The sequence below is a fragment of the Devosia sp. YR412 genome, assembly GCF_900110945.1.
GTDB lineage: Bacteria > Pseudomonadota > Alphaproteobacteria > Rhizobiales > Devosiaceae > Devosia.
Genome location: NZ_FOFL01000004.1, coordinates 282,995 through 336,684, shown reverse-complemented (window position 1 = coordinate 336,684; position 53,690 = coordinate 282,995). Strand labels below are relative to the sequence as shown.

Sequence of the window (53,690 nt, the reverse complement as noted above, 5' to 3'; positions counted from 1 at the left end):
GGTTCCTGCTGGCGGGTGAAGCTGGTGCGACCAGCCGAGGGGAGATCCTGGCGCAGCGACTGCAGTGCCTGGGTCTTGCCGCGGACTTCCAGCGTGGTTTCCAGCTCGAACTGGCGATCGAAATGGTCTTCGATGACGCCCTTGTTGCGGCCGGTGACGAAGACGAAATGCTCGATCCCGGCTTCGCGGGCTTCATCAACGGCATATTGGATCAGCGGCCGGTCGACGACCGTCAGCATTTCCTTGGGCAAAGCCTTTGTGGCCGGCAGGAAACGGGTCCCCAGACCGGCAACGGGAAATACGGCGGTTCTCACGCGCTTGGTGGACGTCATAGCTTGCACCCCTTCATACAGCTGCCTGATCAGGCGCGGCCGAACTCGTCTTCGATACGGATAATGTCGTCTTCGCCGAGATAGGAGCCGGTCTGAACTTCGATCAGTTCCAGCTCGATCTTGCCCGGATTGGCCAGGCGATGCACGCAGCCGAGCGGCAGGTAGATCGACTGGTTTTCACTCAGCGTGGTGATGGTGCCATCGACGGTGACTTCGGCGGTGCCGCGCACCACGATCCAGTGCTCGGCGCGGTGGTGATGCTTCTGGAGGCTCAGCTTCTTGCCGGGCTTGACGAAGAGGCGCTTGACCTGGAAGCGGTCGCCATTGAGCACGGAAGCGTAACCGCCCCAGGGACGATAGGCCGTCTTGTGGATTTCGGTGAGGCCCACCGTGTCCTTGCCGGCGCGCAGCACCTTGACCATGGCGCCGACCTTCTGGGCCTCAGAAAGACGACCGACATAGACGGCGTCATTGGTGGCGACGACGGCGATGTCATCTAGGCCATTGACGGCGACATGGGCGTGATCGGTGACGATCAGCGAATTGGTGACATTGTCGAGCGTGACATTGCCCTGGGTCAGGTTCTCGGACGCGTCGCGCGCAGCGCCCTTCCAGACCGCGTCCCAGCTGCCGAGGTCCGACCAGCCGAAGTCGACGGCGACGACGGCAGCCTTGGCGGTCTTTTCAAAAATCGCATAGTCGACCGAAATATTCGGTGCGGTGGCAAAGGCTATTTCATCGAGGCGGATGAAGTCGAGGTCGGACTTGGCCTTGGAGACGGCGCCGCGGGCGGCATTCAGCGTTTCCGGCGCCAGTGTCTCGCATTCGCGCAGGAAGCTTTCCGCGCCGATCATAAACATGCCGGAGTTCCAGAAATAGCCGCCCTCGGCCAGCATCTGGGCGGCGCGTTCAGCATTGGGCTTTTCGACGAAACGCTGCACCGGGCGCACGCCGGCGCCGACCGAGGCTTCGGACTGGATATAGCCGAAGCCGGTTTCGGGATGGGTCGGCTTGATGCCGAAGGTGACGAGCTCGCCATTCGATGCAGCGGCCAGTGCTTCGCGCAACGCCAGCCAATAGCCGTCGCCGGCGGTGACGTCATGGTCGGAGGGCAGGATGTGCAGCACGGCATCGGGGCCGAAGCGGTCGCTGACGAAGGCGGCGGCAGCAGCAATAGCCACGGCGGTGTTGCGGGCCACCGGCTCAAGCAGGATGCCGGAGAGCGCCAAGTCCAACTCGGCCGCCTGTTCAGCGACGATGAAGCGGTAGTCGGCATTGGTAACGACCACGGCCGGAGCATAGACCTCGGCATTGGTAACGCGCGTCAGCGTGTTCTGGAACAGGCTGGTCGGGCCGGTCAGCGGCAGGAACTGTTTTGGCCGCGCGGCGCGCGACATGGGCCAGAGCCGGGTTCCCTGGCCGCCTGCCAGAATGACGGGGACAATCAGTTTGCTCATCGGGTGGTCCTGCTGGCTGGAATAGAGCGCGGTTGCGTTGGGAGTGGATACTATTTTCGCCAAGGCTTTGGCGAGCAAAAACCTGCGGTGGTTAATTGCGTTTCGGTGGATTCATACGCGAATACAATAGATTGAGTATGGCGCGTGGCGTTGGGCTGCCATGCAATCAAGCACGGGTGGCAAAGTCAGTCTGATCGATCTCGTTGAGCGTTTTCATCAGTAATCCGCGAAACACCGGCTCGCGTTCATCACGGTACGCTATCAATTGTGGCAGGCCGTTGACACGACATACCAGACTGCCGGCCAAGGCTGCGTAGATTTCGCTCTGCATCAGGCCAAAGGCGCGGGCGCCCGGGCCGACGATCAGGATATGCGAGGGGTCGAAAACAGCCATCATGCGGCTGAGGCCAAAGCCGACGGCCCGACCGGCGAGGTTGAAGGCATGGGTGGCGGCACGTTCGCCGGCCTCGGCCCGGGCGATCAGGCCTTCATATTCCTGCGCCGGCACGGCCGGGGCAGGGGTGGCGGTTTCGGGCACGGAATAGGCGGTGCGCAAGACGCCATAGTCGGAGGCATAGGCTTCGACGCAACCGCGCATGCCGCAACGGCACAGCGCGCCGTTGGGCTGGTGGTTCATGTGACCGAATTCGGTGGCGCCTTCATCGCTGCGCCCGAGGATCTGGCCTCGGAAGGTCATGCCCATGGCGACGGTGGACCCGACAAAGACCGTGGCGACGCTGGCATCGGCGAGAGCGGGATCAAGCCAGCGCGCGCCCTCGGCCAAAAGGCGGCCGCGCTTGTGCAGCGAGACGGGCAGGGCGAATTGCTCGGCCAGTTCGGCGGCGAAGGGCGTGTTGGCGATATGGGCGACAGGGGACCATTTGAGGATCTGGCCGTCGCGATTGAGAATACCCTGGACCGAGATCGCCACGCGCTGGATGATCTTGGCATGCTCGGGATTGCGCTGTTGCAGTTGCTGCAGGCGTTCGGCAAGAAAATGCGTCGGCGGGGTTTCGGCGAAGCTCTTGGGCGTCAGCTGTGTTTCGAGGCGATCAACCAGAATGCCGCCGTAGTCGACCAGCGACAGGCGGGCGCGATTGACGTCGATTTCGAACAGCGCCGCACTACCGGCCTGGCGGTTGAAACCGACCAGGGTGGCCGGCCGGCCACGGCCGCGCGCATCGGCGCGTTCGCCGGGCTCAAGGTCGAGGATAATGCCCTGTTCCACCAGGTCCTGAGTAATGGCGGTGATGCTGGCGTGGCTGAGGCCGGTGCCCGAGGCCAAAGCGGTGCGGGACAACGGTCCCTCGACGCGCAGGGCGCCCAGGACCAGGCCCCGGTTCTGACGCCGGACACTGTCGCTATCGCTGACCTTGCGCGCCAAGCCGTCGTCTCCTCACCGAAAACACCACACCATTCCCCGGCGCATAGAGCAATCGCATTTATTTCGAGTTTCGAAATTGAAGTTGACTTGCTTGAGGCACGTATGTCACATTTTTATTCGAGCAGTGAAAATAATGCTCAGGGCGCCGGTGGAGGGTGCCTGCTGGGGTTATGCCACCGGCAAATCTGTGGGCAGGAGGACTGGCCCACTCGGGAGGACAGACATGAACAAGTTTCTAGCGGTCTTGCTTTGCACGACCGTCATCACCGGCTCGGCCGGCGTCGCCGCCTATGCGCAGGACGGGATTACCGTCGGCGTTTCCTGGAACAATTTCCAGGAAGAGCGCTGGAAGACCGACGAGGCCGCCATCAAGGCTGTGCTCGACGCCGCCGGCGCGACCTATATTTCGGCCGACGCCCAGTCGTCGGCCTCCAAGCAGCTGACGGACATCGAAAGCCTGATCTCGCAGGGCGCCGATGCCATCATCGTTCTGGCGCAGGATAGCGAAGCTGTCGGTCCGGCCGTAGCTGCCGCGGTTGCCGAAGGCATTCCGGTGGTCGGTTATGACCGGCTGATCGAAAACCCCGATGCCTTCTACCTGACCTTCGACAACAAGGAAGTTGGTCGCCTGCAGGCTGCCGGCGTTGCCGCCGTGCAGCCGGAAGGCAATTACGTCTTCATCAAGGGCAACAGTGCCGATCCCAATGCCGACTTCCTGTTCGAAGGCCAGATGGAAGTGCTGCAGGCCGGCATCGACTCCGGCGCCATCAAGAATGTCGGCGAAGCCTATACCGACAACTGGAACCCCGAAGTCGCCCAGGCGAATATGGAACAGTTTCTCACTGCCAATAACAATGAAGTCGACGCTGTCGTCGCTTCCAATGATGGGACCGCCGGTGGCGCCATTGCGGCGCTGGCGGCACAGGGCCTCGCAGGCTCAGTGCCGGTTTCGGGTCAGGACGGCGATCATGCCGCGCTGAACCGTATCGCGCTCGGCACGCAGACTGTCTCGGTCTGGAAGGACGCGCGCGAGTTGGGCAAGAAGGCCGCTGAAGTGGCCCTCGAATTGGCGGGCGGTAAGGCGCTCGATGCCGTCACCGGCGTCGTGCCCTTCTCGGGCGGGCCGAAGGGCGTTGCCATGAATGCCTTCTTCATCGCCCCGGTCGCCATAACCCAGGACAATCTCAACGTCGTCATCGACGCCGGTTGGGTGACCAAGGATGTGGTGTGCCAAGGCGTTGCGGCCGGTTCGGTTGCTGCGTGTGATTAAGACCGCAAGGGTCTAGTCTGACATCGAAACGGTGCCGCGGCGCTTGCGCTGCGGCACTGTCGTGACAGGATCGCGCCGGGGCGTGCGGTCCATCGGGGGAGAGCATCACTTGGCAGAACAGCAGGCCTATTCGGCCAATATCCATCCCAGTCGTTACGTGCAGAATCCGCTGCAACGCTTCCTGGTTGCCACCGAGATCGATACGCGCCTGCTTGGCATGATCGGCGCGCTGGCCATCATCTGGATCGGCTTCAATATCTTTTCCGGCGGCCTGTTCCTGACGCCGCGAAACCTCTGGAACCTCTCTGTGCAGACCGCCTCTGTGGCGGTCATGGTCACCGGCATGGTGCTGGTCATCGTCACCCGCAATATCGACCTGTCAGTCGGCTCCGTGCTGGGCGTAGTCGGCATGGTGATGGGGGTGATGCAGACCGACATCCTGCCCAATCAATTGGGGCTGGGTCTGGGCCATCCGATGATCTGGGTGCTGTCGCTGCTGGCCGGGCTGGTCGTCGGCACGGGCATCGGGGCGCTGCAGGGCGTCATCATCGCCTATCTGCGCGTGCCGGCCTTCATCGTGACGCTGGGCGGTTATCTCGTCTGGCGCGGCGCGGCCTGGTGGGTGACCATGGGGCGCACCGTGGCGCCGATGGACCCGACGTTCCAGCTGATGGGCGGTGGCCCTGCCGGTTCGGTCGGCCAGCTGTGGAGCTGGATTGTCGGCGTGGTCGCCTGTGCCGCCATTCTGATCGGGCTTTATCTCGGCCGCCGGCAGCGCCGCCGCTTCAGCTTTCCGCAGCGCCCGGTCTGGGCCGAGGCGACGCTCGGCGCCATCGGCTGCGGCCTGACCATCGGGGCCGTCTGGGTCGCCAATTCCTATCCCTGGCCGCGCCGCATTGCGGAAAACTATGCAGAGGCCAATGGCATCACCATTCCCGAGGGCGGGCTGTTCATCTCGCATGGCATTGCCGTGCCGGTGCTGATCGCGCTGGGCGTCGGCGTGGCGATGACCTTCATTGCCACCCGCACCCGCTTTGGTCGCTATGTGTTTGCCATGGGCGGCAATCCCGAGGCGGCAGAGCTGGCCGGCATCAATACGCGCTGGGTGACGGTCAAGATCTTCATGCTGATGGGGGCGCTCTGCGCCGTCGCAGCCGCAATTTCTACGGCACGCCTCAATGCGGCAACCAATGCGCTGGGTACGCTGGACGAGCTCTATGTCATCGCTGCGGCGGTGATCGGCGGCACGTCGCTGGCCGGTGGTGTCGGCTCGATTGCCGGCGCGCTGCTGGGTGCGCTGGTGATGCAGTCGCTGCAGTCCGGCATGGTTCTCATGGGGCTCGACAGCCCGTTGCAGTCGATCGTCGTCGGCATTGTTCTCGTTTTCGCGGTGTGGCTCGACACGCTCTACCGCCGCAATAAACACTAGGAAGTCCTTGTCATGCTGGACACCAGAACGCCTCTCGTCGAGATGAACGATATCTCCATCTCCTTCGGCGGCATCCGGGCCGTGGATCGCGCTTCGATCGACCTGTTTCCCGGCGAAGTGGTTGGCCTGCTCGGCCACAATGGCGCCGGGAAGTCGACGCTGATCAAGATCCTGTCGGGCGCCTACAAGCGCGATACGGGCTCGATCCGCATCAATGGTACGGATGCGACGATCAACAATCCGCGCGACGCCAAGGGTTATGGCATCGAGACGATCTACCAGCAGCTGGCGGTGGCGGATAATGTCGACGCGGCGGCAAATCTGTTTTTGGGCCGCGAGATCGTGACGCCGCTCGGCACGCTGGATGACGCCGCCATGGAATCCAAGGCGCGCGAAGTGATGGGGCGGCTCAATCCGAACTTCCGCCGCTTCAAGGAGCCGGTGAAGGCGCTGTCCGGCGGGCAGCGCCAGTCGGTCGCCATTGCGCGGGCCATCCTCTTCAATGCGCGCATCCTCATCATGGATGAGCCGACGGCGGCGCTCGGCCCGCAGGAAACGGCTCAGGTCGGCGATCTGATCAAGCAGCTCAAGTCGGACGGCATCGGCATCTTCCTGATCAGCCACGACATCCATGACGTGTTCGACTTGGCCGACCGGGTGGTGGTGATGAAGAACGGGCAGGTGGTGGGCAGCGCCCGCACGGGCGACGTCACCAAGGATGAAGTGCTGGGCATGATCATCCTGGGCAAGGTGCCGGCCGGGGCGACGCCGGGGCCGGGAGCCATTGCCGGTTGAAATCATTATGCGTCCGCCGGTTGGCCATCTAGGGTCGGCAGGCGAGGGGCAATCAATTGGCAACACGACGCAAGCAGCCGGTCAAAAAAGTCACCAAGCCGGCGGAGGCGCACAAGCCTAGTGGCCGGCATCGACTGGGGCACAAGTTTGCCGCGCTGAACCTGCCGCGCCATGGCGCGCTGTTCATCGGGCTGGGCGTCGGGGCCGTGGTGTTTGTCATCACCATGTTCCTGTTGCCGACCTTTGCCATTCCCTTCGGCGCCATCGGGATGTTCGTCACCTATCTCGGGCTGATGTTTGTCACCCTGCCGGTGCTGACCGCCGATTTTCTCAAATCACGCGCCGATGCCACCGACTCGCCGACGCCGCTGATCTTCGTGGTGGTGCTGGGGGTGGTCGGTACCAGCTGCGCCACGCTGTTCATGGCGCTCAATGGCGAGGACGGGCCGTTGCTCTATGAGGTGATCATCAGTGTCACCTCGGTGCTGCTGGGGTGGTTTGTGGTGCATACGCTGGCGGCCATGCACTATGCCTATGAATATTACGAGAGCCCCTCGGCCAATCCGAACGGACAGGAAGGCAAACTGATCGGCGGGCTGGAATTCCCCGACGGCGACAATCCGGATGGCGTGGCTTTCCTCTATTTCGCCTATGTGGTCGGGGTCGCCTTTGCCGTCTCCGACATCCGCGTCACGTCCAACAAGATGCGCAAGATGGTGGTGCTGCATTCCACTTTCTCGTATTTCTTCAACACGCTGATCGTGGCGGCGACGGTCAATGTCGCGGTGGCGGTGGGCGGCGTTTAGGCGGGTTGCCCCGCGTGGGCCCGGTGTGTCAAAGCTTGGCCAAAGTTGAGCCAAGGAGAATCCCGCCATGAAAACCCGCGCCGCTGTAGCCTTCCAGGCTGGCAAGCCGCTTGAAATCGTCGAGGTCGATCTCGATGGCCCCAAGGCTGGCGAAGTTCTCATCGAGATCAAGGCGACCGGTCTCTGCCACACCGACGATTTCACCCTGTCGGGTGCCGATCCGGAAGGCCTGTTCCCGGCCATTCTCGGCCATGAGGGCGCGGGCGTCGTGGTCGATGTCGGGCCGGGCGTCACCTCGCTCAAGAAGGGTGACCACGTCATTCCGCTCTACACGCCGGAATGCCGAGAATGCTATGCCTGCCGCTCCGGCAAGACCAATCTCTGCACCGCCATCCGCGGCACGCAGGGGCAGGGACTGATGCCCGATGGCACCTCGCGCTTCAGCTTCGAAGGCAAGCCGATCTTCCACTACATGGGGTGCTCGACCTTCTCGAACTACACGGTGCTGCCCGAGATTGCGGTGGCCAAGATCGACGCCTCGGCGGCCTTCGACAAGGTCTGCTATGTCGGCTGCGGCGTAACCACCGGCATTGGCGCGGTGATCAATACGGCCAAGGTCGAGATCGGCGCGACAGCCGTAGTGTTCGGCCTCGGCGGTATTGGTCTCAATGTCATCCAGGGCCTGCGCCTGGCCGGCGCCGACATGATCATCGGCGTAGATATCAACAATGAAAAGAAGGCCTGGGGCGAGCGCTTCGGCATGACGCATTTCGTCAATCCCAAGGAAATCGAGGGCGACGTGGTGCCCTATATCGTCAACTTGACCAAGCGCCGGGGTGACCTGATCGGCGGCGCCGACTACACATTCGATTGCACCGGTAACACCATGGTTATGCGTCAGGCGCTCGAATGCAGCCACCGCGGCTGGGGAAAGTCGGTGGTGATCGGCGTGGCCGGCGCGGGCAAGGAAATCTCCACCCGCCCGTTCCAGCTCGTCACCGGCCGCACCTGGATGGGCACGGCCTTCGGCGGCGCCAAGGGGCGCACCGATGTGCCCAAGATCGTCGACTGGTATCTCGACGGCAAGATCGAGATCGATCCGATGATCACCCACACGCTGCGGCTGGAAGACATCAATAAGGGTTTCGAGATGATGCATTCGGGCGAAAGCATCCGCTCTGTCGTCGTCTATTAAGCCCATGCCAGACCCGGGAATCTTCGTTGACGCCGATGCCTGTCCGGTCAAGGAAGAGGCAATGCGCGTGGCCGAGCGCCTGGGTCTGGTCATCACCTATGTCAGCAATGGCGGGGTGCGCCCGTCGCGCGATCCGATGGTGCGGATCATCGTGGTGCCACAGGGCGCCGATGCGGCCGATGACTGGATCGTCGAGCAGGCACAAGGCAATGACATCGTGCTGACGGCCGATATTCCGCTGGCCAGCCGGGCCATCGACAAGGGGTGCCATGTGCTGGGTTTTACGGGGAAGCCGTTTACCCCGGCGTCGATCGGCATGGCGCTGGCGATGCGCGATCTGAAGCAGCATCTGCGCGAAACAGGCGAGATCAAGGGCTATAATCCCGGCTTCAGACCGGCCGATCGCTCGGCCTTTCTCAGCGCGCTGGATACTCTTGGTCGCAAGGCTAAGTCTTTGGCTGGTAAGTAGTTCTTAAGTTTTCGCAAGCGGATTATTAACCATAATAATTAATGGTGTGCCCAGTCGTCGTTGTGCTGGGTGCGAGCCGTGTTGCTGTCGCGTGTTGTCCTGTCTGCCGTGCTGCTCAGCCTTGCTTTGACCGGTTGCGCCAAGCCGCCCAGCCCCAATCCGACCTTTACCCAGGTGGCCGATCGGGCGGCGATCACCAATAATATTTTCAAGGTATCGGCGCCGATGCTTGACCAGCCGATGCCCGAGCGGATCTTTGCCACCGGCAATATCGGCGGGCGCACTTTGGCGGTGGCAACCACCACCGATATCATCCTGCGGCCCGGCGAAGTGGTGCTGACCTTCGACGACGGTCCGCGCCCGCACAAGACCGAGCGCATCCTGGCGACGCTGAACGATTTCGGCGCCAAGGCGACTTTCCTGATGCTCGGCTCAGCCGCGCAGGCTCATCCCAAGCTGGCCCAGACCGTTGCGGCCAGCGGTCATACCGTGGGCAGTCACACTTTCGACCATACCGATTTGAGCACGCTGACCAGCCAGGCGGCGCTGGACGAGATCGCGCGCGGCGAGCGGGCCGTGCAGACGGCGCTGGCGGGCGGCGGGCAGACCATGGCGCCCTTCTTCCGCTTCCCCTATCTGTCGCAGACCGGGTTCCTGCGCACCAACCTCTTGCAGGGTAATATGGTGGTGCTGGATGTCGATATCGACAGCAAGGACTATTACAAGGATACGCCCGAAGTCGTGGTGGCGCGCACCATAGTCAAGCTCGAAGCGCGGGGCAGTGGGGTGATCCTGTTCCACGACATCCACCAGCGCACGGTCGACATGCTGCCGCTGTTCTTGGCCGAGCTCAAGGACAAGGGCTATTCGGTGGTGCGGCTGGTGCCCAAGGATACGTCCATCTTCGGCCGCGACATGATCACCGCCGATGCACCGCTACTGCGGGGCACGCTGTAGAGGAGGACCTCAGTCCTCCTCGTCGTCCTCGACATCCGTCAGATAGACCGAGATTTCGATATCGATGCCGCAACTGGCAATCGCCGCCGCGGCATGGGCGGGCAGGCGGGCCGACATGGCCTCGCCATGCTCGGGATAATCGAAGGCGAGATCCAGCACCGCCTTGCCAATACGCCGGTCGTCCAGCATGGCGGCCAAAGCCGGGCCGGAGCGTTCCGCCAGTTCGAGCAGGGCGCGGACGGGATTGACCACCGCCACATCGACCTGGGCATAAAAGCTGCCATCGGCATCTTCGGGCTCATAGCGGCTGCACAGCTGCTTGAGCGCCGCGTCCAGCTCATACTGGCCGATGGTTACGCCTGACAGGCGCAGGGCGATGGCGAAGGGCGCAAAATCACTCATCAGTCACGTCCGGCAGTGGCCGCAAACAGGGCGATGGCGGCGGCGTTGGAAACATTGAGCGACTTGATCGGGCCTGGCATGTCGAGCTTGACCATTTCGTCGCAGAGCTCGCGGGTGCGCTGGCGCAGGCCCTTGCCCTCGGCGCCCATGACGATGGCCAGCGGCTGATCGCCCGAACGCGGCTTGAGCTGCTGCTCGGATTCCGAATCAAAGCCCAGCACCAGCATGCCGCGATCCTTGAGCTTTTGCAGCGCGTCACCAAGATTGCGCACCTCGATCATCGGCACGAGATCCAGTGCACCCGAGGCGGACTTGGCCATGACGCCGGTTTCGCGCGGCGAATGGCGGGCGGTGGTGATGACGGCATCGGCGCCAAAGGCACAGGCGGTGCGCAGGATGGCACCGACATTGTGCGGATCGGTGATCTGGTCGAGCACGACCACTAGCTTGAGCGGCTTGATGTCATCGAGGCCAAAACGGCTGACCGGATCGACTTCCAAGGCAGCGCCCTGGTGTACGGCATCCTCGCCCAGCAGCTTGTCCAGTTCCTTGGGCGTGATTTCCTTGACCGGCACTTTGCCGATTTCGCCGGTATCCTTCAGGCGCATCAGCGCATTGGGCGTGGCCAGCAGAACCTTCTTGATGCGGTTCTTGTTGTCCAGCGCAGCGCGCACCGTATGCAGGCCATAAAGATAGACCGGACCTGAATCGATATCGTATTTTGGCTTGGGCGGAAATTTGTTGAAGCTCATGGGGGAGGCGTAGCGCCTTTGCGCGAGGGCAGCAAGCCGTCCCGCATTGTTGCGCCGGTGAGCTCTTGGCCGATTGTTTCGGGAAGGGCGATGGTGGAGGGGACTGGATTCGAACCAGTGTACGCTAAGCGGTCAGATTTACAGTCTGATGGATTTAACCACTCTCCCACCCCTCCACTACAACGTCGCTTGGGTAGGAAACGAAGCGCCGGGGCGTTTCGTCGGGCGGTTTATGGTGGTCTCATGACAGCGTGTCAACACCCCTGTCCGCGTTTGCAGGCAAGAAATCGTGGAGAGCGCCGTAAAGCGGTAAATTGGCAGCCCCGAGTGACGGCCAGGGTCAAGAAATGGATGCCTGTTTTTGCACCGGCAAGCATCAGGTCACCAAGCGGTGAACTTTTGATACAATCTAACGTTGGGCCGTCTTAGCAGAAAAATCCCTGGAGGTGCCTACCATGACATCGGTAACGCTTGACGACGCACTGGTCGAAGGCCTCAAGCAGTTCATTGCCGAGCACGATGAGCCCCCCGGTGGCAGGATGAGTGCCCAGGATGCTGTCAACGTCATCGTGCAGGACTGGCTGATGGCGCAGGGCTACATCGCACTACCCGGCGATAGCGACGCCATCACAACCGCTGCCAAGGCGTCGCAGCTGCCAAAACCTGAGTGTGCATGACTGCGTGCCCTAGGTAGCAGAGGCATTCCAGTATATGGGCAGGACAGTTCCAGACTCGCAGCAGGAAGTGTCATGCAGCATACGGTAGACAGCGTTCTCGACCAGGCCGGAACCGGCAGCTTCCAGAGGCGCCTGTTGGGCATCTTCGGGCTGGTCTGGGCCGCCGATGCCATGCAGGTGCTGGCCGTCGGCTTTACCGGCGCCTCGATCGCGGCGACTTTCGGCGTATCGGTGCCCGAGGCGCTGCAGACCGGCACGCTGTTTTTTCTCGGCATGCTGATCGGCGCAAGCCTGTTTGGCCGTCTCGCCGATCGCTTCGGCCGCCGGCGCGTGCTGCTGATCACCGTGGCCTGCGATGTGATCTTCGGCCTGCTGTCGGTGTTCGCGCCAAGTCTGTGGGTGCTGTTTGCGCTGCGCTTTCTCACCGGTATCGCGGTGGGGGGCACCTTGCCGGTCGACTACGCCATGATGGCAGAATTCCTGCCGGCCAAGAATCGCGGGCGCTGGCTGGTCATGCTGGAAGGCTTCTGGGCCATAGGCACCGTCGTGGTGGCGGTGGCGGCCTGGATGGCCAGCATCTATGTCACCAGCGACGCTTGGCGCTGGATCTTCGCGGTCACCGCGGTGCCGGGTATATTGGGCATCTGGTTCCGCTTCTGGGTACCGGAATCGCCGCTCTACCTGCAACGCCGCGGCCAGGAGGCCGAGCTGCGCTCGACGCTGAACCTGGTGTTGCGCACCAATGGCAAGGCTCAGCTGGCGGATGGCGATGTAATTGCTCAGAGCCCGGTCGTGTCGAATGGCGGCATCTTTTCGCCCGACCTGCGCCGCCGCACGCTGTCGATTCTCGCGGTCTGGTTCCTGGTGTCGATCTCGTACTACGGCATCTTCACCTGGTTGCCGGCGCGGCTAGCCGACCAGGGCTTTGGTTATGTGCGCGGCTATGGCTTTCTCGTTGTGGTCGCCCTTGCGCAAATCCCCGGTTATGCCCTGGCGGCTTGGGGCGTCGAGGCGATTGGCCGCAAGCCGACGCTGATTGCTTTTTTGCTGCTCAGCACTTTGGGCTGCGCGCTATTCCTCGTCGCCGGCGATGCCTACCTCACCGGCGCGTCGATCCTGCTGATGAGCTTTGCCCTGCTCGGCACCTGGGGCGCGCTTTATGCCTTCACGCCGGAACTGTTCCCGACGGCTCTGCGCGGTACCGGCATGGGCGCTGCTGGCTCGATAGCCCGGTTGGGCGGCCTGTTGGCGCCATCGGCGCTGGCCGTGGTCTTCGCGCAGGACTTTTCCATCGCCATAGCGCTGTTTGCCGCGCTGCTGGCGCTTGGAGCGGTAGCCGCATGGTTCGTCGACGCCGAAACGCGCAAGGTCGTCCTATCCTAGAGCCGCAGGGGCCAGGGGCGGCGGGTGATTTCCACAATGCTCTGGTAACCATGTGGCATCATATCAACGACCAAACCGAAGCGTGAAAGAGAGTGGTTGTCGTTTCGATGTCACTGTGGATCAGTTCCGGATTGACCGCCGATGAATGCAAACACACCTTTCAGCAATCACGTTACCTTTCGACTGATCGTCGCCTCCACGTTGCTTGGCACGTGTCTGATCGCGACGCTGGCCCTTTGCATCTGGTGGGCTGTCGACCGGATCGATAGCCGGGCGCTGGTCAACGAGCGGGCGGCGCTGGATACCGCATTGGTGCAGGAGGTCAAGCGCATCGCGGTGGAGCAGGATAGCTCCGCGGCGTGGGACGAGGCTGTTATCAAACTGCGAGAGAACGACCAGGCGTGGATCGCCGAAAACCTGGCCGAATGGATGAGCTCGTTTTTCGACCATGACCGGGTCTACGTCGTGGCGCCCGAGGGGGATATCGTGCGGGCCGCATCGGCCGGCCAATATGCCGGCACGACGCTAGCCCCGATCGATGTGGCCGACCTCGTGCCGCGCATTGCGGAAATGCGTCGCCGGATGGCGGAGGCAAGAGCCGGAATGTCGGATTCCACCGCTGCTGTTAGCGCGATCACCTATTCGGACACGTTGCGCTTTCCAAATGGCGAAACCGCGCTGCTCAGCATTCGGCCCATCGTACCCAACAGCACCCAACTTACCCAGGCGCCGGGCAGCGAATTCCTCATCGTCTCGGTCAAGCTGATCGATCAGCAATTTCTCGACGATATTTCGGAGCGCCTCGGCATTTCCAGCCTGCGCCAGATCACCTATCCCCAAGGCGGGGCAAATCTCGTGCTGCGCGACCGCACGGGCAATCTCGTGGCCTATCTTGGCTGGGAACCCGATCATCCGGCGGCGGGCCTACTGATCGAGACCGCGCCGGCGACAGTCGCCTTGCTGATCTTCGGGCTGGTGTCGCTCGCGACCCTTCTTGTCTGGGTGCGTACCACCGCGCTCAAACTGGAGCGAAGCCGGGCGCAGACCTCGTTTTTCGCCATGCACGACCCGCTGACGGGCGCTGCCAACCGGATTTTATTCGATCGCAAGCTGCGCGAAGCGATCGGCTATGAGCATCTGGCCAAGGCAAAGATCCTGCTAGTGGCGATCGATGTCGATCACTTCAAGGAAATCAATGACACCATGGGCCATGCCGCAGGCGATCGCTTGCTGAGCGAGCTGACCAGCCGGGTCAATTTCGAGCTCGCCGATGAGGCGACGCTGGGTCGCCTTGGTGGTGACGAATTCGCCATCGTTCAGCCGGGTGTGATCAGCGAGGGGCAGGCGCTGTGGATTTGCCAGCGGCTGTTCTCGGCCCTGCAAAAGCCCTTCAACTTCGATGACACGGCCATGCGCGTCAGTTTCAGCATGGGTCTGGCCCTGGAAGATGGCAGCACAACCGCACCCGCCGAGATATTACGGCGCGCCGACATGGCGCTTTACGAAGCAAAGGCCGAAGGGCGCGATCGCATCAAACTGTATGATCCGTCGATGGATGAGAACCGCCGCAACAAGCGGGCTCTGGAGATTGATCTTCGGCACGCCCTGATCAACGGCGAGGGACTGCAGGTGGTGTTTCAACCGGTCTTTGCCGCCCGCAGCGGCGAATTGGCCGGGGCAGAAGCCCTGGTGCGCTGGCAGCATCCAACGCGGGGCGCCATGGCCCCCGATCAGTTCATCTCGCTGGCTGAGGAAACCAGGCTCATCGATCAACTGGGTCTCTGGGTCTTGTCACAGGCCTGCCGCGTGGCGGTCGAGAGCGATCTGCCTTCGATTGCCGTCAATGTTTCGCCGGTGCAGTTTGCCGACGCGTCCCTGGCCGATAGGGTGCTGGCCATATTGTCCGAGACCGGCCTCCCGGCTGAACGGCTCGAACTGGAAATCACCGAAGGCCTGCTGCTGCAGAACTCGCCGGGTGTCCGGGATATCCTGGCAAAGCTCCGCGCCGCCGGGGTCCGGATAGCGCTGGACGATTTCGGGACCGGCTATTCCTCGATCAGCTACCTGCGGACCTATACCATCGACAAACTCAAGATCGATCGCTCCTTCACCATGCTGGTCACCGAGGACCGCGCCACGGCGCGGATCATCCAGTCGATCATTGAGACCGCCGATGCGCTTGGCATGACCGTGACGGCCGAAGGCGTTGAGGACGAAGCGCAGCGCCGGACCTTGGCACAGCTGGGCTGTTCCTATCTGCAGGGCTATCTGCTGTCGCGCCCCATCAGCGAAAAGGCCTTGTCCGCGCTGTTTGCCGAACACCGGTCGGCAGCCCTGGTCCGGCTATTCGCGACGGAGTGATGGCTTGTTGCGGCCACGAGAATGGATTGCACAACTCTCCGTTTGCCGACCAGTTCATCTGACCTCAACCAGCAAAACGCTCAGGCCAGAAGGATCCTGTAGCGCCGGCCGGGTGTTATGCGCATAAGGTCTTGCCTAATGGCAGTTTGGAGATGAGATGCGCATAGTTTTGGTTTTGATGGCTCTGTCGATTGTCACCCCGGCATTGGCCCAGCCGGTCAGTCTGGTCGTCCAGAATACCTCACAGGACACGATCGAGAGCATCAGTGTGTTTCCGAAGGGTGCAGACGTCAGTGTCGGTACCTATACCGTTCCAATCGCGCCAGGTCAGGCTGGACGGGTTGAGCTGACGCTCCCGCAGTGCCAGCCCATCGAAGTGCTGGTGCGGATCAAGGACAACCCTGCAGAGTTCAGGCCAGCCGTGGATCTGTGCCGTGACCCGCTGCTGACGGTTGGTGAGTAAACTCAGAAGTTATCGAAGCGCCTGACGGCAGGTTTTGCGCCCGTGAGAGCGACAGAGGCTATAGCTTGGCGAGGAAAGTCGATGGAGCGGGTAGCGGGAATCGAACCCGCATATTCAGCTTGGAAGGCTGCTGCTCTACCACTGAGCTATACCCGCAAGGTCGGTGACCGACGCACAGGCATTAGCCCGACAGGGCGGCGCGTGGCAAGCCCCTGAACGGGTTTGTCTCGATCATGCCTCGAGCGGGGTGATCGTTTTGGATCGCTCATGCGTTAGAAGGGCAGGGGCCGCTTCAGCGTGAATCGGCAGCTATCCAATCGAGGTGCGCCGTGCTGGCTGTGATTTTTCTTGTTCTGCTCCTGCTGCTGGTCCAAGCGGCGCTGCCTGGTCGCTATCTGAGCGCGCAGGTGGGCAATGACGCCCAGATGGGGCCGCGCGACGATCTGCCCGAGCCGAGCCGCGAGCTGGCCCGCTCGCGCCGCGCGCTGGCCAACCTCCAAGAAACGCTGCCTATCTTTCTCGTTCTAGCCGTTTTGTCGATCATCCTTGGCGAAGAGGGTTGGCTCTCGGTGTTGGGCGCCGCCATGTATTTCCTCGCCCGCGTGGCCCATCTCTATTTCTACATGAAGGGGATTTCGCCCTGGCGCTCGGTGGCTTTTCTCGTCGCGCTGATCGGCACGCTGCTGATCGCCATTCCACTGGTGCCCCATCTCTGGGATTAAGCGCCAAAGGGTCTTGCGAAACGGCGCCATTGCCATTAGACACACCCTCGCCTGAAGGGGTTTAGCTCAGTTGGTAGAGCATCGGTCTCCAAAACCGAGGGTCGTGGGTTCGAGTCCCCCAGCCCCTGCCAGGCACAATCACCATGATCGTCATGACGAAGAGCGCTTGGGACCTGTGGTCCCGAGGCGGCGCATGTGGTCGAATGCTGTTTCGAGCCGGCCAAGCATGCCGAGCCGTCTGCGGCGCAGCCCGAAAAGATCCGACAGCAGGGTTGCATAGCCTCGCGAAACGCCGGTTATCCTGAACCCCGGCCAGCCTGCATCGAGCAGGCATGCCAGCGCGACCTGCTCATTGTCCCATTGGTCATTGGGCAGCCAGCACTGCTCGACCATTTCATAGAGTTTGGTTGCCGCTGCTTTGGCGCCTGCACCCGTGGCGTACATGTCACCGGCAGTCACCAGGCGTGCGGCGGTACCGATATAACTGGCGGCAACGCCATCGCGGATGGCGCGCGCACATTTTGGGGTGATGGACGCGGCGAAATCGGCATCGCTTAGAACGTCGAACGCTTCCTGCGATGCCCTGCCTGCAGCCATGTCGTCGCGAAAGAAGCGCGACAGGCCCGCATCGATCCAGAGCATCTTGCAGGCGTCGCCCTCGCGCTGTGCTACCCGCTCCAGCATTGCCAGCTTGGACATCACCAGCAGCGCATAGCGCGGCAGGGTGAATGTCAAATCGGTGCTGCCGCTGGGCTGTTTGATCCCTGCCACCTGAACCGACCATTGGAAGGGTCGGAAGGTCTCGAGCGGCAGTTGGAGAATCCGATCATCGGGCTTGAGCCTGATCAATTCTGCCGAGATTGATGGATCTAGAAAAACCACAAACCGGATCGGCAGGCGCAGTGTCGCATTCAGCCAGTCGACATAGTCTTCGATCGGCCGCCCGACAGCCGCACGGCCAATGTCGTAAACGGCGGTCACTGCCAAAAGCGGGGTCAGCATTGCGTCATCAACTCACGTCGACAGAGCCTTCATCTATCGGTTCTACCGATAAAATCGATTGCTTCGCAATGTGAACTAATGGAATAGTCGTGGATACCAATAAGTGCGTGGCGCTTGGCGTGCTTTTGGCGTGCCTTTACTCCGACATCACCGCATCAAACCTGACACCCGCAAACTGCGCCTGACGCCAGACGATGTGACAGGGTTCCAGGGAATGCTGGAACAGCAGGGTAAAGGCCTCGGGCAGGTGGATGCTCTCCTCCAGCTCAACCATGGCGCCGGAGCGCGACAGGTTGACCACCAGAACATCCTTGCGCACCACGCCGTCATCCATCACGGCGGTGGCCGAGATGCGCAGGGCTTCGCGCTTGTGCTGTCGCTTTTCGATCCAACTTTTCATGAGAACAGAGCTAGGCCTGCAGCCTTAACGGAAGACGACGCGAAAGGTTAAAATTGCAATCAAGATACGTACTGGGGACAAGTGCGTCAGTCATCGTCGTAAAGCCTTGCGGACGCTCAAAAACAGAGCGACCCCGGCCGTGTGCATGAGCCGGGGTCATCCATGGGAGTCATTGGAGGTCGCAGGGGCAAACCTGCAAAGTATTAACGCGGTGCCCCGATACTGGTTCCGTGAGCCTACTCGGCGGCGACTGGCAATCTGTCGGTGTGGCGGGCCTTGAGGCGATTGAGCTGGTGGGCGGCATGGCCGAGCAGGGCGGTGCGCACCTGGGCCGCCGGCACGGACCCAACGTCGGCCTTGACCTTGAGGTCGAGGTGATAGCGCGACAGGTTGCCCATGAAGCTTTCCTCGACGATAACCCGTACCACGCCGGTTACCCGTCCCGGAATCAGGCGGTGCGGGCCGTAGTAGCGCACCTCGCAGGCTTTGACATCGAAACTGGCGGCGCGATCGGGCATTTAAACAGCCTCCCGCTGCCTTGTTTTCGTCCCATTTCGATCAAACGCCATTCTAAACCACTGTGCAAGCTGGATTCCCGGGGTTCTTAACTTGTCGTTAATAAAATTGATTCGACCTGAGCTGGCCCCCTGTGTCGGTTCCATGTCGCGGGCTGTTGCAATTGTGGGGAAGTTTCTCTAGATAGCGGCATTCAAGCCGTGCGGGAATCCTGCGCGGCCTTTGGTTTTGCACCAAAACACCAAAGAGTAGATTCGTTTATGGCACGCGTAAATCCGATCCAGTTCCTGCAGCAGGTTAGGCAGGAAACCGCCAAGGTCACTTGGCCTGGCCGCAACGAGGTCCTGATCTCGACGGTCATGGTCCTTGTGCTGGTGATCTTTGCGAGCCTGTTCTTTCTGGCTGCCGACCAGGTGATTTCCTGGCTCGTCGGTCTGATGCTTTCGATCCGCTAGTCGGGTCATAGATACTAATACTGGGAGCGGCGACGCTTAATGGCCAAGCGCTGGTACATCGTTCAGGCATACAGCAACTTCGAGCGCAAGGTGGCGGAGGATATCCGCCAGAAGGTTGCGCAGAAGAAGCTCGAGCATCTGTTTGAAGACGTGATCGTGCCGACCGAAAAGGTCGTCGAGATCCGCCGCGGCCGCAAGGTCGATGCCGAACGCAAGTTCTTCCCGGGCTATGTGCTGGTGAAGATGGACATGACCGACGAGGCATTCCATCTGATCAAGAATACGCCCAAGGTGACGGGTTTCCTCGGTTCGGACAACAAGCCGATGCCGATCTCGGAAAAGGAAGCCATGGGCATCCTGCAGCAGGTGCAGGAAGGCGTGGAGCATCCCAAGCCTTCCGTCTCGTTCGAAGTGGGCGAGAATGTGCGCGTCTCCGACGGTCCCTTCGCCAGCTTCAATGGCGTGGTGGAAGAAGTCGACGAAGAGCGCGCCCGCCTCAAGGTGGAAGTTTCGATTTTCGGGCGTCCCACTCCGGTGGAGCTCGAATATGGTCAGGTCGAAAAGGTCTGACCAAAACACTGAGCCTTGGCTCGGTGAAATCTGTGGGAGAGGGCGGTTGCTGCCAAGCATCCGGTCAAACCTTGCACCACAGCGTCAAACGGTCCGCATGACAGCGGGCAGAACAACTGAGAGACGATTATGGCAAAGAAAATCGTTGGCTACGTAAAGCTGCAGGTGCCCGCGGGCTCCGCAACGCCTTCCCCGCCGATCGGCCCAGCACTGGGTCAGCGCGGTCTGAACATCATGGAATTCTGCAAAGCCTTCAATGCCGCCACGCAGGAAATGGAAAAGGGTTCGCCCATTCCAGTCGTGATCACCGCCTATGCCGACAAGAGCTTCACTTTCGAGATGAAGCAGCCGCCGGTCACCTACTTCATCAAGAAGGCCGTCAATCTCAAGTCGGGTTCCAAGCTTCCGGGCAAGGAATCGGCTGGTACGATCACCGTGGCTCAGCTGCGTGATATCGCCGAAAAGAAGATGAAGGATCTCAATGCCGACAACATCGACGCTGCTGTGTCGATGATTGCAGGCTCTGCCCGTTCCATGGGCATTCAGGTCGAGGGCTGATAGATGGCTGGCAAGAAGATCGCAAAGGCCCGCGAGGGCATCGACCGCAACAAGCTGTACAAGCTTGATGAGGCCGTGAAGATGGTCAAGGCACGCGCCTCGGCCAAGTTCGACGAAACCATCGAAATCGCCATCAACCTCGGTGTTGATCCGCGTCACGCCGACCAGATGGTCCGTGGCGTGGTGAACCTGCCGAACGGCACCGGCAAGACCGTGCGCGTGGCCGTGTTCGCCAAGGATGCCAAGGCTGACGAAGCCCGCAAGGCTGGTGCAGACATCGTTGGCGCCGAAGACCTGATGGAACAGATCCAGGCTGGCAAGATCGATTTCGATCGTTGCATTGCTACCCCGGACATGATGCCGCTGGTCGGTCGCCTGGGTAAGATCCTGGGCCCGCGCAACCTGATGCCGAACCCCAAGGTCGGTACGGTTACTCCCGACGTTGCTGGTGCCGTCAAGGCTGCCAAGGGCGGCGCTGTGGAATACCGCGTCGAAAAGGCCGGTATCCTGCATGCTGGCGTTGGCAAGGTTTCCTTCTCGGAAGAAGCCCTGCTGCAGAACATCAAGGCCTTCACCGACGCCGTGGTGCGCTCCAAGCCCGCAGGGGCCAAGGGCACCTACGTCAAGAAGGTCGCCGTGTCGTCCACCATGGGCCCTGGCGTCCATGTCGAGCCGGCTTCGGCCCTTTAATTTTCTAATTCCGGGCGGTTTCGGCCGCCCGGTTTTGCTTCCCGCAAGGGGAGCATAAGTCCTGTCCGAGACTGCCGGTGCTGATCAATCTGGGTCAGCTTAATGTCCACCGACGCCAGCATAGATGGGGTGAGACCACAATTTTCCTGTTCCGAATGGGGCAGGGTGATCGCGGTTCGAACCAGGCCAGTTGCCCTCGTGGCAGCGCGGTTTACAGGCGATTGTAACCGTTGCTCCTCTCCTTTCTCCGGAGAGTAGGGGGCAGCAATTGGCAATGGCTCGACAGCAATATCGTCGGGCTCAATGTGGAGACTAGCAGTGGAAAGAGCGGAAAAGCGTGAGCTTGTCGCATCGCTTCAGTCAGCCCTCTCGGGCGCTGGATCGATCGTCCTCGCGCAGAATGCCGGTCTGACCGTGGCCAATCTGGAGACCCTTCGCCGTGAGGTGAAGACTGCAGGTGGCTACGTGAAGGTCGCAAAGAACCGTCTTGCCAAGCTTGCTCTTAAAGACACCGACCACGCCGACATTTCGGACCTGTTCATCGGTCCGATCGTCATCGCCTATGCGGCCGACCCCATGACTGCGCCCAAGATCGCGCAGAAATTCGCTGACAAGAACGCCAAGTATGTCGTTCTCGGTGGCGTTATGGGCAAGACCGCGCTTGACGCGAATAACGTCAAGGCGCTGGCGACCATGCCGTCGCTCAACGAACTGCGCGCTACGCTCGCCGGGATGCTCAAGCAGCCCGCGACCCGTATCGCTTCGGTTATCGTTGCGCCGGCTGGTGGTATCGCGCGCGTGTTGGCCGCTCATGCGGAAAAGAGCAACGAAGCAGCGTAACCCCCATGGCTCCCTCTGGAGCCGGTTTGAACTGAACACCTTAAAAGAGAGATTTATCAAATGGCCGATCTCGCCAAGATTGTTGACGACCTGTCCGCCCTGACCGTTCTGGAAGCTTCCGAACTGTCGAAGCTGCTGGAAGAAAAGTGGGGCGTTTCCGCCGCCGCTCCGGTTGCTGCTGCTGCCGCTGCCGGTGCTCCGGCTGCTGCCGTTGAAGAAAAGACCGAATTTGACGTGATCCTTGCCTCGTTCGGCGAGAACAAGATCAACGTCATCAAGGAAGTCCGCGCCATCACAGGCCTGGGCCTCGGCGAAGCCAAGGCACTGGTTGAAGCAGCTCCCAAGGCTGTCAAGGAAGGTGTCAACAAGGCTGAAGCCGAAGACATCAAGAAGAAGCTGGAAGCAGCTGGCGCCAAGGTCGAATTCAAGTAATTCGATTTCTAGCCTTGAATTTTGCGAGATGGCGCTTTATGTGCCATCTCGCATTCTCGTTTTAGCGGGATGATTCGCCGGACCGATTGGATGGGTCCCTGGCGCCAATTTGCGGAATATATGACGAATTTGATGTCGAAGGCACGGTGACGTCCACGTAGCCCTATGGTCCATGGCCATGGGGTGTTTGGCGTTTTCGGGCTCTCCTGTCCTTGGCTGGGGCAGGGCGCAGGCATCACGAGCCAAGACTATTGCCTAGCAAGGGCACATATCCCGAGACCCGACGGCTGATAGTCGGATTTTTGGATATCTGCCTCAACGACACATCGCAGTGGGGCGTGTTCGGGAAAGCTCAACTTTTCCGCATCGACGCGCACCCGATAAGAAGCGCAGAAACAGGAGCTTTCATGGCTACCACGTTCAACGGCCGCCGCAAGGTACGCAAGTCCTTCGGTTCGATACGCGAAGTCATCCAGATGCCCAACCTGATCGAGGTCCAGAAGGCCTCCTATGATCAGTTCCTCCTCGTGGACGAGCCCAAGGGTGGCCGTCCCGACGAAGGGCTTCAGTCGGTCTTCCGTTCGGTTTTCCCGATCACCGATTTTTCCAATACGGCCTCTCTCGAATTCGTGAAGTACGAGTTCGAGCAGCCCAAGTACGACATCGACGAGTGCCGTGCGCGCGACATCACGTTCGCTGCCCCGCTTAAGGTGACGCTGCGCCTGATCGTGTTCGAAGTGGACGAAGAAACCGGCGCCCGCTCCGTCAAGGACATCAAGGAGCAGGACGTCTACATGGGCGACATGCCCTTCATGACGATGAACGGCACCTTTATCGTCAACGGCACCGAGCGCGTCATCGTTTCGCAGATGCACCGTTCGCCGGGCGTGTTCTTCGACCACGACAAGGGCAAGACCCATTCGTCGGGCAAGCTGCTGTTTGCCGGTCGTATCATTCCGTACCGCGGTAGCTGGCTCGATATCGAGTTCGATGCCAAGGACGTGGTGTTCGCCCGTATCGACCGTCGCCGCAAGATTCCGGTGACGTCGCTGCTCAAGGCGCTCGGCATGGATACCGAAGAAATCCTGTCGACCTATTACAACACCATCACCTTCGAAAAGACGGCGACCGGCTGGCAGAAGCCATACGACGCCGAGAAGATGAAGAATGCCAAGCCCTCCATGGACCTGATCGACGCCAAGACCGGCGACGTCGTCCATGAAGCCGGCAAGAAGCTCTCGGCCCGCCAGGCCAAGAAGCTTGCTGAAAACGGCCTGACGCACCTGTTGGCGGTCAACGAAGACCTCTATGGCATGTATGTCGCCGAGGACCTGATCAACATGAAGACCGGCGAGGTCTACATGGAGGCAGGCGACGAGCTCGACGAAAAGACCCTGACCAAGATGATGGATCTGGGCTTTGACGAGCTGCCGATCCTCGACATCGATCACATCTCGATCGGTGGCTATATCCGCAACACGCTGGCCGTGGACAAGAACGAGACGCGTGAAGACGCGCTGTTTGACATCTATCGCGTCATGCGCCCCGGTGAGCCGCCCACCGTCGATACCGCCGAAGCCATGTTCCAGTCGCTGTTCTTCGACAGCGAGCGCTATGACCTGTCCGCCGTTGGCCGCGTCAAGATGAACATGCGCCTCGAGCTCGATGCCCCCGACACCATGCGCACCCTGCGCAAGGAAGACATCGTCGAAGTCGTCCGCACCCTCGTGGATCTGCGCGATGGCCGTGGCGAAATCGACGACATCGACAACCTCGGCAACCGTCGCGTTCGTTCCGTCGGCGAGCTGATGGAAAACTCCTATCGCCTTGGTCTGCTCCGCATGGAACGCGCCATCAAGGAGCGCATGTCGTCGGTCGAAATCGACACGGTGATGCCGCAGGACCTGATCAACGCTAAGCCGGCTGCTGCCGCTGTGCGTGAATTCTTCGGCTCCTCGCAGCTGTCGCAGTTCATGGATCAGACCAATCCGCTCTCGGAAATCACCCACAAGCGTCGTCTTTCGGCGCTTGGGCCGGGTGGTCTCACCCGTGAGCGCGCCGGCTTTGAAGTCCGCGACGTGCATCCGACCCACTATGGCCGTATCTGCCCGATCGAGACCCCTGAAGGTCCGAACATCGGTCTGATCAACTCGCTGTCGACCTTCGCCCGCGTCAACAAGTACGGTTTCATCGAGACCCCGTACCGCAAGATCGTGGACGGCGTGCTGACCGAGGACGTCGTTTACCTTTCCGCAATGGAAGAGGCCAAGCACTACGTCGCCCAGGCTAACGTCGTCTTCAACAAGGACGGTACGCTGCAGGACGATCTGGTCGTTGCTCGCCACGCCGGTGACAACGGCCTGACGCCCAAGGAAAACGTCGACCTTATGGACGTTTCCCCCAAGCAGATGGTGTCGGTTGCCGCCTCGCTGATCCCGTTCCTTGAAAACGACGACGCCAACCGTGCTCTGATGGGCTCGAACATGCAGCGGCAGGCTGTGCCGCTGCTGCGCGCTCATGCGCCCTTCGTCGGTACCGGCATGGAAGCGATCGTGGCCCGTGACTCCGGCGCCGCTATCGTTGCCAAGCGCAAGGGCATCGTCGATCAGGTGGACGCCACCCGTATCGTTATCCGCGCAACGGAAGAAACCGATGCGTCGGTGTCGGGCGTCGACATCTACAATCTGATGAAGTTCCAGCGTTCCAACCAGTCGACCTGCATCAACCAGCGTCCGCTGGTCGTCGTTGGCGACCACATCAACCAGGGCGACATCATCGCCGACGGTCCTTCGACCGAACTGGGCGATCTGGCTCTGGGCCGTAACGTGCTCGTCGCCTTCATGCCGTGGAATGGCTACAACTTCGAAGACTCCATCCTGCTCAGCGAGAAGATCGCCATGCAGGACGTCTTCACCTCGATCCATATCGAGGAATATGAAGTGATGGCCCGCGACACCAAGCTTGGTCCTGAGGAAATCACCCGCGACATTCCGAACGTGTCGGAAGAAGCGCTGAAGAACCTCGACGAAGCCGGTATCGTGCACATTGGTGCTGAAGTCGCACCGGGCGACATCCTTGTCGGCAAGATCACCCCCAAGGGTGAATCGCCGATGACGCCGGAAGAAAAGCTCCTCCGCGCCATCTTCGGCGAGAAGGCTTCGGACGTTCGTGACACCTCCCTGCGCGTGCCGCCGGGCGATGCTGGTACTGTTGTTGAAGTGCGCGTGTTCAATCGCCACGGCATCGACAAGGACGAGCGCGCCATGGCTATCGAGCGCGAGGAAATCGAGCGTCTCGCCAAGGACCGTGATGACGAGCAGTCGATCCTCGACCGTAACGTCTACGCCCGTCTCAAGGAAATGCTGTTCGGCAAGGCCGCTACGGCTGGCCCGAAGGGCTATGTCGTGGGCACCAAGCTCAATGACCAGATGTTCGAGGCTCAGCCGCGTTCGAAGTGGTGGCAGTTCGCGGTCGATGACGACAAGGTCATGACCGAGATGGAAGCCCTTCATGCGCAGTATGAAGAGAGCCGTCGTCTGCTCGAGCAGCGCTTCATCGACAAGGTCGACAAGCTGCAGCGCGGTGACGAACTTCCGCCCGGCGTGATGAAGATGGTCAAGGTCTTCATCGCGACCAAGCGCAAGATCCAGCCAGGCGACAAGATGGCCGGTCGTCACGGTAACAAGGGTGTGGTTTCCCGCATCGTTCCCGTCGAAGACATGCCGTATCTTGAAGACGGCACCTCGGTTGACATCGTGCTGAACCCGCTGGGCGTGCCATCGCGCATGAACGTCGGCCAGATCCTCGAAACTCATCTGGGCTGGGCTTGCGCCGGCATGGGCAAGAAGATCGACGAGATGGTCCGGGCCTATCAGCGCAATGGCGATCTGAAGCCGCTGCGTCTCGAAGTGCAAGACCTGTTTGCCGGTGATGAGAGCATCACCGACCTCGACGACGACGGCCTGGTGCGTCTCGGCGAACACCTTTCCAAGGGTGTTTCGATCGCGACCCCGGTGTTCGACGGCGCTAAGGAAGCCGACATCGTGGTCATGCTCGAACGCGCAGGGCTGAAGGCTTCTGGCCAGTCGACGGTGTTTGACGGCCGTTCGGGCGAGCAGTTCGATCGCCAGGTGACCGTGGGCTATATCTATATGCTCAAGCTCGATCACCTTGTGGACAACAAGATCCACGCCCGTTCGATCGGTCCTTACTCGCTCGTCACCCAGCAGCCGCTCGGCGGCAAGGCCCAGTTCGGCGGTCAGCGCTTCGGCGAGATGGAAGTGTGGGCTCTCGAAGCCTATGGCGCGGCTTATACGCTCCAGGAAATGCTCACCATCAAGTCGGACGACGTGGCTGGTCGTACCAAGGTCTACGAGTCCATCGTGCGCGGCGACGATACGTTCGAGCCGGGCATCCCCGAGAGCTTCAACGTTCTGGTCAAGGAAATCCGTTCGCTCGGTCTCAATGTCGAACTCGACATGCGGGATCTGGTGGAGGAAGCCGGCCAGGCCGAAGCGGAGCTCGCACCTCCTCAGGAAGCGGCGGAATAATCCGGCACTTCCTACCCCCATTCACTTCCTGAGAGAGCGGGCGTTGCGCCCGCTCCTGACGGAAAGAGGAGAGAATTGATGAATCATCATTCCCACGTCATGGACCCCTTCAACCCAGCGGTTCCGGTCCAGACTTTCGATCAGATGAAGATCTCCATTGCGAGCCCTGAGAAGATTCTCAGCTGGTCCTATGGCGAGATCAAGAAGCCTGAAACCATCAACTATCGTACGTTCAAGCCCGAACGCGATGGCCTGTTCTGCGCGCGCATTTTTGGCCCCGTGAAGGACTATGAGTGCCTGTGCGGCAAGTACAAGCGCATGAAGTTCAAGGGCGTGATCTGCGAAAAGTGCGGTGTGGAAGTCACCCTGAGCCGCGTCCGTCGCGAGCGCATGGGCCATATCGAACTGGCCGCTCCGGTTGCCCACATCTGGTTCCTGAAGTCCCTGCCGTCCCGTATCGCGCTGCTGCTCGATATGACGCTTAAGGACATCGAGCGCATCCTGTATTTCGAGAACTACGTCGTTCTCGATGCGGGCTTGACGCCCTTCACCCAGCACGAACTGCTGACCGAAGAGCAGTTCCTCGATGCCCAGGACGAATATGGTGCAGACAGCTTCACCGCCAAGATCGGCGCCGAAGCCATTCGCGACATCCTGCTCGCCCTTGATCTCGAAAAGATCGCGGCCGACCTGCGCGTTGAAATCGCCGAGTCAACCACCGAGCTGAAGCCCAAGAAGCTGGCCAAACGCCTCAAGATCGTCGAGCAGTTCATCGTTTCGGGCAACAAGCCCGAGTGGATGATCATGACCGTGATCCCCGTGATCCCGCCGGAACTGCGTCCGCTGGTTCCGTTGGATGGCGGCCGTTTCGCCACGTCCGATCTGAACGATCTCTATCGCCGCGTGATCAACCGCAATAACCGGTTGAAGCGCCTGATCGAGCTGCGTGCGCCGGACATCATTATCCGCAACGAAAAGCGCATGCTGCAGGAAGCTGTGGACGCGCTGTTCGACAACGGTCGCCGTGGCCGCACCATCACCGGTGCCAACAAGCGTCCGCTGAAGTCGCTGTCCGATATGCTCAAGGGCAAGCAGGGCCGCTTCCGCCAGAACCTGCTCGGCAAGCGCGTCGACTATTCGGGTCGTTCGGTCATCACCGTGGGTCCTAACCTCAAGCTGCACCAGTGCGGCCTGCCCAAGAAGATGGCGCTCGAGCTGTTCAAGCCCTTCATCTACAGCCGTCTTGAAGCGAAGGGTTTCTCTTCGACCGTCAAGCAGGCCAAGAAGCTGGTCGAGAAGGAAAAGCCCGAGGTTTGGGATATCCTGGACGAAGTTATCCGCGAGCATCCGGTTCTGCTGAACCGCGCTCCGACACTGCACCGTCTTGGCATCCAGGCCTTCGAGCCCATCCTGATCGAAGGCAAGGCCATCCGCCTGCATCCGCTCGTCTGCTCGGCTTTCAACGCCGACTTCGACGGTGACCAGATGGCCGTGCACGTTCCGCTGTCGCTCGAAGCGCAGCTGGAAGCGCGCGTGCTGATGATGTCGACCAACAACATCCTGCACCCTGCCAACGGCCAGCCGATCATCGTGCCGTCGCAGGATATCGTGCTGGGCCTCTACTACCTGTCGTTGATGAACGACAAGGAGCCGGGCGAAGGCATGGCTTTCGGTTCTTACGCCGAGCTCGAACACGCGCTCGACAACAAGATCGTCACGCTGCACACCAAGATTAAGGGCCGTGTCACCTCGTTCGACGAGAATGGCAAGGAAACCACCGAGATCGTGGAAACCACCCCGGGCCGCATGCTCATCGGCCAGATCCTGCCCAAGCATCCGGCTGTGCCGTACGCAACGGCAAACCAGCTGATGACCAAGAAGATGATCTCCAAGATGATCGACACGGTTTACCGTGGTTGCGGTCAGAAGGAGACGGTCATTTTCTGTGACCGCGTCATGCAGCTCGGCTTCAAGAATGCTTGTGACGCAGGCATCTCGTTCGGCAAGGACGACATGGTTATCCCGGCGTCCAAGTACACGATCGTGGAAGCCGCCCGTAAGCAGGTCGAAGAGTTCGAGCAGCAGTACAATGACGGCCTGATCACTCAGGGCGAAAAGTACAACAAGGTGGTCGACGCCTGGGCCAAGTGCGGTGACAAGGTCGCCGAAGAGATGATGGACGCGATCCGCAAGGTGCAGATCGACGAAGAGACCGGCCGTCAGAAGCCGATCAACTCGGTCTATATGATGTCTCACTCGGGTGCCCGCGGTTCGCCGGCCCAGATGAAGCAGCTCGCCGGCATGCGCGGCCTGATGGCTCGTCCGGACGGCTCGATCATCGAGACCCCGATCACGGCTAACTTCAAGGAAGGCCTCAACGTTCTCGAGTACTTCAACTCCACCCACGGTGCCCGTAAGGGTCTCGCGGATACGGCGTTGAAGACCGCGAACTCGGGTTACCTGACCCGTCGTCTCGTCGACGTGGCGCAGGACGCGATCATCGTGTCGACCGATTGCGGCACCGAGCGCGGCCTGACCATGGAGCCGATCGTCGATGCCGGCCAGATCGTGGCCTCCATCGGCCAGCGCGTTCTGGGCCGTACCGCTGCCGACGACATCTTCCATCCGCTGACCGGCGATCTGATCGCACCGAAGGGCACGCTGCTGGAAGAAAAGCATGTCGACATCATCGAGGACGCCCGGATCCAGTCGATCCGTATCCGTTCCCCGCTGACCTGCGACATGCGCCAGGGCACCTGCGCGGCCTGCTATGGTCGTGACCTTGCTCGCGGTACTCCCGTAAACATGGGTGAAGCTGTCGGCGTTATCGCTGCACAGTCGATCGGTGAACCCGGTACCCAGCTCACCATGCGCACGTTCCACATTGGTGGTACGGCTCAGGTGGTTGATAGCTCGTTCCTCGAGTCCGGCGCGGAAGGCACCATCGCCATCCGCAATCCGAACGTCGTCAAGGTCGAGGGCGGCAAGCTGGTCGTCATGGCCCGTAACGTCTCGCTCGCCATTCTCGACGCCGAAGGCAAGGAACGCGCTACCCACAAGGTGGCATACGGCTCCAAGCTGCTGGTCAAGGAAGGTGATGCGGTCCGTCGTGGTCAGCGTCTGGCTGAATGGGACCCCTACACCCGTCCCGTGCTGGCGGAAGTTGAAGGCGAAGTGGTCTTCGAAGATCTGGTCGACGGCGCATCGGTTGCTGAAAACACCGACGAGGCCACCGGCTTCACCAAGCGCGTGGTCATCGACTGGCGCACCAACCAGCGTGGCGAGGGCCTCAAGCCGGCTCTTGCCATCGCGCGTGGCGGTGCCGTTCAGAAGGTGGATCGCGGTGGCGAAGCCCGTTACCTGCTCTCCGTCGATGCGGTTATTGCCGTCGAGCCGGGCGAGAAGGTGTCGCCGGGTGACGTGCTGGCCCGTATTCCGCTGGAATCGGCCAAGACCAAGGACATCACGGGCGGCCTGCCGCGCGTGGCCGAACTGTTCGAAGCCCGTCGTCCGAAGGACCACGCCATCATCGCCGAGATCGATGGCACGATCCGCTTCGGCCGCGACTACAAGAACAAGCGTCGCGTCATCATCGAGCCGCATGAAGAGGGTGGCGAGCCCGTCGAATATCTGATCCCCAAGGGCAAGCCGTTCCACCTTCAGGAAGGCGATGCCATTGAAAAGGGTGAGTATATCCTCGACGGCAACCCGGCACCGCATGACATCTTGGCGATCAAGGGCGTGGAAGAGCTTGCTCGTTACCTCGTCAATGAAATCCAGGAGGTCTATCGTCTGCAGGGCGTGTTGATCAACGACAAGCACATCGAGGTGATCGTTCGCCAGATGCTGCAGAAGGTTGAGATCGTCAACCCAGGTGACACCGGCCTGCTCAAGGACGAGCAGCTCGACAAGCTGGACTTCGACGAGCTCAACGATGCTCTGGTTGCTGACGGCAAGAAGCCGGCAACGGCCAACCCGGTGCTGCTCGGCATCACCAAGGCATCGCTGCAGACCCGTTCGTTCATCTCGGCGGCCTCGTTCCAGGAAACCACCCGCGTCCTCACGGAAGCGGCCGTCTCCGGCAAGGCCGACCTGCTCGAAGGCCTCAAGGAAAACGTCATCGTCGGCCGCCTGATCCCGGCCGGTACCGGTGCCGGCATCTCCTCGGCCAAGCTGATCGCCACCAAGCGTGACGACCTGATCCTCGACGAGCGTCGCCGCCAGGCGAACACTGTAAAGATCGCGGCACCTGCTGCCGAGTAAGCGACGTTCCATCATTGAATGGGGAAGGGGGCCTTCGGGCCCCCTTCTTTTTGCCGGTCTGCTGCTGATGTGCGGCATGCAAGTGCTGCCGGCGGGCAGAACGCCCTCCCGGTCATCTACTTCAAGCTTGGTGCAATGCCGAAAATCTGCCGGCAAAGGCGCGTTACGGGTAGCCGATATACATGGCGAATTCCGCGACGACCTGTTCCCAGAGCGCCAGCTGAGAGGACAGGTAATTGGGCGTCACGCCCTGGACCAGGTCGAGGTCCATTTCAACGACAGCGTCGCCCCGCTCATCGAGATAGGCGCGGCTGAAGCGCTTGTCGCGGTTCCAGGCATTGATGTCGTCCAGGCCCGGCTGGATCTGGAAGCCGACGTAGAAGTTGAGGTCTTCGCAGGCCGCATGGGCCGTGCAGTTCTTGAAGTAGATCTGGTAGGCCGTGCCATTTGTGGTGGCATCGATCAGTGGATCGCCATTGGGCTGGGTGTGCAGCTCGGCCGTGCCCAGCACTTTAGCGGCGGTCAGGATGGCGTCGGTGTCGGCACCGGTCAGCAGATCCTGCGCCTGGGCCGAAAGGGTCAGGGCCAGCGCCAGGCTCGAGCCGGCCAGAGTGGACGTCAGTTTCATGGCATTCTCCCTTGACCCATAGCGAGACAGTTCGTCATCGGGGCTTAACTCTTTGTGCTGCTCATCTTATACGCTCGGACCGGGCCGAGGAAGATGCAGACGGCGCAGCGTGATCGGGCAGGGGCCGTGGACCCTACGTTTTCCGATTCACTTTCTCAAAAGCATTGCAAGCCACTGCATGGCTCACGCGCGGTTTTTTCACGAAAGAATCCTTGACGGAAAGGCGAGTCGGCTCTAAACAGCGCCTACCTAAGCGGTCGGTCGTGAATGTCACACCGGGTTCCTGCCATCTTGTGCGGGCATCCAGGACACTCAAACACACTGTCGGGTAACTAGACGAAGCAATTCCTGTGCGCATGACTGCTCATTTTACGTGAGTAGTCCGCTGCAATTAGGGCGCCGCCGTATCCTTTTAGGGTTCGGATGAGCGCCGTTTTGGTTTGTTTCGATAGACCGCCTGGAGCGTTTCCGGTTTCGGACGCGCGACTAACAAGAACTTAGGCGCCGCTCACTCGGAACGGCACCGAAATTTTGGACGATGGAAAGAGCGCAATGCCCACCATTAATCAGCTGATCCGCAAACCACGCGCCAGCAAGCCAAAGCGGAACAAGGTTCCGGCCATGGAAGCAAATCCGCAGAAGCGCGGCGTTTGCTCTCGCGTTTATACGACGACCCCGAAGAAGCCGAACTCGGCTCTCCGCAAGGTTGCTAAGGTTCGTCTGACGAACTCGCGCGAAGTCATTTCGTATATCCCGGGCGAAGGCCACAACCTGCAGGAACACTCCGTGGTCCTGATCCGTGGCGGCCGCGTGCGCGACCTTCCCGGTGTTCGCTACCACGTGCTCCGCGGTGTCCTCGACACGCAGAGCGTCAAGGACCGCAAGCAGCGCCGGTCCAAGTACGGCGCGAAGCGTCCGAAGTAAGGAGATAGATATATGTCCCGTCGTCACCGCGCAGAAAAACGCGACGTTATCCCGGACGCCAAGTATGGTGATCTGGTCCTTACCAAGTTCATGAACTCGCTCATGAAGGACGGCAAGAAGTCGGCCGCCGAAAGCATCGTTTACGGTGCCTTCGACATCGTCGAAGCCAAGGTCAAGCAGAACCCGGTGGAAGTGTTCCACACGGCGCTCGAAAACATCCGCCCGTCGGTTGAAGTTCGTTCGCGTCGCGTTGGTGGTGCCACCTATCAGGTTCCGGTTGAAGTCCGCACCGATCGTCAGCAGGCCCTGGCCATTCGCTGGCTGATCGAATCCGCCCGCAAGCGCGGCGAGAACACCATGCGTGAACGCCTGTCGGGCGAGCTGATGGATGCTCTCAATGGCCGTGGCCAGGCCGTCAAGAAGCGCGAAGACACGCACCGTATGGCTGACGCCAACCGTGCATTCTCGCACTACCGCTGGTAGCAGGAGCGCCCTATGGCACGCGATTATCCAATTCCGCTGTATCGTAACTTCGGCATCATGGCTCACATCGATGCTGGCAAGACGACCACGACCGAACGCATCCTCTACTACACCGGCAAGTCCCATAAGATCGGCGAAGTCCACGACGGCGCCGCGACCATGGACTGGATGGAGCAGGAGCAGGAACGCGGCATCACGATCACTTCGGCTGCCACGACCACGTTCTGGAAGGGCCGTGACGGCACCCAGCACCGCTTCAACATCATCGACACCCCCGGCCACGTGGACTTCACCATTGAAGTTGAACGTTCGCTGCGCGTGCTCGACGGTGCTGTCGCTCTGCTCGATGCCAACGCCGGCGTTGAGCCCCAGACGGAAACCGTCTGGCGCCAGGCCGACAAGTACAATGTTCCGCGTCTCATCTTCGTCAACAAGATGGACAAGATCGGCGCCGATTTCTATCGCTGCGTCGAGATGATCGGTTCGCGCCTTGGTGCGAAGCCGGTTCCGGTCCAGCTGCCGATCGGTGCCGAGAACGAGTTCAAGGGCGTTGTCGATCTGATCGAGATGAACGCACTCGTCTGGCGCAATGAAGAGCTGGGCGCGCAGTGGGACGTCGTCGAGATTCCGGAAGACCTCAAGGCTAATGCCGTGAAGTACCGCGAACAGATGATCGAAGCTGCCGTCGAACTCGACGACGCTGCCATGGAAGCCTACCTGAACGGCGACCTGCCGAACAACGACACCATCCGTCGTCTGCTTCGCCAGGGCACCATCGACACCAAGTTCTTCCTGGTGTTCGCTGGCTCGGCCTTCAAGAACAAGGGCGTTCAGCCCCTGCTCGATGGCGTTATCGACTTCCTGCCGTCGCCTGCCGACGTTCCGGCCATCCAGGGCATCGATGCCCGTACGGAAGCGCCGATCGAGCGTCACGCCGACGACAACGAGCCGCTCTCCATGCTGGCATTCAAGATCGCCAACGACCCGCACATGGGTACGCTGACGTTCTGCCGCATCTACTCGGGCAAGCTCGAGCAGGGCATGATGCTTGAGAACACCGTCAAGGAAAAGCGTGAGCGCGTTGGTCGTCTGTTCCAGATGCACGCCAATTCGCGCGAGCAGATCACGGAAGCCTATGCTGGCGACATCGTCGCTATCGTGGGTCTCAAGGATACCACCACTGGTGACACGCTCTGCCCGCAGAACGCCCAGGTTATCCTCGAACGCATGATCTTCCCCGAGCCGGTGATCGACATCTCGGTGGAACCGAAGTCCAAGGCCGACCAGGAAAAGATGGGCCTCGCGCTCAACCGCCTGGCTGCCGAAGATCCGACGTTCCGCGTCAAGACCGACGAAGAATCCGGCCAGACGATCATCTCCGGCATGGGTGAACTTCACCTCGACATCCTCGTCGACCGCATGCGTCGTGAGTTCAAGGTGGAAGCCAATATCGGTCAGCCCCAGGTGGCTTACCGTGAGACGATTACCAAGAAGGCTGATGTGGACTATACCCACAAGAAGCAGTCGGGTGGTTCAGGCCAGTTCGCTCGCGTCAAGCTGACCGTGGAGCCGTCGGAAGTCGGCAAGGGTCTCGAATTCGTGAACGCCGTCGTCGGCGGTTCGGTGCCGAAGGAATATATCCCCGGCGTCGAAAAGGGCGTGAAGTCCGTCATGTCTGCCGGCCCGCTGATCGGCTTCCCGATCGTGGACGTCAAGGTGACGCTGACCGAAGGCGCCTACCACGATGTCGACTCCTCGGTGCTGGCATTCGAAATCGCCGGTCGCGCTGGTTTCAACGAAGGCCTTCGCAAGGCGGCTCCGAAGATCCTCGAGCCGATCATGAAGGTTGAAGTTGTCACGCCAGAAGACTACATGGGCGACGTCATCGGCGATCTCAATTCGCGTCGTGGTCAGATTCACGGCACGGAAGGCCGTGGCATCCTCCAGGTCGTGAATGCGTATGTCCCGCTCGCGAACATGTTCGGTTATGTGAACTCGCTGCGCTCCATGAGCCAGGGTCGTGCACAGTACTCGATGACGTTCGATCACTACGAGCAGGTCCCGCAGGCCGTCGCCGACGAAGTCCAGGCCAAGTACGCCTAACGTACGCCTAAACAAGAAACTGAAACGCAAGGTTGGCCTGCTGGCTGACCAATACGGAGAAAAGCAATGGGTAAGGAAAAGTTTTCCCGCTCTAAGCCGCACTGCAACATCGGCACCATCGGTCACGTTGACCATGGCAAGACCTCGCTGACCGCAGCGATCACCAAGGTCCTGGCCGAAACCGGCGGCGCGACGTTCAAGGCGTACGACCAGATTGACGCTGCCCCTGAAGAGAAGGCGCGCGGCATCACCATCAACACCGCCCACGTCGAGTACGAGACCACCAACCGTCACTATGCTCACGTCGACTGCCCAGGCCACGCCGACTATGTGAAGAACATGATCACCGGTGCTGCCCAGATGGACGGCGCGATCCTGGTCGTGTCGGCTGCCGACGGCCCGATGCCCCAGACCCGTGAGCACATCCTGCTCGCCCGTCAGGTTGGCGTTCCTGCCCTCGTCGTGTTCCTGAACAAGTGCGACATGGTCGACGATCCGGAACTGCTCGAACTCGTCGAGATGGAAGTGCGCGAGCTGCTTTCGTCCTACGAATTCCCCGGCGACGACATCCCGGTCATCAAGGGTTCGGCTCTCGCCGCTCTCGAAGATTCCGACAAGAAGCTCGGCCATGACGCCGTTCTCGAGCTGATGGCAGCTGTTGACAGCTACATTCCGCAGCCAGAACGTCCGGTTGACCAGCCGTTCCTGCTCCCGATCGAAGACGTGTTCTCGATCTCGGGTCGTGGTACCGTGGTGACCGGTCGCGTTGAGCGCGGCATCGTCAAGGTTGGTGAAGAAGTCGAGATCGTCGGCATCAAGGCAACCCAGAAGACCACCGTTACCGGTGTCGAAATGTTCCGCAAGCTGCTCGACTCGGGCCAGGCTGGCGACAACGTTGGCGCGCTGATCCGTGGTATCGACCGCACTCAGGTTGAGCGCGGCCAGGTTCTCTGCAAGCCCGGCTCGGTTACCCCGCACACCGACTTCACCGCTGAAGTCTATATCCTGACCAAGGAAGAAGGCGGCCGCCACACGCCGTTCTTCGGCAACTACCGTCCCCAGTTCTACTTCCGTACCACGGACGTGACGGGCATCGTGACGCTGCCGGAAGGCACCGAGATGGTCATGCCGGGCGACAACCTGAACATCAACGTTCAGCTGATCGTGCCGATCGCCATGGAAGAGAAGCTCCGCTTCGCTATCCGTGAAGGTGGCCGTACAGTTGGTTCGGGCGTCGTCGCCACGATCCTGAAGTAAGCCTTATTGAGACACTCGCGGCGCGCGATAAACGCGCGCCGCGATCCATTTTCGCCAGGATTTACAAGATGAACGGTCAGAATATTCGCATCCGCCTCAAGGCGTTTGACCATCGCGTTCTTGACGCCTCGACGCGCGAGATCGTGTCGACGGCCAAGCGTACAGGCGCGCAGGTTCGCGGCCCGATCCCGCTGCCGACGCGAATCGACAAGTTTACCGTCAACCGCTCGCCTCACATCGACAAGAAGGCGCGCGAGCAGTTTGAGATCCGGACCCACAAGCGTTTGCTTGACATTGTGGACCCGACCCCTCAGACGGTGGACGCACTGATGAAGCTCGATCTCGCCGCCGGCGTCGACGTCGAAATCAAGCTCTAAAGAACTAACGAGTTTCCGCGCTCACCACAGACAGGGTCCTCTGAAACCATGACCCGGTGCAGCGCCAAAAAGAAGGTAATAACCGATGCGTTCTGGATTGATCGCACAGAAGCTGGGCATGACCCGCATTTTCACCGCGGACGGCTCGCACGTCCCAGTGACCGTGCTGGAACTGCAGAACTGCCAGGTGGTGGGCCAGCGGACCGCTGATAAGGACGGCTACGTCGCATTGCAGCTTGGCGCAGGCCAGGCCAAGGCGAAGAACACGACCAAGGCCGAGCGCGGCCAGTTCGCCGTTGCCAAGGTCGAGCCCAAGCGTCACGTCGCGGAATTCCGCGTGGACGAAGCCAATCTCATCGAGGTCGGCGCACAGCTGCAGGCTGACCATTTCGTCGAAGGCCAGCTGGTGGATGTCACCGGCACTTCGATCGGTAAGGGTTTTGCCGGCGGTATGAAGCGCTGGAACTTCGGCGGCCTGCGTGCAACGCACGGCGTGTCGGTTTCGCACCGCTCGATCGGTTCTACCGGTGGTCGTCAGGACCCGGGTAAGACCTTCAAGAACAAAAAGATGCCGGGCCATATGGGCGATCGTCGCATCACCACGCAGAACGTCAAGGTCGTCAAGACCGACGTGGAACGTGGTCTGATCATGATCCAGGGTTCGGTTCCAGGCTCCAAGGGCGCTTGGATCATGATCAAGGACGCGGTGAAGAAGCCAGCCCCGCAGGGCGCTGCTTTCCCGGGCTCGTTCAAGGCCGCCGCTGACGTCGCGGGGGAAGGTAACTAAATGGAACTCAAGGTCACAACCCTCGACGGCAAGGCCGCTGGCTCGATCCAGCTCGCTGACGACGTCTTCGGTCTGGAAGTCCGCCAGGACATCCTGCACCGCATGGTTCGCTACCAGCAGCTCAAGGCAATGTCCGGCACGCACGATGTCAAGCATCGTTCGGAAGGCGTTCGCACTGGCAAGAAGTTCGTGAAGCAGAAGGGCTCGGGCGGCGCTCGCCATGGCGATCGCAAGGCTCCGCAGTTCCGTGGCGGCGGCCGTGCATTCGGTCCGACCCCGCGCAGCCACGCGATCGACCTGCCCAAGAAGGTCCGCGCGCTTGCTCTCAAGCACGCCCTGTCGTCCAAGGCCAAGTCCGGCTCGCTGATCGTCGTTGACAGCGTTTCGCAGGCTGAAGCCAAGACCGCAGCCCTGCGCACCACCTTCGGCAAGCTGGAATGGGCTAACGCCCTGATCATCGATGGCGCCGCTGTCGACCAGAACTTCGCTCTGGCCGCGCGCAACATCCCGCACATCGACGTGCTGCCGGTGCAGGGGATCAACGTTGTGTCGATCCTCAAGCGCGACAAGCTCGTCCTGACCAAGGCAGCGCTCGAAGCGCTGGAAGCGAGGTTCGCATGAACAAGCTCAGCGCTTACGACATCGTTCGTAACCCCGTCGTGACTGAAAAGTCGACGATGGCTTCGGAAAACAACCAGGTCGTTTTCGACGTGGCGATTGATGCCAACAAGACCGATATCAAGGCTGCCGTCGAGCAGCTGTTCTCGGTCAAGGTCAAGGCAGTGAACACCCTGGTCCGCAAGGGCAAGGTGAAGCGCTTCCGTGGCAAGATTGGCACGCGCAACGATGTCAAGAAGGCCATCGTAACCCTCGTCGACGGCCAGTCGATCGATATTTCGACCGGCCTCTAAGGGATAAGAGACAGCAAAATGGCTCTAAAAACTTACAACCCCACTTCCGAAGGCCGTCGTCAGCTCGTGACGACCGATCGCTCGGAACTCTGGAAGGGCGCCCCGGTCAAGACTCTGACCCAGGGTCTGTCCAAGTCCGGTGGCCGTAACAACCGCGGCCGCATCACCTCGTTCCATCGTGGTGGTGGTCACAAGCGCACCTATCGCATGATCGATTTCAAGCGGGTCAAGTTCGACCAGGTTGGGACGATCGAGCGTCTGGAATATGATCCCAACCGTACGGCTTGGATCGCTCTGGTGAAGTACGAAGACGGCGAACTCGCCTATATCGTTGCACCGCAGCGCCTGTCGGCCGGTGACAAGGTCGTCTCGTCGATGAACACCGTCGACGTGAAGCCAGGCAATGCCATGCCGCTCGAGCGCATGCCGGTCGGTACGATCGTGCACAACATCGAGCTCAAGCCCCGCAAGGGTGGCCAGGTTGCCCGTTCGGCTGGTGCTTATGCCCAGTATGTCGGTCGTGACCAGGGTTGGGCGATCCTTCGCCTGAACTCGGGCGAACAGCGCCGCGTGCATGGCACTTGCCTTGCAACCGTTGGTGCCGTTTCGAACCAGGATCACTCCAACACCTCGCTCGGCAAGGCCGGTCGTAGCCGTTGGCTGGGTCGCAAGCCCGTCAACCGCGGCGTGACCATGAACCCGATCGACCACCCGCATGGTGGTGGTGAAGGCCGTACCTCTGGTGGCCGTCATCCGGTGACGCCATGGGGCAAGCCGACCAAGGGTAAGAAGACCCGCAGCAACAAGGCAACGGACAAGTTCATCGTTCGCAGCCGTCACGTGAAGAAGGGCAGGTAAGCCATGACCCGTTCAATCTGGAAGGGGCCGTTTGTCGACGGCTACATGCTCAAGAAGGCCGAGAAGGCCCTCACGTCCGGCCGCAATGATGTGGTCAAGATCTGGAGCCGCCGCTCGACCATCCTGCCGCAGTTCGTTGGTATCACCTTCGGTGTCCACAACGGCCACAAGCACATCCCGGTCAGCGTCACTGAAGACATGATCGGCCACAAGTTCGGCGAATTCGCACCGACCCGTACCTACTACGGTCATGCCGCCGACAAGAAGGCCAAGAGGAAGTAAGATGGGCAAGCCAAAAACCCAGCGCGCGCTTGCGGACAACGAAGCCAAGGCTGTGCTGCGCATGCTGCGCATCAGCCCGCAGAAGCTCAACCTTCTGGCTCAGCTGATCCGTGGCAAGAAGGTCGAGAAGGCTCTGGCCGAACTCGAATTCAGCCACAAGCGCATTTCCGGCCAGGTGAAGAAGGTGCTCGAGAGCGCCATCGCCAATGCCGAGAACAACCATGGCCTCGACACCGACGCTCTCGTCGTTGCTGAAGCATTTGTTGGTAATTCGCTTGTAATGAAGCGTTTCACCGCACGTGGTCGCGGTCGTTCGTCGCAGATCCAGAAGCCATTCGCGCATCTGACGATCATCGTCCGGCAAGTTGAGGAGGCCGCATAATGGGCCAGAAGATCAATCCAATCGGCTTCCGCCTCGGCATCAACCGTACGTGGGACAGCCGCTGGTACGCCAACAAGGGCGAATACGGCACGCTGCTGCAGGAAGACCTGAAGATCCGCACGATGCTGCTGGAGGACCTCAAGGCCGCCGCAGTGTCCAAGATCGTCATCGAGCGTCCGCACCGCAAGTGCCGCGTGTCGATCCACACTGCCCGTCCGGGCATCGTGATCGGCAAGAAGGGCGCAGACATCGACAAGATCCGCGCCAAGGTGAAGAAGTTCACCGACAGCGAAGTGCACATCAACATCGTTGAAGTGCGCAAGCCGGAAACCGACGCGACGCTGGTTGCCCAGGGCATTGCCCAGCAGCTGGAACGCCGTGTGGCATTCCGTCGCGCCATGAAGCGCGCCGTGCAGACGGCGATCCGCATGGGCGCCGGCGGCATCCGCGTGAACGTTGGTGGCCGTCTTGGTGGTGCCGACATTGCTCGTACCGAATGGTACCGCGAAGGTCGCGTTCCGCTGCACACCCTGCGCGCAGACATCGACTATGGTACTGCTGAAGCCGCGACCACCTACGGCATCATCGGTATCAAGGTCTGGGTCTTCAAGGGCGAAGTCCTTGAGCATGATCCCACTGCGCATGAGCGCCGTGCCACCGAAGGTAACGACGGCGGCCAGCGTAGCGACCGTGACCGCGAACCGCGCCGTGAGCGTGGTGACCGCGATCGCGAACGCGCATAAGAAGGTTAGTTCATTATGCTGCAACCTAAGAAGACTAAGTTCCGCAAGGCTCACAAGGGCCGTATCCATGGCGTTGCCAAGGGCGGTACCGACCTGGCTTTCGGCCAGTATGCCTTGAAGGCGACCGAACCCGAGCGCGTCACTGCTCGCCAGATCGAAGCGGCCCGCCGCGCGATCACCCGCGAGATGAAGCGTCAGGGCCGTGTCTGGATCCGCATTTTCCCGGATCTGCCGGTCACCAAGAAGCCGACCGAAGTTCGTATGGGTAAGGGCAAGGGTTCGGTTGAACTCTGGGCCGCCCGCGTGAAGCCCGGTCGTATCGTATTCGAGATCGACGGCGTCCCCGAGGACGTTGCCAAGGAAGCCCTGCGTCTCGGCGCAATGAAGCTCCCGATCATGACGCGGGTTGTTACCCGCATTGCCGACTAAGGACCACGAGCCATGAAAGCCAGTGATGTGCGGAGCAAGACCGCAGACGAACTGAAGGACCAGCTCGTCGACCTCAAGAAAGAACAGTTCAACCTGCGTTTCCAGCGTGCTACCCAGCAGCTTGAAAAGCCGGGCCAGGTGAAGTCTGTCCGCCGCGATATCGCGCGGATCAAGACGATCCTTGGCGAAAAGAACGCAGCGAAGTAAGGAGCCGCGACCATGCCAAAGCGCGTTTTGCAGGGGACTGTGGTCTCCGACGCCAATGAAAAGACGGTCGTGGTGCGCGTTGAGCGTCGCTTCACGCATCCCGTGATGAAGAAGACGGTTCGCCGCTCCAAGAAGTACCATGCCCACGACGAAGCCAATCTGGCCAAGGTCGGGCAGGTGGTCTGGATCGAAGAATGTGCGCCGATCTCCAAGAACAAGCGCTGGACGCTGGTTCTGGACGCTGCCGCTCAGGAAGGTGCTAAGCCATGATCCAGATGCAGTCCAATCTCGATGTCGCCGACAATTCCGGCGCCAAGCGAGTCATGTGCATCAAGGTACTCGGCGGTTCGCACCGCAAGTACGCTTCGGTTGGCGACATCATCGTCGTCTCCGTCAAGGATGCCATTCCGCGCGGTCGTGTCAAGAAGGGCCAGGTCATGAAGGCCGTGGTCGTTCGTACCGCGTTCGACATCCGTCGTCCCGATGGCACCGTGATCCGCTTCGACAAGAACGCCGCGGTTCTGATCAACAATCAGAAAGAGCCGATCGGCACCCGTATCTTCGGACCAGTTCCGCGCGAGCTTCGCGCCAAGAACCACATGAAGATCATTTCGCTCGCTCCCGAGGTGCTGTAATGGCCGCCAAGATTAAAAAGGGCGACAAGGTCGTCGTCCTGGCTGGCAAGGACAAGGGCAAGACCGGTCAGGTCCTGTCTGTCATCCCAACCGAAACCAAGGCTCTGGTCCAGGGTATCAACCTGGTGAAGCGCCACACCAAGCAGACCGCGTCGACCGATGCCGGCATCTTCACCAAGGAAGCGCCGATCCACCTGTCGAACCTCGCGATCGCCGACAAGGATGGCAAGCCATCGCGCGTCGGTTTCCAGATCAAGGACGGCGTCAAGACGCGCGTCGCCAAGTCGACCGGAGATTCGATCGATGGCTGAGACAGCTTACGTTCCGCGTCTTCGTACTGAGTACGAAGGCAATATCCGCAAGGCGCTCCAGGAGCAGTTCTCCTACACGAACGTCATGCAGCTGCCGAAGCTCGACAAGATCGTGCTGAACATGGGCGTTGGCGAAGCCGTCAACGACACCAAGAAGGTCAAGACGGCGGCTGCCGAGCTTGAGAAGATTGCCGGCCAGAAGCCAGTGATCACCTTCGCTCGCAAGTCGATCGCCGGCTTCAAGGTGCGCGAAGACATGCCGCTCGGCGTGAAGGTTACCCTTCGCTCGACGCGCATGTATGAGTTTCTCGACCGCCTGGTGAACATCGCTCTGCCACGCGTTCGCGACTTCCGCGGGCTGAACCCGAACTCCTTCGACGGCCGTGGCAACTATGCCATGGGCATCAAGGAACACATCATTTTCCCCGAAATCGACTATGATCAGATCGATCAGGTTTGGGGCATGGACATCGTGATCACCACGACCGCGAAGTCCGATGATGAAGCTCGTGCGCTGCTCAAGGCATTCAACTTCCCCTTCCGCCAGTAAGCGGACAGGGAAGGGACAGAGGATCAGGATATGGCAAAGACCAGCTCCATCGTTAAGAACAACAAGCGCGCAGCGCTCGCCAAGCAGTTTGCTGGCAAGCGCGCCGCTCTCAAGGCACAGACCAAGGATCAGTCGATCCCGGCCGACCAGCGCTTTGCAGCCCAGCTCAAGCTGGCCGAGCTGCCGCGCAATTCGGCAAAGGTTCGTGTGCGTAATCGTTGCGAAGTCTCGGGTCGTCCCCGTGGCTACTATCGCAAGCTGAAGCTGAGCCGTATCGCTCTGCGTCAGCTGGGTAACCTGGGTCAGATCCCGGGCCTCGTGAAGTCGAGCTGGTAAGGAGAAACCAAGATGAGCTTTTCCGATCCTATCGGCGACATGCTGACCCGTATCCGCAACGCCCAGATGCGTCGCAAGAATTCCGTTTCGACGCCGGCATCGACCCTTCGCGGTCGCGTGCTGGATGTTCTCCAGTCCGAGGGTTTCATCCGCGGCTATTCGGAGACCAAGTTCGAGAACGGTGCTTCCGAGTACGAAATCGAACTCAAGTACTCGGACAATGAAGCCGTCATCCGCACGATCGAGCGCGTTTCGCGTCCCGGCCGTCGCGTTTATGCATCCGTCAAGAATATTCCTCAGGTTGCCAATGGCCTCGGTGTTTCGATCCTCTCCACCCCCAAGGGTGTGATGGCCGATCACGAAGCCAAGGCTGCCAATGTTGGTGGCGAGGTACTCTGCCGCGTATTCTAAGGCCCTTGGCCTTAGGATCGTCGGTAAGACGATTACTCAAGGATTGAACTAGAATGTCACGTACTGGCAAGAAACCGGTTGCACCGGTCAGCGGTGTAACGGTCACGATCAATGGTCGTACCGTCACCGCAAAGGGTCCGAAGGGCGAGCTCAGCATCGACCTGATGGATGTCGTCAGCGTCGAAGAGACGTCTGAAGGCCTGGTGGTTACCCCCACCAATGACACCAAATTTGCTCGCGCCGCTTGGGGTACCACCCGCGCGCTGCTGCAGAACATCGTCACTGGCGTGTCGGCAGGCTTCGAAAAGCGCCTGGCCATCCAGGGCGTTGGTTATCGCGCTGCGCTGCAGGGCAAGGACATCAAGCTGTCGCTTGGTTTCAGCCACGAAGTGATCTATCAGGCCCCTGCGGGCATCACGCTGGCTGTCCCGGCCCCGACGGAAATCGTCATCACGGGTGCCGACAAGCAGCAGGTCGGTCAGGTTGCCGCGAACATCCGTTCGTGGCGCAAGCCGGAGCCCTACAAGGGCAAGGGTGTGCGGTACCTGGGCGAACAGGTCTTCCGCAAAGAAGGCAAGAAGAAGTAAGGAGCGCCTGCAATGGCTATCAGTGCAAAAGGTGCGGACCGCCGCAAGGCTCGTGTCCGCAAGGCGCTCAAGGCTCGTGCCTTCGGTCGTCCCCGTCTGTCGGTTTTCCGTTCGGACAAGAATATCTACGCCCAGATCATCGACGACGCGACTGGCCGTACGCTGGCCGCTGCCTCGACGCTCGACAAGGACGTCAAGGCTGCCGTCAAGAATGGCGCAACCGCCGAGGCCGCTGCAACGATCGGTAAGCTGATCGCTGAGCGCGGTACCAAGGCCGGCGTTGCCGAAGTCGTTTTCGACCGTGGCGCTTACATCTATCATGGCCGTGTGAAGGCCCTTGCAGACGCTGCCCGTGAGGGCGGCCTGCAGTTCTAGGCACGGACAAGGAAAGAAACATTATGAGCAGAGACGTTCAAGAACGCGACAGCGAATTCGTCGATCGCCTGGTCCACATCAACCGCGTGGCCAAGGTGGTCAAGGGCGGCCGTCGCTTCGGTTTTGCAGCACTCGTCGTTGTCGGCGACCAGAAGGGCCGCGTTGGCTTTGGTCACGGCAAGGCCCGTGAAGTTCCAGAAGCGATCCGCAAGGCTACCGAAGCCGCAAAGCGCACCATGATCCGTGTGCCGCTGCGCGACGCCCGTACGCTGCACCACGACGTGCAGGGTCGCCATGGCGCCGGCAAGGTCATCCTGCGTGCAGCCGTTCCCGGTACCGGCATCATCGCCGGCGGTCCGATGCGCGCTGTGTTCGAAACGCTTGGCATCAACGATATCGTTGCCAAGTCGCAGGGCACTGCCAATCCGTACAACATGGTGCGGGCTACCTTCGATGCGCTGAAGCGCGTCGACAGCCCACGCTCGGTTGCTTCCCGCCGTGGCCTCAAGGTTTCGGAACTGCAGGCTCGCCGCGGCGAGACTGCGGTCGAAGCTTGATCACCGGTCAGGAGATAAATCATGGCTGAGCAGAAAACCCTTATCGTCAAGCAGATCGGTTCGCCGATCCGCCGTGACAAGGTGCAGCGCGCGACCCTCATCGGTCTCGGGCTCAACAAGATGAACAAAGAGCGCGAGCTGATCGATACGCCCGAAGTCCGTGGCATGATCAACAAGCTTCCGCACCTCGTCCGCGTTATCGGCGAGTAGGAGGAACGATCATGACTCGTTTGAACGAACTTCGCGACAATCCCGGTGCCAACAAGGTCCGTATCCGCGTCGGTCGCGGCATCGGTTCCGGCAAGGGCAAGACCGGTGGTCGTGGCGGCAAGGGCCAGACGGCACGCTCCGGCGTTGCCATCAACGGCTTCGAAGGCGGCCAGATGCCCCTTCACATGCGTATGCCAAAGCGTGGCTTCAATGCGCTCAATCCAGGTGACTGGAACGAGGTCCGCATCGACCGCCTGCAGGCCTATATCGACGCTGGCAAGCTCGACGCCAAGGGTGTGATCGACGCAGCAGCGCTGATCGCTGCCCGCGTGATCCGTCGTCCCAAGGACGGCGTGCGCTTGATCGGTTCGGCTGGTTTCACCTCCAAGAAGGTTTCCTTCAAGGTGGACTATGCGACCAAGGGCGCCCTGGCTGCCATCGAGGCTGCTGGTGGTCAGGTTGAGCTCATCCCGGCCAAGGCGCCGTGGAAGAAGACTCCTTACGCCGGCTAAGTCCGACGACATTGCGCATCCGGCCCTCATGGCCGGGTGCGCTTTTTTGGTTTGTTGCGTTAGGGGCGCAGATGCATACGCTCCCGAAGCGCTCCGAGCGCACCTGGCCTTGAAGCCATAGGGAGCGATACATGGCGTCCGCAGCCGAACAGCTGGCACGTAATCTGAATTTTTCGACCTTTTCCAAGGCGAAGGCTCTGCAGCAGCGCATCTGGTTCACACTGGGCGCGCTGCTCGTCTATCGTCTGGGCACGTTCATCCCGGTCCCCGGCATCGACCCCGATGCGTTCCGCGCGACTTTCGAGCAGAGCCAGCAGGGCATCATCGGCATGTTCAACATGTTCGCCGGCGGTGCCGTCGAGCGCATGGCGATCTTTGCCCTCAACCTGATCCCCTACATCACCGCGTCCATCGTGGTGCAGGTCATCTCCACCGCTTCTCCGCGCCTCGAGCAGATGAAGAAGGAAGGTGGCGAGGCTGGCCGTCGCAAGATGAACCAGTACACCCGCTACCTCGCCGTCGTGTTCTGCGCCATCCAGGCCTATGGCATTGCCGTGGGTCTCGAAGCCTCGCAGGGCGTGGTGCTGAACCCAGGCTGGTTCTTCCGCATCTCGACCGTCATCACCCTCGTGGGTGGCACGATGTTCCTGATGTGGCTGGGCGAGCAGATCACCTCGCGCGGTGTCGGCAACGGCATTTCGCTGATCATCTTCGCCGGTATCGTCGCCAACCTGCCGACTACGTTCGTGCAGACGCTCGAACTGGCCCGTACTGGCGCTATCCCGGCCATTGCAGGCTTCGCCATGCCCGTTCTGGCCCTCGTGGTCATCGCCGGCATCGTGTTCTTTGAACGCGCCCAGCGCCGCTTGCTGATCCAGTATCCAAAGCGCCAGGTCGGCAACAAGATGTTCCAGGGCGACAGCTCGCATCTGCCGCTCAAGCTGAATACCGCCGGTGTTATCCCGGTGATCTTCGGCTCTTCGCTGCTGCTGCTGCCGGCCACCATTGCGTCCTTTGCGGCGCAGGGGAATGCTCCGGCATGGCTGACGACGGTGACGGCTCTGCTGGGTCGTGGGCAGCCGCTCTATCTGGCTCTGTTTGCCTTCTTCATCATCTTCTTTGCCTTCTTTTACACGGCGATCGTGTTCAACCCGACCGAGACGGCCGATAACCTGAAGCGCTCCGGCGGCTTCATTCCGGGCATTCGTCCGGGTGAACGCACCGCCCAGCACATCGACTATGTGCTGACGCGTATCACGGTAATCGGTGCGATCTATCTGACGGTCGTTGCCCTGATCCCCGAAGTGCTGTTCAGCCAGCTGGCCATCAGCCAGTTCATCGGCGGCACGTCGTTGCTGATCATGGTGACAGTGACCCTGGATACGGTTAGCCAGATCCAGAGCCATCTGATCGCTCAGCAGTATGAGGGACTCGTCAAGAAGTCCCGTCTTGGGGGAGGCAAGCGTCGATGAGGTTGATTCTGCTCGGACCACCGGGTGCAGGGAAGGGGACCCAGGCCAAGATTCTGGTCGAGGCCTATGGCATCCCCCAGCTCTCGACCGGTGACATCCTGCGCTCCGCTATCCAGGATCGCACGCCCCTCGGCCTTGCGGCCAAGGAAGTGATGGATCGCGGTGACCTGGTCTCCAACGATATCGTCAATGGTATCGTCTCGGAGCGCCTCGATGCAGAGGACTGCAAGCCAGGCTTCATCCTCGACGGCTTTCCGCGTACCATCGGCCAGGCCGAAGCGCTGGACGGCATGCTGGAAGCCAAGGGCATCAAGCTCGACGCCGTGATCGAGATGACGGCCGATGCCGATACGCTGGTGTCCCGCGTCATCAACCGCGCCAAGGAAAGCAATCGTCCGGATGACAATCCGGAAGTGATCCGCAAGCGCCTCGATGTCTACAAGAACGACACGGCCCCGCTGGTGGATTACTACCGCAAGCATGGTCTGGTGAAGACGGTCGACGGCATGGCGCCGGTCGATCAGGTGACGACGGCCATCAAGGCCGCTATTGCACCCTAGGATTTTGGCGCTTGACTTCGCGGTTGACTCTGCGGAATCGAGACCTTAAAGAACCGCTTCAGTCTCAAGGTTATTGGGCTGGATTCGGTTCCTCATAAAAGTTGGGGGTCGAATTCCGGTCCCTTGTTGTTTACAGGCGCCAGCCGTGATGGTTCGCGCTGAATGAAGGAGAGCAGACGTGGCACGTATTGCTGGCGTCAATATCCCGACGAACAAGCGCGTAGTTATTGCGCTGCAGTATATCCACGGGATCGGCGACAAGTTCGCCGAGGATATCTGCACCAAGGTTGGCATTCCGGCCGAGCGTCGTGTGAACGAGCTCACCGATGCCGAAGTCATCCAGATCCGTGAAACCATCGACCGCGACTATGTCGTGGAGGGTGATCTCCGTCGTGGCGTGGCGATGAACATCAAGCGTCTGATGGACCTGGGCAACTATCGTGGCCTGCGTCATCGTCGTGGCCTTCCGGTCCGCGGCCAGCGCACCCACACCAACGCCCGTACACGCAAGGGTCCCGCCAAGGCAATCGCCGGCAAGAAGAAGTAAGAACCCATCTGGGGTTCTTCGATGTAGCTGCTGGGGCACTTTGCTAACGGCAGCGCTGATATCGTTTAGAGGAATACAATGGCTAAAGCTGAAGTCGCGCGCGTCAAGCGCAAGGAACGCAAGAACATCACTTCGGGCGTTGCCCATGTGAACGCTTCGTTCAACAACACCATGATCACCATTGCTGACATGCAGGGCAACACGATCTCGTGGTCCTCGTCGGGTGTCATGGGTTTCAAGGGCTCGCGCAAGTCGACCCCATATGCTGCCCAGGTTGCTGCTGAAGATGCTGCCAAGAAGGCGCAGGAACACGGCATGAAGACCCTTGAGGTCGAAGTGCGTGGTCCGGGTTCGGGTCGTGAGTCCGCTCTCCGCGCACTCCAGGCTGCCGGCTTCAACGTCACCTCGATCCGTGACGTGACCTCGATCCCGCACAATGGCTGCCGCCCGCGCAAGCGGCGCCGCGTCTAATCTAGACCGATTGAAGTGCTCCCGGCCGATTGAATGGGCCGGGAGTCTTATTGCGTTTGCGGCGGAGCGGCTCGGGCTGGAGCCGCGATTTTGAAAGGACATAACCGTGACGATCCAGAGGAACTGGCAAGAACTGATCAAGCCGACCAAGCTGGAGATTGTTTCGGGCAGCGACAACGCGCGCGTGGCCTCGGTAGTTGCCGAGCCGCTTGAGCGCGGTTACGGGCTTACCCTGGGTAACGCTCTTCGTCGCGTGCTGCTGTCGTCGCTTCAGGGCGCGGCAGTGACCGCTATCCAGATCGACGGCATTCTGCATGAATTCTCGTCGCTTCCAGGCGTGCGTGAAGACATCACCGACCTCGTTCTCAACGTGAAGGAAATCGCGTTGAAGATGGGCGGCGAAGGCCCGAAGCGTCTCAATCTTTCCAAGCAGGGCCCCGGCGCCGTGACGGCTGGCGACATTAAGGTCACCGGCGACATCGAAGTGCTGAACCCTGAATTAGTGATCTGCCATCTCGACGATGGCGCCGAGATCAACATCGAATTCACCGTCGATACCGGCAAGGGCTATGTCGCTGCCGACAAGAACCGTCCCGAAGACGCACCGATCGGCTATATCCCGGTCGACTCGCTGTTTTCGCCGGTTCGCCGCGTGAGCTACAAGGTCGATGCGACCCGTGCGGGCGAAAGCCTGGACAAGGACAAGCTGACCCTGCAGATCGAGACCAATGGCGCGGTGTCGCCGGAAGATGCCGTGGCCTATGCTGCTCGCATCCTCCAGGACCAGCTGTCGGTCTTTGTGAACTTCGAAGAGCCCAGCAAGGAAAAGGCACAGGATGCCGTTCCGGAACTGGCCTTCAACCCGGCTCTGCTCAAGAAGGTCGACGAACTCGAACTTTCGGTCCGCTCGGCCAATTGCCTGAAGAACGACAACATCGTCTACATCGGCGACCTGATTCAGAAGACGGAAGCCGAGATGCTGCGGACGCCGAACTTCGGCCGCAAGTCGCTCAATGAAATCAAGGAAGTCCTGGCACAGATGGGGCTTCATCTCGGGATGGACGTGGCCAATTGGCCGCCCGAGAATATCGATGACCTCGCTAAGCGCTACGAAGATCACTACTGATCTGGCGCCGCCAAAGACTTTTAGGAGATAACCCATGCGCCACGGTAATTCCGGCCGCAAGCTCAGCCGAACCGCCTCGCACCGCAAGGCAATGTTCGCCAATATGTCCGCCGCGCTGATCAAGCACGAGCAGATCGTTACCACGCTTCCCAAGGCCAAGGACCTGCGTCCAATCGTCGAGAAGCTGATCACCCTCGGCAAGCGCGGCGACCTGCACGCTCGCCGCCAGGCGATCGCCCAGATCCGTGACGAAGGCCAGGTTGCCAAGCTCTTTGCCGTGCTTGGCCCGCGCTACAAGGAACGTCAGGGCGGCTATATCCGCATCATGAAGGCCGGCTTCCGCTACGGCGACAATGCCCCGATGGCCGTCATCGAATTCGTTGACCGCGACGTCAACGCCAAGGGCCAAGACTCCGGTCCGGTCCAGGTGCGCGACGACGAGTACGAAGCCGCATAAGCTTCGCGTTCAGCGCAGAATTTTTGAAACGGCCCCGGTTCACTCCAGGGCCGTTTTGTTTTGTCGGGATGGTGGTCGTAAGTTGGTGACGTCGCCTGAGGCATGGGTGTGATGTCATTGGTGGACAAGCAGGGAGGCTCGAGATGGCCGTAAAGCGCATGGACAATGTCGGCATCGCGGTCGAAGACCTCGACGCAACCGTGGATTTCTTTCTTGAGCTAGGCCTGACGCTCGAAGGCCGCGCCATGATCGAGGGCGACTGGTCCGGCCGGGTCACCGGCCTGCATGGTCAGCGCGTGGAGATCGCCATGATGGTCACGCCCGACGGGCACAGTCGGCTCGAACTATCGCGTTTCCTCAAGCCGGAGGTGATCGAGGATCACCGCAGGGCGCCGGTCAATGCCTTGGGCTATCTCCGCGTTATGTTCGCTGTCGACGACCTCGACGAGCTGCTGGAGCGGCTCTATGCCCGTGGCGCGACGCTGGTGGACGAGGTGGTGCGGTACCAGGACAGTTACAAGCTCTGCTATATCCGCGGACCTGAGGGGATACTCATCGGTCTGGCGCAGGAGCTAGGCTGAGCTTCAGGCCCGTCGTTCCAGACCCCAGGCATCATAGAGCGCCTGCAGTTCTTCCAGCGAGTTGCAGACCACCAGCGGCAGGCCGGATTGCGCCGCCATGCGACGATATTTGCTGGAATCGCGGGTCTTCCAGATCCAGGCCACCATCTCCCATTTGACGCTGTCCCGGCCGCCCGCCACGCTGCCGATGCGGTCGTGCTCGAACAGGGTGCGGCGGAAGTAGCGGACATAACGCCGAAGGAAATGGTCATCGATCACCACGATGCCGGTCGCCCGCGCGTAGCGCTGCGGCATGATCACCGTGTAATTGCCGTCCATCACCCACTCGTCTTCGAGGATGGCGGCGTCGTGCAGCGCGTGGAATTCCGCTTCTGGACGCGGCTGCCAGTCGGTATCGGGCAGGTGGCTAAACTGATCGATATGGACCGGCTTGATGCCGAGCTTGCGGCCGATCGCATCGGCCAGGGTCGACTTGCCCGATGTGGTCGGGCCATTGATCATGATGCGGCGGCCGAAAGCGGCCAGAGGCGGGATGGGATGCATTTTCAGTTCCGATATGTGGGTTGGATCGGGGTGGAAAAGGCTGGAGACAAAAATCCCCGCCGGAGCGGGGATTTCAGATGCGCAACGTCGGGCTGACTTATTCCGGCTGCTGGTCCTTGCCGGTATAGGCTTCGTCGACCCAGAACTGGTCGCGGCGGTCGAAGCCGTTGAACGGGGTCAGGGTGGCCTGGGTATAGGCGCCCATCAGGCCGAATTCGATCCAGTCGTCTTCGTCGATATCGGCCGGCAGGGTGAACACCTGCGGCAGCACGTCATAGCTGTCGCAGGTCGGGCCCCACATGGTGAATTCGCTGAACTCCTGGTCATTGTCATGCAGGCGCGGACCGCGCCAGACGCGCACCGGCGGGGTGAAGTGCATGAACTTGACTTCGTTGAGTGCACCATAGGCGCCGTCATTGACATAGACCGACTGGCCGCCGCGCTGGTGCTTCACACGCAGCAGCAGCGAGGTCGACGAGGTCACCAGCGCGCGGCCGGGCTCGATGATCAGCTCGGGACGGTTCTTGTCGCCGAAATGGTCGGACACGGCCGTGGAAATGGTTTCGAAGAAATAGTCCATCGGCGGCGCTTCGCTGGTCGGGTAAGGGGCCGGATAGCCGCCGCCGATATTGAGGCGCTTGAGCTCGATGCCACTCTCTTCGACGATACGGGCTGCTGCTGCGATATGGCGCTCGTAGGCATAGGCGTCTTCGCACTGGCTGCCGACGTGGAAGCAGAGGCTGGGCGTATAGCCCATGGTCTCGACGGCGGTGACGATTTCGGCCGCGCCCTGTTCCATGACGCCGAACTTGATGCCGAAGTCATAAGACTTCAGCGCCTTGCCGGCCTTGAAGCGGGTGGTAACTTCCACATCCTTGCTGGGTGATACGACGGCGGCGAGCTGGTCGAGCTGCTGGGGATGGTCAATGGTGAAGGAGCGAACGCCGAACTCTTCATAAGCGCGGGCGATCTCGCGTTTGTTCTTGATCGGATTGTTGTAATGCATCACAGCGCCCGGGGCATGGTCGCGCACCAGTTCCATTTCGGTATTGGAGGCCACGTCGAAAGCCTTGAGGCCTTCGCGATGCAGCTGAGCGATCACATGCGGGGAGGGGTTGCACTTCACCGCGTAAGTCAGCAGGCCGTCAAACCCCTTCTTGAACACCTTTGTGGCCTTGTGAAGCTCACGTTCGGAGAACAGGAAAGCCGGAAAATCCGGCGCTTCGGCCGCGATCAGGGCGGAGGTGTTCGGGTAAACGTGCTTCGGCTCGGTGGTCATTGACGACTGGCCTTTCGGGGCTGGGAAAGTCTGGAAAAGAAGCGCTGCATATAGGGCCATGGTGACCCCGGCGCAAACGTTTATTTGGATGCAAAATGCGACGGTCCGATGACGGCAAACCGCGGTGAAAAAGCCTTGGCTTGCCTCGGTTAATTCATGGTCGCCAGCATGGGTTCCATCGCCTGGCTGATGCGCCGTCGACAACGTCTGCGTTATCCTACCGAACGGTAATGAAGCTGCCATTTTCGCGCCAGAATCCGGGCGCTTGCCTCTGCCCGCATTGCACTGGAGTTTTCAGCATGACCCTGCGCCCGTTGCTGCTTGCCGGAGCCGCCATTACCGTCCTCGCCATTGGCGGCACGCTGGCCTTTGCGCCCTGGAATGCGCCCAGCGTGGCCCAGGCGCAGATTGCGGCGCCGCCGCCGGCCAGCGAGGCGCGGCAGGTTCCAACGAGCGACACCCAGGTCAAGCTGAGCTTTGCGCCGGTCGTCAAATCCGTCGCGCCCTCGGTAGTCAATGTCTATGCCACCCGCATCGAGCAGCAGAGCCAGTCACCCTTTGCCAGCGATCCGTTCTTTTCGCGCTTTTTTGGCGACGGCCAGTTCCAGCGACGCCCGCGCGAATCCCGCGCGCTGGGCTCTGGCGTCATCGTTGATGCCGGCGGGGTGA

64 protein-coding genes and 3 tRNA genes (1 of these 67 cut by a window edge) are annotated in these 53,690 nt (G+C 60.8%); 54 read left to right on the top strand and 13 right to left on the bottom strand.

Annotated elements, in window-relative coordinates:
- The 3 genes from BM045_RS15425 to BM045_RS15415 form a co-directional block, all read right to left on the bottom strand.
- A partial coding sequence (locus BM045_RS15425) for a sugar phosphate nucleotidyltransferase (RefSeq protein ID WP_244523016.1) occupies nucleotides 1-332 on the bottom strand: 332 nt, incomplete at its 3' end.
- Between the two features lie 29 nt (nucleotides 333-361).
- Nucleotides 362-1,789: a mannose-1-phosphate guanylyltransferase/mannose-6-phosphate isomerase gene (locus BM045_RS15420; RefSeq protein WP_092184788.1), complete on the bottom strand. Its 1,428-nt coding sequence runs from the start codon at nucleotides 1,787-1,789 to the stop codon at nucleotides 362-364.
- Nucleotides 1,790-1,955: 166 nt separating this feature from the next.
- Nucleotides 1,956-3,173: an ROK family transcriptional regulator gene (locus tag BM045_RS15415; protein WP_092184786.1), complete on the bottom strand. Its 1,218-nt coding sequence runs from the start codon at nucleotides 3,171-3,173 to the stop codon at nucleotides 1,956-1,958.
- A 223-nt stretch (nucleotides 3,174-3,396) separates the two neighbouring features.
- On the opposite strand from BM045_RS15415, the gene xylF reads away from it, so the two are divergent.
- From xylF to BM045_RS15380, 7 genes are all read left to right on the top strand, one after another.
- Nucleotides 3,397-4,443 carry a D-xylose ABC transporter substrate-binding protein gene (xylF, locus tag BM045_RS15410; protein WP_092184784.1) on the top strand — a complete coding sequence of 349 codons (1,047 nt, stop codon included), beginning with the start codon at nucleotides 3,397-3,399 and terminating at the stop codon, nucleotides 4,441-4,443.
- Nucleotides 4,444-4,582: 139 nt separating this feature from the next.
- On the top strand, nucleotides 4,583-5,872 hold the full coding sequence (locus tag BM045_RS15405; RefSeq protein WP_244523021.1) for a sugar ABC transporter permease: 1,290 nt from the start codon (nucleotides 4,583-4,585) through the stop codon (nucleotides 5,870-5,872).
- Between the two features lie 12 nt (nucleotides 5,873-5,884).
- The gene (locus BM045_RS15400) at nucleotides 5,885-6,667 is read left to right on the top strand and encodes an ATP-binding cassette domain-containing protein (RefSeq protein WP_092184782.1); all 783 of its coding nucleotides are present in this window, start codon (nucleotides 5,885-5,887) and stop codon (nucleotides 6,665-6,667) included.
- A gap of 56 nt (nucleotides 6,668-6,723) precedes the next feature.
- Nucleotides 6,724-7,473, top strand: a complete 750-nt coding sequence (locus BM045_RS15395; protein WP_092184780.1) for a DUF1345 domain-containing protein — start codon at nucleotides 6,724-6,726, stop codon at nucleotides 7,471-7,473.
- A gap of 67 nt (nucleotides 7,474-7,540) precedes the next feature.
- Nucleotides 7,541-8,668 carry an S-(hydroxymethyl)glutathione dehydrogenase/class III alcohol dehydrogenase gene (locus BM045_RS15390; RefSeq protein WP_092184778.1) on the top strand — a complete coding sequence of 376 codons (1,128 nt, stop codon included), beginning with the start codon at nucleotides 7,541-7,543 and terminating at the stop codon, nucleotides 8,666-8,668.
- Between the two features lie 4 nt (nucleotides 8,669-8,672).
- A complete protein-coding gene (locus tag BM045_RS15385) occupies nucleotides 8,673-9,137 on the top strand; it encodes a YaiI/YqxD family protein (RefSeq protein WP_092184776.1) in 465 nt (154 codons plus the stop codon).
- Nucleotides 9,138-9,218: 81 nt separating this feature from the next.
- Nucleotides 9,219-10,094: a polysaccharide deacetylase family protein gene (locus BM045_RS15380; protein WP_139198813.1), complete on the top strand. Its 876-nt coding sequence runs from the start codon at nucleotides 9,219-9,221 to the stop codon at nucleotides 10,092-10,094.
- Between the two features lie 9 nt (nucleotides 10,095-10,103).
- Here the strand turns inward: BM045_RS15380 and BM045_RS15375 are convergent, their stop codons facing one another.
- The 3 genes from BM045_RS15375 to BM045_RS15365 all read right to left on the bottom strand — a co-directional run bounded on the left by BM045_RS15375 (nucleotide 10,104) and on the right by BM045_RS15365 (nucleotide 11,424).
- Nucleotides 10,104-10,496 (bottom strand): hypothetical protein, encoded by a 393-nt coding sequence (locus BM045_RS15375; protein ID WP_092184772.1) that lies wholly within the window; start codon nucleotides 10,494-10,496, stop codon nucleotides 10,104-10,106.
- Nucleotides 10,496-11,248 (bottom strand): 23S rRNA (guanosine(2251)-2'-O)-methyltransferase RlmB, encoded by a 753-nt coding sequence (gene rlmB, locus BM045_RS15370; RefSeq protein WP_092184770.1) that lies wholly within the window; start codon nucleotides 11,246-11,248, stop codon nucleotides 10,496-10,498. The genes BM045_RS15375 and rlmB overlap by 1 nt, the downstream gene beginning before the upstream one ends.
- 91 nt (nucleotides 11,249-11,339) lie before the next feature.
- Nucleotides 11,340-11,424 (bottom strand) — tRNA-Tyr (locus BM045_RS15365).
- A 279-nt stretch (nucleotides 11,425-11,703) separates the two neighbouring features.
- On the opposite strand from BM045_RS15365, the gene BM045_RS15360 reads away from it, so the two are divergent.
- The 4 genes from BM045_RS15360 to BM045_RS15345 all read left to right on the top strand — a co-directional run bounded on the left by BM045_RS15360 (nucleotide 11,704) and on the right by BM045_RS15345 (nucleotide 16,132).
- Nucleotides 11,704-11,925, top strand: coding sequence for a hypothetical protein (locus BM045_RS15360; RefSeq protein WP_092184768.1), 222 nt, complete (start codon nucleotides 11,704-11,706; stop codon nucleotides 11,923-11,925).
- A gap of 72 nt (nucleotides 11,926-11,997) precedes the next feature.
- Nucleotides 11,998-13,308 carry an MFS transporter gene (locus BM045_RS15355; protein WP_092184766.1) on the top strand — a complete coding sequence of 437 codons (1,311 nt, stop codon included), beginning with the start codon at nucleotides 11,998-12,000 and terminating at the stop codon, nucleotides 13,306-13,308.
- Nucleotides 13,309-13,449: 141 nt separating this feature from the next.
- Nucleotides 13,450-15,669, top strand: a complete 2,220-nt coding sequence (locus BM045_RS15350) for a putative bifunctional diguanylate cyclase/phosphodiesterase (RefSeq protein WP_092184764.1) — start codon at nucleotides 13,450-13,452, stop codon at nucleotides 15,667-15,669.
- 157 nt (nucleotides 15,670-15,826) lie between these two features.
- Nucleotides 15,827-16,132: a hypothetical protein gene (locus tag BM045_RS15345; RefSeq protein ID WP_092184762.1), complete on the top strand. Its 306-nt coding sequence runs from the start codon at nucleotides 15,827-15,829 to the stop codon at nucleotides 16,130-16,132.
- Nucleotides 16,133-16,214: 82 nt separating this feature from the next.
- On the opposite strand, the gene BM045_RS15340 is transcribed toward BM045_RS15345, so the two are convergent.
- Nucleotides 16,215-16,288: transfer RNA gene (locus tag BM045_RS15340), tRNA-Gly, on the bottom strand.
- A 173-nt stretch (nucleotides 16,289-16,461) separates the two neighbouring features.
- On the opposite strand from BM045_RS15340, the gene BM045_RS15335 reads away from it, so the two are divergent.
- A complete protein-coding gene (locus BM045_RS15335) occupies nucleotides 16,462-16,854 on the top strand; it encodes an MAPEG family protein (protein ID WP_170848533.1) in 393 nt (130 codons plus the stop codon).
- 55 nt (nucleotides 16,855-16,909) lie between these two features.
- A tRNA-Trp gene (locus tag BM045_RS15330) sits at nucleotides 16,910-16,985 on the top strand.
- Nucleotides 16,986-17,004: 19 nt separating this feature from the next.
- Here the strand turns inward: BM045_RS15330 and BM045_RS15325 are convergent.
- The 3 genes from BM045_RS15325 to BM045_RS15315 all read right to left on the bottom strand — a co-directional run bounded on the left by BM045_RS15325 (nucleotide 17,005) and on the right by BM045_RS15315 (nucleotide 18,774).
- On the bottom strand, nucleotides 17,005-17,856 hold the full coding sequence (locus BM045_RS15325) for a hypothetical protein (RefSeq protein ID WP_092184758.1): 852 nt from the start codon (nucleotides 17,854-17,856) through the stop codon (nucleotides 17,005-17,007).
- A gap of 136 nt (nucleotides 17,857-17,992) precedes the next feature.
- Nucleotides 17,993-18,256, bottom strand: coding sequence for a PilZ domain-containing protein (locus BM045_RS15320; RefSeq protein ID WP_092184756.1), 264 nt, complete (start codon nucleotides 18,254-18,256; stop codon nucleotides 17,993-17,995).
- Nucleotides 18,257-18,492: 236 nt separating this feature from the next.
- A complete protein-coding gene (locus BM045_RS15315; RefSeq protein WP_092184754.1) occupies nucleotides 18,493-18,774 on the bottom strand; it encodes a hypothetical protein in 282 nt (93 codons plus the stop codon).
- 258 nt (nucleotides 18,775-19,032) lie between these two features.
- Here BM045_RS15315 and secE point away from each other — a divergent pair, with 258 nt between their 5' ends.
- The 8 genes from secE (at nucleotide 19,033) to rpoC (ending at nucleotide 31,130) form a co-directional block, all read left to right on the top strand.
- On the top strand, nucleotides 19,033-19,227 hold the full coding sequence (secE, locus tag BM045_RS15310) for a preprotein translocase subunit SecE (RefSeq protein ID WP_092184752.1): 195 nt from the start codon (nucleotides 19,033-19,035) through the stop codon (nucleotides 19,225-19,227).
- 39 nt (nucleotides 19,228-19,266) lie between these two features.
- Nucleotides 19,267-19,797, top strand: a complete 531-nt coding sequence (gene nusG / locus BM045_RS15305) for a transcription termination/antitermination protein NusG (protein ID WP_046138360.1) — start codon at nucleotides 19,267-19,269, stop codon at nucleotides 19,795-19,797.
- Nucleotides 19,798-19,926: 129 nt separating this feature from the next.
- On the top strand, nucleotides 19,927-20,355 hold the full coding sequence (rplK, locus tag BM045_RS15300; protein ID WP_092184750.1) for a 50S ribosomal protein L11: 429 nt from the start codon (nucleotides 19,927-19,929) through the stop codon (nucleotides 20,353-20,355).
- Nucleotides 20,356-20,358: 3 nt separating this feature from the next.
- Entirely contained in the window at nucleotides 20,359-21,045 is a 687-nt protein-coding gene (rplA, locus tag BM045_RS15295) for a 50S ribosomal protein L1 (protein WP_092184748.1), read from the top strand.
- A 318-nt stretch (nucleotides 21,046-21,363) separates the two neighbouring features.
- Nucleotides 21,364-21,885: a 50S ribosomal protein L10 gene (gene rplJ, locus BM045_RS15290; RefSeq protein ID WP_092184746.1), complete on the top strand. Its 522-nt coding sequence runs from the start codon at nucleotides 21,364-21,366 to the stop codon at nucleotides 21,883-21,885.
- Nucleotides 21,886-21,945: 60 nt separating this feature from the next.
- The gene (gene rplL, locus BM045_RS15285) at nucleotides 21,946-22,317 is read left to right on the top strand and encodes a 50S ribosomal protein L7/L12 (RefSeq protein ID WP_092184744.1); all 372 of its coding nucleotides are present in this window, start codon (nucleotides 21,946-21,948) and stop codon (nucleotides 22,315-22,317) included.
- A gap of 407 nt (nucleotides 22,318-22,724) precedes the next feature.
- The gene (gene rpoB / locus BM045_RS15280; RefSeq protein ID WP_092184742.1) at nucleotides 22,725-26,867 is read left to right on the top strand and encodes a DNA-directed RNA polymerase subunit beta; all 4,143 of its coding nucleotides are present in this window, start codon (nucleotides 22,725-22,727) and stop codon (nucleotides 26,865-26,867) included.
- 78 nt (nucleotides 26,868-26,945) lie between these two features.
- Nucleotides 26,946-31,130 (top strand): DNA-directed RNA polymerase subunit beta', encoded by a 4,185-nt coding sequence (gene rpoC / locus BM045_RS15275; RefSeq protein ID WP_092184740.1) that lies wholly within the window; start codon nucleotides 26,946-26,948, stop codon nucleotides 31,128-31,130.
- Between the two features lie 163 nt (nucleotides 31,131-31,293).
- On the opposite strand, the gene BM045_RS15270 is transcribed toward rpoC, so the two are convergent.
- Nucleotides 31,294-31,758, bottom strand: a complete 465-nt coding sequence (locus tag BM045_RS15270; RefSeq protein WP_092184738.1) for a YbjN domain-containing protein — start codon at nucleotides 31,756-31,758, stop codon at nucleotides 31,294-31,296.
- A gap of 552 nt (nucleotides 31,759-32,310) precedes the next feature.
- Between BM045_RS15270 and rpsL the strand changes: the two genes are divergently transcribed.
- The 32 genes from rpsL to BM045_RS15110 all read left to right on the top strand — a co-directional run bounded on the left by rpsL (nucleotide 32,311) and on the right by BM045_RS15110 (nucleotide 51,199).
- Nucleotides 32,311-32,682 (top strand): 30S ribosomal protein S12, encoded by a 372-nt coding sequence (rpsL, locus tag BM045_RS15265; protein ID WP_046136734.1) that lies wholly within the window; start codon nucleotides 32,311-32,313, stop codon nucleotides 32,680-32,682.
- A gap of 12 nt (nucleotides 32,683-32,694) precedes the next feature.
- Complete coding sequence (rpsG, locus tag BM045_RS15260) at nucleotides 32,695-33,165, top strand: 30S ribosomal protein S7 (RefSeq protein WP_092184736.1); 471 nt, start codon at nucleotides 32,695-32,697, stop codon at nucleotides 33,163-33,165.
- A 12-nt stretch (nucleotides 33,166-33,177) separates the two neighbouring features.
- Nucleotides 33,178-35,268 (top strand): elongation factor G, encoded by a 2,091-nt coding sequence (gene fusA / locus BM045_RS15255; RefSeq protein ID WP_092184734.1) that lies wholly within the window; start codon nucleotides 33,178-33,180, stop codon nucleotides 35,266-35,268.
- A 66-nt stretch (nucleotides 35,269-35,334) separates the two neighbouring features.
- Nucleotides 35,335-36,525, top strand: a complete 1,191-nt coding sequence (tuf, locus tag BM045_RS15250) for an elongation factor Tu (RefSeq protein ID WP_092184732.1) — start codon at nucleotides 35,335-35,337, stop codon at nucleotides 36,523-36,525.
- Nucleotides 36,526-36,593: 68 nt separating this feature from the next.
- The gene (rpsJ, locus tag BM045_RS15245; RefSeq protein ID WP_035102617.1) at nucleotides 36,594-36,902 is read left to right on the top strand and encodes a 30S ribosomal protein S10; all 309 of its coding nucleotides are present in this window, start codon (nucleotides 36,594-36,596) and stop codon (nucleotides 36,900-36,902) included.
- An 85-nt stretch (nucleotides 36,903-36,987) separates the two neighbouring features.
- Nucleotides 36,988-37,689 (top strand): 50S ribosomal protein L3, encoded by a 702-nt coding sequence (rplC, locus tag BM045_RS15240; protein ID WP_092184730.1) that lies wholly within the window; start codon nucleotides 36,988-36,990, stop codon nucleotides 37,687-37,689.
- Nucleotides 37,690-38,310 carry a 50S ribosomal protein L4 gene (gene rplD / locus BM045_RS15235; RefSeq protein WP_092184728.1) on the top strand — a complete coding sequence of 207 codons (621 nt, stop codon included), beginning with the start codon at nucleotides 37,690-37,692 and terminating at the stop codon, nucleotides 38,308-38,310.
- Nucleotides 38,307-38,600 carry a 50S ribosomal protein L23 gene (locus BM045_RS15230; protein WP_092184726.1) on the top strand — a complete coding sequence of 98 codons (294 nt, stop codon included), beginning with the start codon at nucleotides 38,307-38,309 and terminating at the stop codon, nucleotides 38,598-38,600. The genes rplD and BM045_RS15230 overlap by 4 nt, the downstream gene beginning before the upstream one ends.
- Nucleotides 38,601-38,618: 18 nt before the next feature.
- Complete coding sequence (gene rplB, locus BM045_RS15225; protein WP_092184724.1) at nucleotides 38,619-39,458, top strand: 50S ribosomal protein L2; 840 nt, start codon at nucleotides 38,619-38,621, stop codon at nucleotides 39,456-39,458.
- Nucleotides 39,459-39,461: 3 nt separating this feature from the next.
- Nucleotides 39,462-39,740 (top strand): 30S ribosomal protein S19, encoded by a 279-nt coding sequence (gene rpsS / locus BM045_RS15220; protein ID WP_092184722.1) that lies wholly within the window; start codon nucleotides 39,462-39,464, stop codon nucleotides 39,738-39,740.
- 1 nt (nucleotide 39,741) lies between these two features.
- Nucleotides 39,742-40,122, top strand: a complete 381-nt coding sequence (gene rplV / locus BM045_RS15215; protein WP_046136744.1) for a 50S ribosomal protein L22 — start codon at nucleotides 39,742-39,744, stop codon at nucleotides 40,120-40,122.
- Nucleotides 40,122-40,865, top strand: coding sequence for a 30S ribosomal protein S3 (gene rpsC, locus BM045_RS15210; RefSeq protein WP_092184720.1), 744 nt, complete (start codon nucleotides 40,122-40,124; stop codon nucleotides 40,863-40,865). Before rplV ends, rpsC begins: the two co-directional genes overlap by 1 nt.
- Nucleotides 40,866-40,880: 15 nt before the next feature.
- The gene (rplP, locus tag BM045_RS15205) at nucleotides 40,881-41,294 is read left to right on the top strand and encodes a 50S ribosomal protein L16 (RefSeq protein WP_046172874.1); all 414 of its coding nucleotides are present in this window, start codon (nucleotides 40,881-40,883) and stop codon (nucleotides 41,292-41,294) included.
- 12 nt (nucleotides 41,295-41,306) lie between these two features.
- The gene (gene rpmC / locus BM045_RS15200; protein WP_092184718.1) at nucleotides 41,307-41,501 is read left to right on the top strand and encodes a 50S ribosomal protein L29; all 195 of its coding nucleotides are present in this window, start codon (nucleotides 41,307-41,309) and stop codon (nucleotides 41,499-41,501) included.
- Between the two features lie 12 nt (nucleotides 41,502-41,513).
- The gene (gene rpsQ, locus BM045_RS15195) at nucleotides 41,514-41,771 is read left to right on the top strand and encodes a 30S ribosomal protein S17 (RefSeq protein ID WP_092184716.1); all 258 of its coding nucleotides are present in this window, start codon (nucleotides 41,514-41,516) and stop codon (nucleotides 41,769-41,771) included.
- Nucleotides 41,768-42,136, top strand: a complete 369-nt coding sequence (gene rplN, locus BM045_RS15190) for a 50S ribosomal protein L14 (RefSeq protein ID WP_046138380.1) — start codon at nucleotides 41,768-41,770, stop codon at nucleotides 42,134-42,136. The genes rpsQ and rplN overlap by 4 nt, the downstream gene beginning before the upstream one ends.
- Nucleotides 42,136-42,447 carry a 50S ribosomal protein L24 gene (gene rplX / locus BM045_RS15185; RefSeq protein WP_092184714.1) on the top strand — a complete coding sequence of 104 codons (312 nt, stop codon included), beginning with the start codon at nucleotides 42,136-42,138 and terminating at the stop codon, nucleotides 42,445-42,447. The genes rplN and rplX overlap by 1 nt, the downstream gene beginning before the upstream one ends.
- On the top strand, nucleotides 42,440-42,997 hold the full coding sequence (rplE, locus tag BM045_RS15180; protein ID WP_092184713.1) for a 50S ribosomal protein L5: 558 nt from the start codon (nucleotides 42,440-42,442) through the stop codon (nucleotides 42,995-42,997). Before rplX ends, rplE begins: the two co-directional genes overlap by 8 nt.
- Before the next feature lie 30 nt (nucleotides 42,998-43,027).
- A complete protein-coding gene (gene rpsN / locus BM045_RS15175) occupies nucleotides 43,028-43,333 on the top strand; it encodes a 30S ribosomal protein S14 (protein WP_092184711.1) in 306 nt (101 codons plus the stop codon).
- Nucleotides 43,334-43,345: 12 nt separating this feature from the next.
- The gene (rpsH, locus tag BM045_RS15170) at nucleotides 43,346-43,744 is read left to right on the top strand and encodes a 30S ribosomal protein S8 (RefSeq protein WP_046172880.1); all 399 of its coding nucleotides are present in this window, start codon (nucleotides 43,346-43,348) and stop codon (nucleotides 43,742-43,744) included.
- A 53-nt stretch (nucleotides 43,745-43,797) separates the two neighbouring features.
- Nucleotides 43,798-44,331, top strand: coding sequence for a 50S ribosomal protein L6 (gene rplF, locus BM045_RS15165; RefSeq protein WP_092184710.1), 534 nt, complete (start codon nucleotides 43,798-43,800; stop codon nucleotides 44,329-44,331).
- 12 nt (nucleotides 44,332-44,343) lie between these two features.
- A complete protein-coding gene (rplR, locus tag BM045_RS15160; RefSeq protein WP_092184708.1) occupies nucleotides 44,344-44,706 on the top strand; it encodes a 50S ribosomal protein L18 in 363 nt (120 codons plus the stop codon).
- A gap of 23 nt (nucleotides 44,707-44,729) precedes the next feature.
- Nucleotides 44,730-45,263 carry a 30S ribosomal protein S5 gene (gene rpsE / locus BM045_RS15155; protein WP_046172883.1) on the top strand — a complete coding sequence of 178 codons (534 nt, stop codon included), beginning with the start codon at nucleotides 44,730-44,732 and terminating at the stop codon, nucleotides 45,261-45,263.
- A gap of 21 nt (nucleotides 45,264-45,284) precedes the next feature.
- Nucleotides 45,285-45,473, top strand: coding sequence for a 50S ribosomal protein L30 (gene rpmD / locus BM045_RS15150; RefSeq protein WP_092184706.1), 189 nt, complete (start codon nucleotides 45,285-45,287; stop codon nucleotides 45,471-45,473).
- 11 nt (nucleotides 45,474-45,484) lie between these two features.
- Nucleotides 45,485-45,985, top strand: coding sequence for a 50S ribosomal protein L15 (gene rplO, locus BM045_RS15145; RefSeq protein ID WP_092184704.1), 501 nt, complete (start codon nucleotides 45,485-45,487; stop codon nucleotides 45,983-45,985).
- 131 nt (nucleotides 45,986-46,116) lie between these two features.
- Complete coding sequence (gene secY / locus BM045_RS15140) at nucleotides 46,117-47,457, top strand: preprotein translocase subunit SecY (protein WP_092184702.1); 1,341 nt, start codon at nucleotides 46,117-46,119, stop codon at nucleotides 47,455-47,457.
- Nucleotides 47,454-48,017, top strand: a complete 564-nt coding sequence (locus BM045_RS15135; protein ID WP_092184700.1) for an adenylate kinase — start codon at nucleotides 47,454-47,456, stop codon at nucleotides 48,015-48,017. The genes secY and BM045_RS15135 overlap by 4 nt, the downstream gene beginning before the upstream one ends.
- Before the next feature lie 178 nt (nucleotides 48,018-48,195).
- Entirely contained in the window at nucleotides 48,196-48,564 is a 369-nt protein-coding gene (gene rpsM / locus BM045_RS15130; RefSeq protein WP_092184698.1) for a 30S ribosomal protein S13, read from the top strand.
- 78 nt (nucleotides 48,565-48,642) lie between these two features.
- A complete protein-coding gene (gene rpsK / locus BM045_RS15125; RefSeq protein ID WP_092184696.1) occupies nucleotides 48,643-49,035 on the top strand; it encodes a 30S ribosomal protein S11 in 393 nt (130 codons plus the stop codon).
- A gap of 100 nt (nucleotides 49,036-49,135) precedes the next feature.
- Nucleotides 49,136-50,161: a DNA-directed RNA polymerase subunit alpha gene (locus BM045_RS15120; protein ID WP_244523020.1), complete on the top strand. Its 1,026-nt coding sequence runs from the start codon at nucleotides 49,136-49,138 to the stop codon at nucleotides 50,159-50,161.
- Between the two features lie 34 nt (nucleotides 50,162-50,195).
- Nucleotides 50,196-50,618, top strand: coding sequence for a 50S ribosomal protein L17 (gene rplQ, locus BM045_RS15115; protein WP_092184693.1), 423 nt, complete (start codon nucleotides 50,196-50,198; stop codon nucleotides 50,616-50,618).
- A 143-nt stretch (nucleotides 50,619-50,761) separates the two neighbouring features.
- Nucleotides 50,762-51,199, top strand: coding sequence for a VOC family protein (locus BM045_RS15110; RefSeq protein WP_092184691.1), 438 nt, complete (start codon nucleotides 50,762-50,764; stop codon nucleotides 51,197-51,199).
- A gap of 3 nt (nucleotides 51,200-51,202) precedes the next feature.
- On the opposite strand, the gene BM045_RS15105 is transcribed toward BM045_RS15110, so the two are convergent.
- Both BM045_RS15105 and BM045_RS15100 read right to left on the bottom strand, forming a co-directional pair.
- On the bottom strand, nucleotides 51,203-51,742 hold the full coding sequence (locus BM045_RS15105; RefSeq protein ID WP_244523015.1) for a P-loop NTPase family protein: 540 nt from the start codon (nucleotides 51,740-51,742) through the stop codon (nucleotides 51,203-51,205).
- 97 nt (nucleotides 51,743-51,839) lie between these two features.
- Nucleotides 51,840-53,021, bottom strand: a complete 1,182-nt coding sequence (locus BM045_RS15100) for a type III PLP-dependent enzyme domain-containing protein (protein ID WP_170848532.1) — start codon at nucleotides 53,019-53,021, stop codon at nucleotides 51,840-51,842.
- 299 nt (nucleotides 53,022-53,320) lie between these two features.
- Here BM045_RS15100 and BM045_RS15095 point away from each other — a divergent pair, with 299 nt between their 5' ends.
- Nucleotides 53,321-53,690 carry the beginning of a Do family serine endopeptidase gene (locus tag BM045_RS15095; protein ID WP_092184687.1) on the top strand. It continues 1,100 nt past the right edge of the window, so the window shows 370 of its 1,470 coding nt (coding positions 1-370); it begins with the start codon at nucleotides 53,321-53,323; its stop codon lies beyond the right edge, outside the window.

What these genes read in the sequence shown, in the direction of transcription:
- tuf (WP_092184732.1), top strand. Translation starts at nt 35,335, where the DNA reads ATGGGTAAGGAAAAGTTTTCCCGCTCTAAGCCGCACTGCAACATCGGC.
- BM045_RS15375 (WP_092184772.1), bottom strand. Translation starts at nt 10,496, where the DNA reads ATGAGTGATTTTGCGCCCTTCGCCATCGCCCTGCGCCTGTCAGGCGTA.
- rpmD (WP_092184706.1), top strand. Translation starts at nt 45,285, where the DNA reads ATGGCTGAGCAGAAAACCCTTATCGTCAAGCAGATCGGTTCGCCGATC.
- fusA (WP_092184734.1), top strand. Translation starts at nt 33,178, where the DNA reads ATGGCACGCGATTATCCAATTCCGCTGTATCGTAACTTCGGCATCATG.
- rplN (WP_046138380.1), top strand. Translation starts at nt 41,768, where the DNA reads ATGATCCAGATGCAGTCCAATCTCGATGTCGCCGACAATTCCGGCGCC.
- rpsE (WP_046172883.1), top strand. Translation starts at nt 44,730, where the DNA reads ATGAGCAGAGACGTTCAAGAACGCGACAGCGAATTCGTCGATCGCCTG.
- rpsG (WP_092184736.1), top strand. Translation starts at nt 32,695, where the DNA reads ATGTCCCGTCGTCACCGCGCAGAAAAACGCGACGTTATCCCGGACGCC.
- BM045_RS15315 (WP_092184754.1), bottom strand. Translation starts at nt 18,774, where the DNA reads ATGCCCGATCGCGCCGCCAGTTTCGATGTCAAAGCCTGCGAGGTGCGC.
- rplD (WP_092184728.1), top strand. Translation starts at nt 37,690, where the DNA reads ATGGAACTCAAGGTCACAACCCTCGACGGCAAGGCCGCTGGCTCGATC.
- secY (WP_092184702.1), top strand. Translation starts at nt 46,117, where the DNA reads ATGGCGTCCGCAGCCGAACAGCTGGCACGTAATCTGAATTTTTCGACC.
- rpsJ (WP_035102617.1), top strand. Translation starts at nt 36,594, where the DNA reads ATGAACGGTCAGAATATTCGCATCCGCCTCAAGGCGTTTGACCATCGC.
- BM045_RS15350 (WP_092184764.1), top strand. Translation starts at nt 13,450, where the DNA reads ATGAATGCAAACACACCTTTCAGCAATCACGTTACCTTTCGACTGATC.
- BM045_RS15385 (WP_092184776.1), top strand. Translation starts at nt 8,673, where the DNA reads ATGCCAGACCCGGGAATCTTCGTTGACGCCGATGCCTGTCCGGTCAAG.
- rplP (WP_046172874.1), top strand. Translation starts at nt 40,881, where the DNA reads ATGCTGCAACCTAAGAAGACTAAGTTCCGCAAGGCTCACAAGGGCCGT.
- rplQ (WP_092184693.1), top strand. Translation starts at nt 50,196, where the DNA reads ATGCGCCACGGTAATTCCGGCCGCAAGCTCAGCCGAACCGCCTCGCAC.
- rplO (WP_092184704.1), top strand. Translation starts at nt 45,485, where the DNA reads ATGACTCGTTTGAACGAACTTCGCGACAATCCCGGTGCCAACAAGGTC.
- BM045_RS15325 (WP_092184758.1), bottom strand. Translation starts at nt 17,856, where the DNA reads ATGCTGACCCCGCTTTTGGCAGTGACCGCCGTTTACGACATTGGCCGT.
- rplR (WP_092184708.1), top strand. Translation starts at nt 44,344, where the DNA reads ATGGCTATCAGTGCAAAAGGTGCGGACCGCCGCAAGGCTCGTGTCCGC.
- rplF (WP_092184710.1), top strand. Translation starts at nt 43,798, where the DNA reads ATGTCACGTACTGGCAAGAAACCGGTTGCACCGGTCAGCGGTGTAACG.
- rplK (WP_092184750.1), top strand. Translation starts at nt 19,927, where the DNA reads ATGGCAAAGAAAATCGTTGGCTACGTAAAGCTGCAGGTGCCCGCGGGC.
- rplA (WP_092184748.1), top strand. Translation starts at nt 20,359, where the DNA reads ATGGCTGGCAAGAAGATCGCAAAGGCCCGCGAGGGCATCGACCGCAAC.
- rpsH (WP_046172880.1), top strand. Translation starts at nt 43,346, where the DNA reads ATGAGCTTTTCCGATCCTATCGGCGACATGCTGACCCGTATCCGCAAC.
- rplB (WP_092184724.1), top strand. Translation starts at nt 38,619, where the DNA reads ATGGCTCTAAAAACTTACAACCCCACTTCCGAAGGCCGTCGTCAGCTC.
- BM045_RS15270 (WP_092184738.1), bottom strand. Translation starts at nt 31,758, where the DNA reads ATGAAACTGACGTCCACTCTGGCCGGCTCGAGCCTGGCGCTGGCCCTG.
- rlmB (WP_092184770.1), bottom strand. Translation starts at nt 11,248, where the DNA reads ATGAGCTTCAACAAATTTCCGCCCAAGCCAAAATACGATATCGATTCA.
- rplE (WP_092184713.1), top strand. Translation starts at nt 42,440, where the DNA reads ATGGCTGAGACAGCTTACGTTCCGCGTCTTCGTACTGAGTACGAAGGC.
- rpsS (WP_092184722.1), top strand. Translation starts at nt 39,462, where the DNA reads ATGACCCGTTCAATCTGGAAGGGGCCGTTTGTCGACGGCTACATGCTC.
- BM045_RS15230 (WP_092184726.1), top strand. Translation starts at nt 38,307, where the DNA reads ATGAACAAGCTCAGCGCTTACGACATCGTTCGTAACCCCGTCGTGACT.
- rpsL (WP_046136734.1), top strand. Translation starts at nt 32,311, where the DNA reads ATGCCCACCATTAATCAGCTGATCCGCAAACCACGCGCCAGCAAGCCA.
- BM045_RS15100 (WP_170848532.1), bottom strand. Translation starts at nt 53,021, where the DNA reads ATGACCACCGAGCCGAAGCACGTTTACCCGAACACCTCCGCCCTGATC.
- rplV (WP_046136744.1), top strand. Translation starts at nt 39,742, where the DNA reads ATGGGCAAGCCAAAAACCCAGCGCGCGCTTGCGGACAACGAAGCCAAG.
- secE (WP_092184752.1), top strand. Translation starts at nt 19,033, where the DNA reads ATGGCACGCGTAAATCCGATCCAGTTCCTGCAGCAGGTTAGGCAGGAA.
- rplC (WP_092184730.1), top strand. Translation starts at nt 36,988, where the DNA reads ATGCGTTCTGGATTGATCGCACAGAAGCTGGGCATGACCCGCATTTTC.
- BM045_RS15420 (WP_092184788.1), bottom strand. Translation starts at nt 1,789, where the DNA reads ATGAGCAAACTGATTGTCCCCGTCATTCTGGCAGGCGGCCAGGGAACC.
- BM045_RS15110 (WP_092184691.1), top strand. Translation starts at nt 50,762, where the DNA reads ATGGCCGTAAAGCGCATGGACAATGTCGGCATCGCGGTCGAAGACCTC.
- BM045_RS15135 (WP_092184700.1), top strand. Translation starts at nt 47,454, where the DNA reads ATGAGGTTGATTCTGCTCGGACCACCGGGTGCAGGGAAGGGGACCCAG.
- BM045_RS15345 (WP_092184762.1), top strand. Translation starts at nt 15,827, where the DNA reads ATGCGCATAGTTTTGGTTTTGATGGCTCTGTCGATTGTCACCCCGGCA.
- rplL (WP_092184744.1), top strand. Translation starts at nt 21,946, where the DNA reads ATGGCCGATCTCGCCAAGATTGTTGACGACCTGTCCGCCCTGACCGTT.
- BM045_RS15400 (WP_092184782.1), top strand. Translation starts at nt 5,885, where the DNA reads ATGCTGGACACCAGAACGCCTCTCGTCGAGATGAACGATATCTCCATC.
- rpsQ (WP_092184716.1), top strand. Translation starts at nt 41,514, where the DNA reads ATGCCAAAGCGCGTTTTGCAGGGGACTGTGGTCTCCGACGCCAATGAA.
- rpoB (WP_092184742.1), top strand. Translation starts at nt 22,725, where the DNA reads ATGGCTACCACGTTCAACGGCCGCCGCAAGGTACGCAAGTCCTTCGGT.
- BM045_RS15320 (WP_092184756.1), bottom strand. Translation starts at nt 18,256, where the DNA reads ATGAAAAGTTGGATCGAAAAGCGACAGCACAAGCGCGAAGCCCTGCGC.
- rpmC (WP_092184718.1), top strand. Translation starts at nt 41,307, where the DNA reads ATGAAAGCCAGTGATGTGCGGAGCAAGACCGCAGACGAACTGAAGGAC.
- nusG (WP_046138360.1), top strand. Translation starts at nt 19,267, where the DNA reads ATGGCCAAGCGCTGGTACATCGTTCAGGCATACAGCAACTTCGAGCGC.
- rpoC (WP_092184740.1), top strand. Translation starts at nt 26,946, where the DNA reads ATGAATCATCATTCCCACGTCATGGACCCCTTCAACCCAGCGGTTCCG.
- rplX (WP_092184714.1), top strand. Translation starts at nt 42,136, where the DNA reads ATGGCCGCCAAGATTAAAAAGGGCGACAAGGTCGTCGTCCTGGCTGGC.
- BM045_RS15105 (WP_244523015.1), bottom strand. Translation starts at nt 51,742, where the DNA reads ATGCATCCCATCCCGCCTCTGGCCGCTTTCGGCCGCCGCATCATGATC.
- rpsC (WP_092184720.1), top strand. Translation starts at nt 40,122, where the DNA reads ATGGGCCAGAAGATCAATCCAATCGGCTTCCGCCTCGGCATCAACCGT.
- rpsN (WP_092184711.1), top strand. Translation starts at nt 43,028, where the DNA reads ATGGCAAAGACCAGCTCCATCGTTAAGAACAACAAGCGCGCAGCGCTC.
- BM045_RS15355 (WP_092184766.1), top strand. Translation starts at nt 11,998, where the DNA reads ATGCAGCATACGGTAGACAGCGTTCTCGACCAGGCCGGAACCGGCAGC.
- BM045_RS15390 (WP_092184778.1), top strand. Translation starts at nt 7,541, where the DNA reads ATGAAAACCCGCGCCGCTGTAGCCTTCCAGGCTGGCAAGCCGCTTGAA.
- xylF (WP_092184784.1), top strand. Translation starts at nt 3,397, where the DNA reads ATGAACAAGTTTCTAGCGGTCTTGCTTTGCACGACCGTCATCACCGGC.
- rpsK (WP_092184696.1), top strand. Translation starts at nt 48,643, where the DNA reads ATGGCTAAAGCTGAAGTCGCGCGCGTCAAGCGCAAGGAACGCAAGAAC.
- BM045_RS15360 (WP_092184768.1), top strand. Translation starts at nt 11,704, where the DNA reads ATGACATCGGTAACGCTTGACGACGCACTGGTCGAAGGCCTCAAGCAG.